Source organism: Lagierella sp. ICN-221743, from assembly GCF_037890055.1.
In the GTDB taxonomy this organism is placed as follows: domain Bacteria; phylum Bacillota; class Clostridia; order Tissierellales; family Peptoniphilaceae; genus Mediannikoviicoccus.
In genome coordinates, this window is record NZ_JBBKBD010000001.1 from 173015 (window position 1) to 217394 (window position 44380).

The window sequence follows — 44380 nt, forward strand, 5'->3', positions numbered from 1 at the left end:
CCTACTCCGTAAGAAATATAAAAATTTCTTTAAATAACGAAACAGGTGGCTCTGGAACCAATGGAGAAAATGTTGGAGGCTCTGTGTTTATTCCTGTGGGAAGTTCAAACACATTTTATATTAATAGTATAGCTCCTGGTAAGACTGCATCAAAGTCAATTAAAATGTCCGTTGTTCCAAATGCACAGGCACAAAACTATGTTATAACTGCAAACTTTGAATATGAAGATAAAAATGGAAACGAGTTTACTGCAAATGAAATCATCGGTATTCCAGTTGTTCAACAGGCCAAAGTATCCTTTGGAGAAATTACGGCAAACCCTGGCATGGCAGGAGAACCCGCAACAATTGACATGGATTTCTTTAACACTGGTAAGGACACATTATCAAACTTTATGGTAACCGTTCAAGGTGATGGCTTTTCCGTTGATAATGGTGGAAACTATTTTGTAGGTAACTTTGCTCCAGGGGCATCAGACCACTTCTCCTCTACAATTATTCCAACAGAATCTGGAAATATAAAGGGTAAGTTGGTTATAACTTACGAAGACTCTACTGGAGAAACCCATACAGAAGAAAAAGATTTTTCCATGGAAGCACAGGAAATGGATGAAGGCACAACTGTCCCTGATGATGAAATGGATCAAGGAACAGGCTCAATGGGTGCACTTCCATTTATCTTAGGAGGACTACTTTTAATTGCAATTATAGCTGGAATAATCGTTAAGAAAAAAAGAGATAAGAAAAAGAAAGGTTCAGATTTACAACTATGAAATTAAATGATCTTTTAGTTTTTAGCTTAAGAAATCTATCAAGGCGAAAACTAAGAACAATCTTAACTTTACTTTCCATTTTAATAGGTACCTCTTTTATCATCTTGATGATAAGCTTTGGACTTGGCATGCAAAAGTCAAACGAAGAAATGATTGAGAGCATGGGTGGACTTACTAATATTACTGTTAGGAGTAACGACTCCTTCGGCCCAGAAATGGAAAATAATAACAAGTCTAAGGTGTTAAATGACTCTAAAGTCAAGGCATTTGCCGCCATGGAAGGTGTTAAGGATGTTCTTCCAGTAATTGAAATAAACACTGCCAATATTTTAATTAAAAATTATGATGCCTACGCTACCATTAAAGGCGTTGATGTAAATAAAATGGAAGAGTTTGGTTATACAATTGAAGAAGGATCAAATATAACTCAAAACTCCGATGATGAATATGTGTTTTCAAATATACATGTATACAATAGCAGATCCGGTGAGCCTGTAGATAATATAGATTTGATGAAGGATAAACCTACCATAAGAATTGGATGGAAAGACCTTCAATCTGAAATGGAAACTGGTAAAAAAACCTATATTGACTTTAAGTTTAAACCAATTGGAAGAACCGGCGGAGCAAACAACTACGATTCAGAAATTCTTATGAATTATAAAACCGCAAAAAAATTATATATGGCTGAACAGGAACTTAATTTGTCGGGAGATAATAAAAAGAAAATTACAGAAAGGGATATCCCCTATTCATATATAATGTTAAAGGCCCAAACTTTGGAGGATGTAAAGCCACTTCAAGATGAACTTACTGAAATGGGATACATGACACAGTCCAATCTTGAATTTAATGAAAGTATGCAAGAACAAGTTAGAACAGTTCAACTTGTTTTTGGAGCCATCGGTGCAGTGGCACTGCTGGTTGCTGCTATTGGAATTGCAAACACTATGATAATGTCAATTTATGAAAGAACTAAAGAAATTGGTATCATGAAAGTTGTTGGTGCTTCAATTAAAAACATAAGAGATATATTTTTATTAGAGTCCACAATGGTTGGTCTAATCGGTGGCATCTTAGGAGTTTTATTATCCCTGTTAGTGTCATTTATACTAAACAAATATCTATTTGCTGGTGGAGATGATATGGGTGGTGGATTTAGTTCCTACATTCCTATTTGGCTAATGCTTGTTTCAGCAATCTTCTCTGCTGTTATAGGACTACTGTCAGGACTTCTTCCTGCCATAAGAGCAACTAAAATATCTGCAATAGATGCAATTAGAACTGAATAAAATAAGAGTCGGGACTTTCCGACTCTTTTTTATTTCTATTCAAATTGGTTAAGGGGATACTCTCCATTGTTATTTGTAAGTATTACTTTTGCGTCACTAAACTCTAAAAATTTATGTGATTTTATCTTCTTTGCCTTAAGCAAGTCAACTAATGATTCAATAAGAGAATAGTGAACATTCGTACTGAAATAAAAAGTTACACTATCCTCTTTTTCCACTGTGTCATCCCACATAAAATCTGGAAACATACCAGTGGAAGTAATCTTTCTCTTAACGCCATTTCTATAAATTCCTGGAACACTTTCCCTTCCATCATAAATAGCCGGTTTAAGGCTTACTATTTTATCTAAGTCATCTTCGTAAATTTTATCCGCCGCATACAATAATAAACTTTCTATATCTTCCCCAGGAATTATCTTATCCCTATCTTTAAAGTCAAAGTGCTTATACAATTTTTTTAAGTCAATATCTTCACAGAAGCGAACTAAATCAACTAAAAATTTTACTTCTCCCATATAAATTAGCATTGAAGTGTTTAAACTTGGATACTCTTTAACTATCTCCTCTGCCTTTTCAATCACTTGTGGAATTAGTACTTCAGTATAGTCTTTGTAATTCAGTGCGTAGTTTCCCTGCCAAATTAATTTCGGTTCCTTCATCTTCTTTATTTTTATATTTGGGAAATCCTCTTTCACATCTGGAAACTTTTCTAAAAAATCATCATTAAAATAACATTCATATCCCTTGTAAAAGTCATTACATTCTACACCAATAGAGTTTAAGAAGTCCGATCCATCTTGGTCAATCTTTGCAGAATTTAAAAACACATATTGGCCCTCTGCCGAGTCTATTCGAAAAATTAATTCAAGATAATATAAAAAATCATTTAACAAATCTTCAAACTCATTATCATCTAAGTCTTTCATATTAAATTTTTCTTCAATCATTCTATACCTCCAACAGCTTGATGTAATTTATAACGGGAACTTCATATGGATGGTTTTCTAAAATACAACTATGCACCACTTTGAAATCTTTTTCATCTATTCTAAATTCTAACTTACTTTCATTTACAACTTCTCTTTTATTCACTTCCCCTATTGTAGGGTTTGCTCCCGTAAGTGGTCTAAAGTTTCCTAAAACTTTAGTTTCACTAAAACAGTAATCATAATTATCTTCTTTTAGCACTCCAAGGTCATTAATTTTATTTATAAAGTCTGAAACAGAAACTTCAGGAATAAATACTTCTACTTTAATATAGCCCATAAACTCCTCCATTTACATATCTAATAGTATTATACAACATATTGTTTTAAGTTTTAGAAATAAAAATAAGACTATTTTTGTAATAAAAACAAATTGACATGAATTTCAATCGTGAAAAGTGTTATAATTATAATAACGGGGGTGATTTAATGGTTTCATTTTATGAAAAATATTTTATGAAACAAAAAATGATGAGAACAGTTTTAATTGCTCTTCTTCCTATTTTGTTATTTTCAATATATGCATTTGGATGGAGAGTGCTTGCTTTAACGGTTTTCAATGTTATTATAGCTTGCTTAGTTGAATTTATAAGCGAAAGCAAAATCTATAATAGAAAGAAAATTTCTGAAGCTGCAATCATATCCTCTGTTCTCTACACGATGACATTGCCGGTATCCATTCCATTTTGGATGTCTGCAGTAGGAATTGCATTTGCAATTTTCTTTGGTAAGGCGGTATTTGGCGGGTTTGGTAAAAACGTATTCAACCCTGCACTAGTTGGTAGAGTTTTCGTATACGTTAACTTCCCACAACCACTTACAATTAACTGGAACGAAGCAGTAATTGGTGGAATTGGTTCTTTGAACAAATGGGCTAATCCAATAATTGACCAAGTTACAACTGCAACACCAATGCTTGCATTTAGAAATGCAGGACAGATGACAAGTTATTTTGATTTATTTTTAGGTAGAATTCCCGGTGTAATCGGTGAAACTTCAAAGATATTAATCCTACTTGGTGCGGCTTACCTAATTTACAAAAAGGTAGCTTCTTGGGAAATAATGTTATCATCTGCAATTGGACTTACTATTATGACTTTAATCTTTAACTTTATGAAGATTGAATCCATACCTAATCCTATTTTCCAAATTTTATCTGGAGGATTCTTACTAGGTGCTGTATTTATGGCAACAGACCCAATATCAGCTCCTAAGACAAAACCTGCAAAATTTATTTACGGAATTATTATAGGGGTTGTTTGTGTAATCATAAGAGGTTTTGCCCTATTCTCAGAAGGTATGATGTTTGCTGTTCTAATAGGAAATATTTTTGCACCTATTATGGACTATATAGTAAGAGAAAGAAACAAAGCAAAAAAGAATAAATTAGCAAAGGAGACAAAATAATGAAAAAGAAATCTATAGTTTATCCTATTGTCTTTATGCTAGTTCTATCGGCGGTACTTGTTTTTGTCTTAGCATTTATAAACAAGTTGACTACGCCAATAGTAGAATTCAATTCTGAAATTGAATTAAAAAATAAAATTCTTTATGTTTTTAATATTCCTGTAGATTCAGAAAATCCTGAAGAAATCAATAAAGTATTCACTGAAAACGTTGAAGAAAAAGACTATGAGGATACTAAGTACTATGTTTACAAAAAAGGTGACGAAGTAGAAGCTTATGCAGTTCCAATTGAAGGCCCTGGCCTTTGGGGAACCATTACAGGTTACATTGGAGTTAATAAAGACTTTACCGAAACAACTGGTATTGAGTTTATAAAGCAAGACGAAACTCCAGGACTTGGTGGAAGAATTGCTGAAGCTCCATATAAGGAACAATACAGAGGAATTGATATATCAACTCCAACTGATGGCAATTATGTTATTAATAAACCCGCAAATGGTGGAAACATAGACGCCATTGCTGGAGCTACTCAAACTTCAACCTTTGTAACTGATATGATAAATAAAGATTTAAAAACATTTATCGAAAAAGAAGGAGGGGCTAACTAATGAAAAAGTATAAAAAGATACTTAAAACAGGTATCATCACTGATAACCCTGTTCTTATACAAGTAATCGGTATTTGCTCTGCACTGGCTGTAACAAACTTAGCGTTAAACTCCCTAATAATGGGACTTGCTCTAACATTTACTACAGCACTATCCTCTTTCTTTATATCAATGTTAAAGGATATTACACCAAAGCATATTAGAATGGTTGTGCAAGTATTCATAATCTCATTCTTCGTAATAATCGTTGACATATTCCTAAAGGCATACATGCCTTCAATGAGTAAGACTCTTGGACCATATGTTGGACTTATTATTACAAACTGTATCATAATGGGTAGAGCTGAAGCCTATGCAATTTCAAATCCACCACTTATGTCACTTGTGGATGGTTTTGCAGCGGGTATTGGTTACACACTAGTACTACTATGTGTGTCAATCATTAGAGAGATCCTTGGATTTGGATCTGTATTTGGCTTTAGAATAATGCCTGAAGGCTTTGTACCATGGACACTTATGGTAATGCCACCGGGAGCATTCTTCGTACTACCAATCATTATGTGGATAGTTTATAACTTAGTTAATAAGAAAAACGAGGTGAAAAAATAATGACCATTAATCCATTAGTAATATTCTTTGCCTCAATCTTTACTTCAAATATGATATTCTCAAACTTCTTAGGAATGTGTTCCTTCATAGCAGTAAGTAAAGAAGTTGAGACAGCAACAGGATTAGGAGTAGCTGTTACATTTGTATTAACAGTTACCACAGTGTTAAACTATTTTGTTTATCAACTGTTAGAACATTTTGGCTTAGAGTACTTGAGATTTATAGTATTTATCATGGTAATTGCAGCTTTTGTTCAATTACTTGAAATGCTTTTAGAAAAATATGTTGAAAATCTTTACTACGCACTTGGAATTTTCTTACCTCTTATAACTGTAAACTGTGCAATCCTTGGGGTTTCACTATTTATGGTAATTAGAGATTACAACTTCCTACAATCACTATTCTTCGGACTAGGATCAGGATTAGGTTGGGCACTTGCAATAATTTCAATGGCAGGTATTAGAACAAGAGTAAATGAAAACTCACTTCCTGAAGGACTAAGAGGAGCTCCTATTACCCTTATCATTACAGGTATAATGGCCCTTGCATTTATTGGCTTCTCAGGAATAGTTTCAATATCATAGGTGATAGTATGGATAAAATAATTATTTCAACATTAGTTGTAACTGCAATCTCTGGGGTAATTGCACTACTACTTACCCTTGCAGATAAATATATTGCAGACTACGGTGAAGTTAAAATCACCATTAATGACGAAAAAGAATGTGTTGTTGAAGGTGGAGATACTCTACTATCTTCCCTAGTTTCTCAAAAGATTTTCATTCCATCAGCATGTGGTGGAAAGGGATCATGTGGATACTGTAAAGTTAAGGTAATGGACGGTGCAGGTCCTGTACTTGCAACGGAAAAACCTTGGCTTTCACCAGAAGAACTAAGTGATAATGTTAGACTTTCATGCCAAGTTAAAGTTAAATCAGATATGCATATTCAAATACCTGAAGAGTTGTTTAATGTAAAAGAATACGAAATGACCTTGGTAGAAAAAATTCCTATGACTGACAAGATTGTCAAACTTAGATTTGAACTACCAGAAGGGGAAACAATAAACTTCAAGCCAGGTCAATTTATGCAAATCAAAACAGAAGCCTATGACGGTGGAGATGACTTTGATGGCTGTGACGAAGAAGTATTTAGAGCATACTCCGTTGCATCTTCAATAAAAGATACAAAACATGTGGAATTCTTAATTGGATATACAATGGGTATTTGTTCAACATATGTTCACAAAGTTCTTAATGTTGGTGACAAGGTTCTAATCAACGGACCTTATGGTGACTTCTACTACCATGACGATGACAGTGAAGAAATTCTTCTTATAGCAGCTGGTACTGGATTTGCACCTATAAGATCAATTCTAAACCACATGAGAGACAACGACATTAAAAAGAAAGCAAGATTCTACTTTGGTGCAAGAACACCAAAAGATTTATTCCTAGTAGATGAAATGAAACAATTTGAAGAAGATTTATACGACTTCAAATTTATGCCTACCCTATCAAGGACAACTCCTGAAGACAACTGGGAAGGTGACACTGGAAGAGTTAACAACTCCATAGATAAATATGTAAATGAAGATACAACTTACACTGCTTATCTATGTGGTAGCCCTAAGATGATTGAAGGTATTGTAAAATCACTAGGCGAAAAGAAAGTTCCAGAAGATAGAATCTTCTTTGACGAATTCTAAATTAATTAAAACTGCTACAATTGTGGCAGTTTTTTTATTGCTTTTTTATTTGAAAATATTTTTATTTATGTTTTTTTTTTTTGAATTTATAGTATACTTTTTATAAAGGCAGATTAAAAATAAAACTTGGAGGAACATATGAATAAAAAAAATTTCTTAAAAACTATTTTTCTAACTTGCCTAATCCTGGTTTTGGCTTTTGTTATTGAAAACGTTTCTTCTATTAATCAATCAACCGAAGAAGACTCATTCAATGTCTCTACAAAAAATATAGTTGTGCAAGAAACACATGAAAGAAATACAAGGATTCCATCATCTATCTCCTATGACAAGGATGGATATGTGGGAACTTTAAAAAGACATTCTAGGCCTGACTACACTGATATAAGCGCCAATAAAGTTACCTATACCTACTCTGGTGTAGCTTATAAATCTGAAAGTGATATTACAAAATAATCATACTCTGCCTTTATTTATACGGAGGAATTATGTTTAGTTTTAAAAAAATTTATAAAAATAAAATCTGGATATATATCTGTGTCTTCTTTGCTATATTATCCATTGGATACTTGTTAAACCAAAAGGGTTATGCTATAAAATCAGAAAAATTTTTAGCACAAAGCGTTGAAAGACTTCCCTATAATTTTCTTGATTTCAAGATTAGATACAAGGAGACAAAAGATCCTGAACTAAAAAAAGAAATGGGTGTTTACATAGAAAAGTCTGATGCATTTTTATACCATCTAAACATTGCCTATGGATATCTTTTTGCGAATGAAGAAGAAAATTATTATGGTGAAATGAACAAGGCCTACTCCCTATTTGTAGAGCTTAGAGATATTGAAAAATCTTTATTAGAAAAACTTGATCCAAAGTACACTATTGCAACTTTTTCAGATGAAAAAGGAGAAGTAGCAGACTTTATGAATTTATATAATTACCATAAAGAACATCACATTAACACACATCCAACTAGAGAGACTTTTCTAAGTCTGTTTGAAAGATCATGGGAATTTATATTTAGTCCACTGTTCTTGCTCTTAATCCTTTTTGTTGCAATTTTCGTAACAGAACTAAAACAGCTCGACTTTAAGGTGGATGATGCATCTTATGATTTTCCTAAAGAAAATTTAATGGAGAGTTTGAAGGTGACCTTTATTCCAACTATTATGATTCTTTCTTCAGCCCTTGGATGCGCTATTATTTCAATTTATAGGAAGACTCCCTTTGGAAGCATTAGAGAACTTCTAACTTATAATGTGCTTAAGGGAAACTCCTTTAGCATGACAAATCCTGATGTAAATTGGGGAATATACCATAACTCATACATTGTAATTTTTTTACAACTTCTACTTACAACTACCCTATGCTTTTTAGTGATGTATTTGATTTATAAGTTTGTAAGAAAGTTTTTAAATTTTGGCTTTTCCTTTTGTATAACATTTTTTATAGCATTTTTAATAATATTTTTGAGCCGAAGGTTTATAAATATAGAATTATACTTCTCCTTCGACTCTATAAAAATACTTTCAAGAATTATGAACTTAGTACTGCTTGTTGCCTTTGCAATGTTTTTCTTCTATTTAAACTATCTGTTTAGATTTAACAGAGAACCAAAGTTTAACAGAAGTCGCTATTATGATTCTAAAAATATCAAGGGACTCAAGTCTTTTGAAGTTGTAAAACTTAAGAGAAGCCAAATCTTAAAGTTTGTAAGTATTTTTGTAATAATCTCATGTGTAGTGATTTCATTTTCATTTTCTAAAAGTTCTAAAAAATTAAAGGAAAAATCCTTAACAAATTTAGAACTTTTAATAAGCTCACAAGAGATGATTATGGAAGAATTTAAAGATATTCCAGAAGATCAGATGTTAAATAATCCAAAGAAGACATTAGAACTTTTAAATAATTTAAAGGAAAGTTATTTGGAAAAAGATAAAAATCCTTCTAGGTATCTTGAAAATTATTTGAAGTACTATCTTGAAGGAGATACCGTTCAACTTGGAAATGACAGCAATACTGATGCATTTGATAATTACAATATCGATAGAATAAGGTATTTTCTAGAAAACAAAATAAAACCAGATGATGAATTTGGAACAAATGGCGACATGGCAAATCTATACGCACAAAAGGATCCTTTAAATTTATACCTTTTAAATATGCACTATGGCAATTTCGAAGCGAGAGGTTTCGTGGGAGAATTTATTAAAGCAAATAGAATTGGCTTTACCTCACTTTCTCTACTAATTATCAATTCAATAATATCTTTAAAGATATGTGATGATTTTAAGAAAAATAAACCTGCACTGCTATTTACTTCTGGGGCTTCAAAAAGAAATATTTATATTTCAAAATTTGTAACCTCAATTACAATAAGTTTTATCATGATACTTTTAATATATGCTTTACTTTTTATATTAGGTTTTGTTAAAGGTGGTATTGGTAAACCACTGTATCCTGTTATAAATTACTCACCTGTTAAAGGCACTGAAACTTTCATAGGAACAAATGTTGCTGCAGTAAGTATGATTCCTAAAGTTATCATATCAGGTCTTTTGTTTTCACTAACAATGACAAGTTTTATCTTTATGGTTTCTTCAACTGGGTATAAAAGTTCAAATGTAATTGGTGTCGTACTTGCAATTACAGGTGTATTTATTGCAAGTAAAGGATTTTTAGGTAAGTTTGCATTAATAAATCCATTTACCTACTTCGACCCAATGCTATTTACATCTGGTGGAATGAACTTTATAAACACTACAAGTTCAATTAACTTTTTATTTGGAAGTATTGTTATGGCTGTTGAAAGCATATTGTTTTTTATAATTGGAGAATCTATTTTTAGTAGGAGGAGCTTATGATTGAAATAAAGAACCTTAATAAGAGTTATGGAGAAAAGGTAGTCTTAAACGATTTAGACTTAGAACTTGATAAACCTGATATATATGCTTTAGTAGGTCCAAACGGAACTGGTAAGACTACTTTAATGGATATAATGGCAAATTTTGTAAAGAGAGATTCTGGAATGGTTAAAATATGTAATATGGATCCTTCTGACTTTGCTGTTTTTAAAAAATTATCCTATGCGAGAAATTTAAATATGCTCTATGATAATTTAACTGGCCTTGACCATCTTGAACTTGCAAAGAGTTTGATGAATGTAAGTGAAAGCGAATTTAAGGATGCAATAGACATCTTTGAAGTGTCAAGCTTTATGAAGAAAAAAGTTTCCACATATTCCCTTGGTATGAGACAAAAGATGTTACTGACATACTTTTTTATAGGTGACTACGATATCTACATTATGGACGAACCTGTTACAGGTCTTGATCCATCTTCAATAATACTTTTGAGAGAATATTTAAAATATCTTAAGTCAAAGGGAAAAATGATTATACTTTCATCCCACACACTTTCAGAAGTAGATAAGACAACGGATGAAATATTATTCTTAGTAAAGGGAAAAATTTTAAGGGAGAACTTGAATTCTTTTTCAGTGGAAAATTATTTATTAAAGACCAATGTGAATTTAGACTATGAAAAGCGTAATGATTCATATTTCATCCCATATGATAAGCTTGACTTTGCATTAAAAGAAATTTTTTCTAAAAAAGGAAATGTCTATTCAGTAGAAAAGTATTTAAGATCAACCGAAGACAGATATAAAGAATTATATGGATAAAAAAGAGGCAGCCTTAGCTTGCCTCTTATTCATTTATTATTACCACTTCGTCTCCTGGATATATAACGGTACTTCCCTGTGGAACGATTATCTCTCCATCTTCTCTTTGTATCATTATAATTAACTCTTTGTCCCCAATTGGTATTTCTGAAACCATTTTATTGGCCCACTTGTGTTCCTTAGACAGTGTAATCTCTACAAGGTTATGTCCAGTCCTGTCAAAATGGGTTTCTCCTCCAAGAACCACTATATCATTTTCTTTAATCACGGTGTTGCCTTTGGCAACTATTGTCTTACCTTCTCTTTCAATCTTTGCCACAATAATATTAAAGGTGTGGGTAAGTTCTTTTATCTGCTTACCAATCCATCTATTTCCTGGAAGTATTTTTGTTTGAATAAAACCAAGGTCTGACTTGTCTTGATAGTAATTAAAGGTCTTTAAAACCGTATCGTTTGGTTCAAGCATATTTAGTTTTTTTGTTACTATTGGCATTAGTGAGCCCTGAATAAATGATGAGAATAAACATATACCAAAGACTATGTGGAATATGTCTATGGACAGGCTTGCTCCTGAGTTAACCACAAGTATTGCAAAGGCAATTGCCGCAGCTCCCCTAAGGCCTGCTAAAGAAATAATGCCTAATTGATTTTTATCCAATTTGAAAGGCAACATCAAACCAAATACTGTTACAGGCCTAATTATAATTGCCATGGCCATCATTATTATAAATGCTGCAGGAAGGACTGCTATTAGTTTTTCTATATCGGATAAGAAACCAAGCAAGAAGAAAAGTCCGATTTGTACAAGGGATGATAGTCCGTCAAAGAAAAATACTATATCTCTCTTGCCAATAAATTGTTTGTTTCCTATATAGATTCCAAGAATGTATAAAGCTAGGTATCCATTTCCCCCAATCATTTCCGTCAAACTAAATGTACCAAGAACTATTGCTGCAAATAATACAACTAATAGACCGTCATCTTGAAGTCTACCAAGATTTATAATCCTCATGGTCACACGGCCCATTATAAATCCTAAAACAACGCCAAAGCTAACTTGTTTCAGTACCATTAATGGAACGGATATGTCAGAACCTGCAATAAGTGCTAAAAATACCATGGTCATAGTATAGGCCGCCGGGTCATTGGAACCACTTTCAAGTTCCAAAAGCGGTGCAGTATTGTATTTTAAATTCAAATTCTTTGAAACAAGTATTGATGAAACTGATGCAAAGTCGGTGGAACCAACCACTGAACCAAGTAACATGGCTTCATAGAAGTCAAATTTTAGTACAAAATAACAAAATGCTCCTGTTAAAAGAGCTGTTACTACAACTCCAAGACTTGAAAGCACTATGGCTGGCTTTGAAACGGGCTTTGCCATGTTCCAATTTGTACCAAATCCACCATAGAACATTATTATCATTAGCGACACTTTTGCAACTTTGTCCGACAATTCATAATTTGAAAAATTATATCCTAAAAGATTAAAGGACATACCAAGCAGAATAAATAGAAGTAGTGATGGTAGTCCAAACTTATCTGAAAATCTGTGGGCTACAAGAGCCAAAATTAAAACCAAAGTAATTATTAATAAATTCATAGGCATTCCTTTCTTTTTAATATTATAACATATGTCATATGAATTATTAAAACCGTTGGGTAATGCAATATTAAAATAAAAAGCCAGGTTGCCCCGGCCAAATATTAAATATTAAAAATATATTCATCTCCCATGCGTAGATTATCCTCTTTAATAATCTTCCCATGTTTTAGTATTAAAACTAATCCACAAGTCTTATCCCTTAGATAAAGTAAAATTGGTTTATCTAATATTTCAGAAAATTTTAAAAAATCTCTTTTTCTTTCTTCAAACCCCTCTTTACTTAAAACTCCATTACAGCAAAACAAATCTACTTCTGCGTCCATATTTATAAGTTTTGATAAGTTTGATTCATCTACCAAGTCAAAATAAGTTAAAACACCAACTTCTTTGCCTTTAAACTTAAAGCTATAGAGTTTCTCCCCTTCGCGGTAGTCTGCACATGCATTTCCCACTTTCCAAGTAGTAGAGTTTGTTCTATAGTTTATTATTTCTTTTCCATTTTTTCCAAGTACAATATAAGAGTTATAAAGGCCACCTTTAAAGTTTTCGCGGTATCCTAGTCCAATAGCCATGTCTTTTTCTTTTAATGCATCTTTTATACTTGCAATTTCGATGCTATTTTTAAATCTAGCAATTTCCACATCGGATTTATATTCAAAGTTAAATGAATCAAAGCCCTGTAGAAAACCTTCATTAAATAAAATTAAATCTACTTCTCTACCTTCCTCGATTTCTTGTAATATGACTTTTAAATTTTTTTGAATATCATTAGAATTTTCTCTAATTGGTATTTTTATAATCATATGTCGTCACTTTCCTTAAACTCCTTGGCAAATTCTTCAAAGTAATTCTTTTCTTTTTCATTTCCAAATCCATATGCAACGTTAACCATCTTGATTAATGTATCTGGAAGTTGGAAGTCGTCTTTATATGCAAGGAACACTGAAGACCACTCTGGAGTGAATTTATCCTTAAATTTTCTAAGGCCTTGGAAACCATATATTTTATTTCCATATTTGTAGGCAAGTTTTACTGTCTTTTCCTTATTGTTGGAATATAATTTATTTCCCACATTGGAAAGTGGTGCCACTCCTAAGTCAAATCTCTTGTAACCTTGTTCCTTTGCCCAGTTTATTATGCTCAAAAACATCATGTCCATAATTCCATCTGGACCATCTTTTACATGTCTCATAAGGTCTATGGACATTGTTCCAGTTCCCTTTATAGGAAACATATTAGCAAATGCATATATCTTTTCATCGTCTTCAATTATAAAGATTGGTGCCTTTTGTAGGTATGCCTTATCAAAAAATCCAATTGAAAACTGCATCTCTCTTCTCTTGCCCAACCACTCATCAGATATATCTTTTAACTTTTCTAAGAACTCGTCTGTGAATGGAGGCTCTGCAACTGTAAATCTCAAATTCAAAGTTTCCATAGAGTTTAGTGTTCTTCTAAGTATTTTAAACTTCTTTCCCGCCATGGAAAATGTTTCAAGATTTACCTGTGCATCCTCTCCCATTTTTAATAGTGAAAAACCTTGGTTAATAAAGTTTTCCAAATACTTTCCTGTTATTTGGAAGAAGACAACATCCATTTTATTTCTTGACGCCATATATATAATTTCATCAAAGGCTTCATCAAAGTCCTCTTCTTTACCTGCCGGGTCTCCCAACACAAATATCTTGTCCTTGTATGGCCTATAAATGAACATAACTGTGTTTTTGCTATTAATAAACATGTTCTTATCTCTTAGATAGAAAGAATGGGTGTTTGAAACGTAAGGATAATTTTCAAAAAATTCTTCAAACTCGTTAATATCATCTACACTAACTTGTTCAAACTCCATATATTTTCTTTCAACACCAAGAATGATTGAACAGATTGAAATTGCAATAATCGGTGGAAATAGTACATGTATCAAGTTATTCTTTATAAAATGTAGACTAAACTTGTCCATTCCATAGAAGAAATTTACATGATTTTTAGCATTGTACACTATTATTCCCACAAAAAATGCACAAAATATAAAGGCAGATGCTTTTATAAATTTTCTTATGGAAATTCTCTCTGAAAGTCCATCAAAGTAATCTCTATTTATATATAGACCAATTATTAACACCAAACAAATTGCCGTTTCCAAATATCCCTTGTCCATCTTGTAATATAGTATGGATATCATAATCAAAAGAAATATTACAAGTCTATGGGCAACTTTAACTCTATTTTTAATTCCAGTTGAAAGAGCCATAAGCAAAAGACCACATATAAGTGTAAATCTTCTATTTAGAAGAAGTAGATAGTTTGGAAATAGCTTTGATATAAATTTAAACTTAACAAATAGCTGAGGAACTACCATAGATGCTACAATAAGTCCTCCTGTTGCTAACACCGAGTAAGATAAAACTGTAATAATTGCATTTTGCTTTTTAATACTTGCCTTTTCTACCTCTCCCCTTGTTGAGAACACAAGTAATAATAGTCCCACTATCCAAGGTATAATGGTGTAACAAATTCTACAAATTAGTAGAGATAGTACTATTTTTGGTGTGCTATAGCCCATTAAACTAAATACAAATACACAGCAGGCCTCAAAGGAACCAAGTCCCCCTGGAATCATAGATATTATACCTACGATGGTTGCAATTACATATACTGTGCAGGCCGTTAAAATTGAAATTTTACTTTCATAATATTTTATTGTAAACGCAAAGAAAAGCGCTGCCAAAAACCACTCAAATGTAGATTGTAATGATATATATAATCTAAGTTTCCTCTGTGCCCTTATAAAGATTGAGCCTTCGTCATTGACATATTTTTCAACTGGAAACTTATCAATAAATATAAATGCAATTACCATTAAAAACATTATTACAAGAAGAGGAACAAGCTTATACTCCTTTCTAAGTATAAGGCCAATAGCTGATGGTAGTCCCAGAGAGAACAGTCCTATCATATCTGAAAAGATGACTATAAAAAGTATTCTGTTTACAATCTTCTTGTCCACTTTGTATTTGTCATACATCAACTCTCTTATGGTTAAACCAGCAACTCCACCAAAACCTATAAAGTTATTAAAAGATTGGGATATCCAACCTATGGTGAATACATCTTTAAAGGGAATTTTCATCTTATAATACTTTGCAAGTAAAAAGTCATATATGGTTGCAAAAGAAAAAGTTAAAAGACCCAGTATTACAAAAAAGATTTTTGCCCTAACGTCCGTATCCTTTACTAATTCTTTTATTTCTCTTATATTAATTCCCTTAATCTCTTTACGAATTATTATAGTGGTTAAAATTATGATAAATAAGACTAAAAAAGTTCTTATGTGATTTTTATATTTTTTGTAAAAGTTTTCTAAAGTTGTCATACTGCCTCCTACTAGATAATATAATATCACAATTAATGTATGTAGTAATAATGTTTTTATCATTGTAAGAATATTGTAAGAATTAAAAAATGGATTTGAAACTCGCATCGCAAATTTCAAAACCATTCCTTTTCTTATCTATACTTTTTATTTTCTTATTACTTTCTTGCAGATGTGTCAATTGTCTTGAATCCTGTTGTAGTAAACTGATTAAATGTAACACCTTTAACAAAGTCTTGGTAACATCTAGTCGATATTCCCCCATGAGATGTTGGAATTATAACTGCCTCATTAGCAAGGATTTGTTCAGCTTCTTTATAGTATTCTAAAGCTTCATAACTATTTTTTGCTTTAATAGCATTTCTAACTAATTCATCATACCTGTAACTCTTCCAGTTTGTATTAAAGTCATTTTCAGTTGACATAAATCCAGTAAACATAGCAGATGGGTCATTGTAGCCTGGCATCCATCCAAGTTTTGCTAATTGATAGTCACCTTTTCTTACTCTACTTAAAAGAATTGGCCATTCCATTGTTTCTATCTTAATATTTGTTCCTAGATAATCGTTAAAAAATTTTTGACTAAGTTCCATTGATCTTTTATTGGAAGGTGTTCCAATTAATGTTATGTCAGCCATTGCAGGGTCTTCATATTTTCCAAGTTCTCTAAGACCTTCCACAAATAAATCCTTCGGTTTTTTATTTTCCCTTCTTAACTCTTCATATACATTTCCAGCATATTTTCTATAGTCTGTTCCATTAAGTTCAATACCATCTGGTATCATACCAGGTTCAGGGTATTTTTCAAGCGAAAGTGCTAAACGTATTTTATTATTCTTTAAAAATTCATCTTCATGATTAAGCGCATAGTAAGATATTCTATAGTCTGCTATATCCCTGTAATTAACTTCTTCCATCTCTTTAAACCTTACTTGCCATCTATATTCATTTGCAACTATTTCGTCTATAACACCAACAGAAAAAGATTCCATTAATTTTTCTTTGTCATTTATTATTGGAATATTTACGGTTTCAACATGAACATTATCCTTATCCCAGTAGTCTTCGTTTTTTACTAGAGTAATTTTTGAGTCATGAGTCCACTCAGAAATTTTAAATGGTCCACAAGATAATACCTTATTCGCTTCTTTACCATATTTATTGCCATATTTTTTTACTAAATCTTTTCTACAAGGTAGCATAGCTGTATTCCCAGTAACAAAATTTGGGAAATAATTTGCAGGGCTTTTCAAAGTTATTTTAAGAGTTAAATCATCAACGGCCTTAGCTCTGATTTTATTTATACTACTTTCTTCTGCTTCGCTAGTCTCATTAAGCTTATTTGCACGTTTAATACCATATTCATAGTCCTTAGCTGTAAGTGGCATTCCATCTTCCCATTCCATTCCTTCTCTTAAATGGAAAGTATATACTAAACCATCATCAGAAACTTCATATTTTTCTGCAGCTGCTGGAAGTATTTCATATGTTCCATCTTTTTTCTCTCCCATTCTAAGTAATGGTTCACTTATATTAATTAAAATTTTTTTACCATATCCATCTGATTGTGATTGAGCATCTAAGGTATTTGGTTCTTCATCCATGTATGAGTTTAAATATGTTCCATTTGATGGTGAAATTTCTTTAGTTTTAGTTTTTGAAGCTTTTTTAGTTTGGTTGGTTTTGTTATTTTTTTCTTTTACTATTTTCGTTTGATTATCTTTACCCAAATCAGCAAGTTTTTTATTTAAACTTCTATTATTAGCAATTGTCCAAACAGCAAAAATCAGAACCACAATAACCAAAAGGGAATTTCTAAAAAACAAAAATGGATTGCGCTCAGATTTATTCTTTTTCTTTTTAGTTCTATCCCTTACATATCTGTAATTTCTATTTTCTTGATATGAATTATTTCTTTTATACTCTTCTCTTTCATAATATGAATCAGAATTATTCCTTTTATACTCTTCTCTTTCATCGTGTAAGTCAGGATTATTTAAAAGTTCTTGCTCTTCACGAAACCTTCTGTTAATTTCTGTGAAATCTATTTTATCGGTGTCTTCTAAATTAAAATCTTTTTTATCTTTATCGCTTTTCAAAAAATCCCCTCCCTCTTTTTTATATTATATTCTAAATCTAAAATTTAGGGAAATTTATTATGTATATTTTTTATTATGTGTAACTTACTTGAGTATAGTACAGAAATATTGCTGAGGATAATATGATTATTCACAACTCAACAATTTCTTTTATTTAAAGAAAATGGATTTGAAACTCGCATCGCAAATTTCAAACCCATTCCTTTTCTTATCTATACCCTTTTATTTTCTTATTACTTTCTTGCAGATGTGTCAATTGTCTTGAATCCTGTTGTTGTAAATTCGTTAAATGACATTCCCTTTACAAAGTCATAGTAGAATTGAATTGATCCACCATGAGTTAGTGGGATTACAACTGTTTCATCAGCAAGGATTTGTTCAGCTTCTTCGTAGTTCTTTAAAGCTTCTTTAGAGTCAGTTGCCTTAATAGCATTTCTAACAAATTCATCATACTTGTCGCTCTTCCAATATGTGTTAACTGCGTTTGCAGTTGACATGAATAGAGAAAGCATAGCTGATGGATCGTTATAGTCTGCTGTCCATCCAAGGTATGCTAATTGGTAGTCACCTTTTTGTACTCTACCTGAAAGAATTGGCCATTCCATAGTTTCTAGTTTAATATTTGTACCTAATTTTGAGTTAACTGATTGTTGTATAAATTCACTGATTTGTTTAGTTATAGGTGCATTTGTATAGATTAATGTGATGTCAGCTTTTGCAGGGTCTGCGTCTTTTCCAAGTTCTTTAAGACCTTCTACAAATAGGGCCTTTAAGTCCTTATTATCTTCTCTTAACTTAGCATATACATCACCAGCGTCTTTCCTAAAATCTGTTCCGTCAAGTTCCATACCACCTGGTACCCAACCAGTAGCTGGTTTTTGAACTCCCTTAGATACTAAGTCTGCTAGTCCTTCCTTGTCTATTGCAAGTGAAAAAGCTAAACGTATTTTATCGTTCTTTAAGAATTCATCTTGATGATTAACTGCTAAATAACCTACTGAAGGTATAGCAACGTCTTTGTTCTTAACTTCGTCCATTCCTTTGAACTTATCTACCCATTCAGGTAATGCTGTTCTAACTGCGTCAACTTCACCAACAGCAAAAGAGTTCATTACCGTATTTGTATCACTCATGATTGGTAGATTTACAGTGTCAACATGAACATTTTCTTTATCCCAGTAGTCGTCGTTCTTAACTAGTGTAACTCTAGAGTTGTGAGTCCATTCTGAAACTTTGAAAGGTCCACAAGATAATACTGTGTCAGCTTCTGCACCATATTTGTCCCTATATTTTTCAACTAAGTCTTGTCTACAAGGTAACATTACTCTGAAAGGTACAAGAGTTGGGAAATAAGTTGCAGGATTTTCCAAAGTTACTTCAAGAGTTAAATCATCTATAGCTTTAACTCCTAGTTCGTCCATATTAACTTCGCCTTCTGCTCCATTAAGTTTAGCAAAGTTCTTAATAGGGTCTAATAAGAATGCCATTTCGGAACCTGTAGCTGGATCTACTGCACGTTTTATACCATATTCATAGTCCTTAGCTGTAAGTGGTTGTCCATCTTCCCATTTCATTCCTTCTCTTAAATGGAAAGTATATACTAAACCGTCATCAGAAACTTCGTACTTTTCTGCAGCTGCAGGAAGTATTTCATTTGTACCATCTTCTTTTTCTCCCATTCTAAGCAATGGTTCGTTAATGTTGTTTACGATTTTGTTTCCATAGATGTCAGATCCTCTTTGAGCATCAAGTGTGTTTGGTTCGTTATCTAGAAGGTGGTTAAAATATGTTCCTTCTGTTGAACCTCCATCTGAAACTTTTCCACCTGTTGAATCAACATTGCCAGTGCTTCCTGTATTTCCAGCTTTACATGCTGTTATAAATAACATTGAACATGCAAGTGCTAAAGCCAGAAATTTTTTCTTACTTTTCATTATAATTCCTCCTATGAATAATATGTAGTGAATTAGTTTTGAAATCGTTTTTCATTAAAAAATAGCTCTACAAAAACGACTCCTTTAAAGCAGGTATAGACTATTCACTTAACTAAATTATACCACATTAAAAACAAAAGAAAAGGATTTTCTAAAAAGATTTATTTATTCTAATTTTAAAATTATCTCAAATTACAACTTCGTTATAACATAACAAAAAAACTGTTGAGGTATCCCCCCAACAGCTTTATTTTTATTAACTTTGTATACAATTATTTTTCAGAAAGTTTTTTAATTCCTTCTTCTAATCCATTATTGTATAGATGGCAAGCTACAAAGTGATTTTCTCTAAGTTCTTTTAACTCAGGTCTGTTTTCTTTGCAAATATCCATACAATATCTACATCTGGTGTTAAACTTACATCCCTTTGGTGCGTTTATTGGAGAAGGAATTTCCCCTTCTAGCTTTATTCTATCCTTCGACTTAATAGATGGGTCTGGAATAGGAATAGCTGAGATAAGTGCCTTTGTGTAAGGATGAAGTGGTGCGTAGTATAAGTCTTCTTTAGGTGAAATTTCAACCATAGAACCAAGATACATTACACCGATTCTATCAGATATATGCTTAACCATTGAAAGGTCATGTGAAATGAACATGTAGGTTAAGTGTTTTTCTCTTTGCAATTCTATTAAAAGGTTAACTACTTGAGCCTGAATACTAACGTCAAGTGCAGATATCGGTTCGTCACACACAATAAACTCTGGTTCAACAGCTAGTGCTCTTGCGATACCGATTCTTTGTCTTTGTCCTCCTGATAGCTCATGAGGGAATCTTGCACCGTGCTCAGAGTTAAGTCCTACGGTTTTTAATAGTTCTGTAACCCTTTCTTGAATTTCGTCTTCTTTAAGTTTCTTAAAATGTACCCTTAGTCCTTCACCTATAATGTCACCTACTGTCATCTTAGGGTCAAGGGATGCGTAAGGGTCTTGAAAGATCATTTGAGCTTTTTTCTTAAATTCTCTTTGTTCTTTAGCAGTGAACTTTGTAATGTCCTTTCCGCTATATAGTATTTGACCGTCTGTTGGGTCATACACTTTTATAACAGTTCTACCACAGGTTGTCTTCCCACATCCTGACTCCCCTACTATACCAAGGGTTTCACCTTTATAAATCTTTAGTGATACATCTTCAACTGCCTTTACTGTTTTTTTATTTCCAATAGGGAAGAACTTATCTAGGTTTTTTAACTCAATAAGTACTTCTCTATCTTTATTTTCATTAATTTGTTCTGTATTCATTGTTCACCTCTAGTATGGTCTTTCTACTTCAGGAGCCAATTCATGATGTAACCAACACTTACTGCAATGAGTTTCAGAATACTCATGAGTTGGAGGTTTTTGTTCTCTACAAATTTCCATTGCATAGTCACATCTTGGTGCAAATGGACATCCAGGTATATCAAGTAATAAGTCCGGTGGTGTTCCTCCTAAAGCATAAAGAGTTTCTTTGTCTTTAGAGTCCAGTCTTGGAACTGACATTAGTAGTGCCCATGTATATGGATGCTTTGCATTTCCAAATATTTCAGTCACAGTACCTGTTTCCATAATCTCTCCAGCATACATTACCTGTATTCTGTCAGCAAAATCAGCCACAACTCCAAGGTCGTGAGTTACAAGCACTGTTGCGGTGTTGTTCTTTTCCTTCAACACTCTTAACAAGTCAAGAATTTGTGCTTGAATTGTTACATCAAGTGCTGTAGTAGGTTCGTCCGCTAAGATTACCTTTGGGTTACATGCAAGGGCTATAGCTATCATAACCCTTTGTCTCATTCCACCTGAAAGTTCGTGAGGATATTGTTTAACCCTCTCTTCAGGGTTTGGAATATTAACAAGCTTTAAAAGTCTAATTGTCTCTTTTTTGATTTCATCGCTTGAAAGTTTAGTATGAAGCTTTAAAGACTCACCTATTTGCTTTCCAATTTTCATTGTTGGGTTAAGTGAAGTCATAGGGTCTTGGAATATCATTGCCACGTCAGAACCTTGATACTCTTTGATTCTCTTTTTAGACATCTTTAATACTTCTTCATCTAAATACTTTATGGATGAACCTTCTTTTATAATAGCTGATTGCTTTGGAAGAATTTGAAGTATTGCCTTAGATGCAACTGTCTTTCCTGAACCTGATTCTCCTACTATGGCAAGTGTTTCACCTTCGTGAATGTCAAAGCTAATTCCTCTTACAGCTTTAACTTCACCAGCATATGTGTTGAATGAAACATGTAGATCTTTAACGTCTATTATTTTTCTTCTTTCATGCATCACTTGTTGTTCTTTATTTATAGTTTCTTTATTATCAATGATTGTATTGTTTTCTGTCATGATTACCTACTTTCTAAGGTTTGGATCCAGTGCGTCTCTTAGACCGTCACCTAATAGTGTAAATGAAAGCATTGTCAATGCTATTGTTAGTGCAGGGAAGAATAATTGATAAGGATAGAATTGGAATTTTTGTTGAGCGGACGCCGCCATAGCTCCCCAAGAAGTTTCTGGAGGGGCAACTCCAAGTCCTAAATAACTTAAAAATGCTTCACTGAATATATATCCTGGTATATCGAAGGAAATTGAAACCAAGATAACATTTAATGTGTTTGGAATTAAATGTCTCATGATTATGTTCTTATTTGATACACCAAGTACGTCTGCAGCTAATATAAAGTCTTGTTGTTTTAATGATAGAATTTGTCCTCTAACAAGTCTTGCAAGTCCACACCAACCAGTTATGGTCATGGCAATAATAAGTGTATGAATACCTTGTGAGTCCATGGCAAGTCTTACTATGATAACAACAAGAAGATATGGTAGTGAGAAAAGAATTTCTACAATTCTCATCATGATATTATCTACTCTACCTCCAAAGTATGCAGAAACTGCACCATAGATAGAGCCTATTATCGTACTTATAATTGCACCACAGATACCAATGAAGATGGAAATTCTACCACCTCTCCAAAGTCTTGTGAATACATCTCTTCCTATTTCATCTGTCCCAAACCAAAATTCAGATCCTGGCTTAGTATTAGGTGCTCCTACAATATCCTTAAAGTTATACTTAGAAATCATAGGTCCTATAATTACCATTATGGTTAAAAATATTAGTATTATAAATGCAAGCATGGCAGTTTTATTTTGTTTAAATCTTCTCCACGCATCTGACCAGTAGGTTACAACAGGTCTTGCTATAAATTCTGCATCTCCCTGGTCCTTAGGCACTCTTTTAAATTTACTTTTATCTATACTTTCCATCTTTGTCTCCTAGCTATCTACTCTAATTCTTGGGTCGGCAACGGTATATAGAATATCAACTAATAGTTGTGCTACTAAGAATAATGCAGCATAGAACACAGTTGTACCGATAATCATTGGGTAATCACGAGTTTGGATAGCACTTACAAAGTAGAAACCAAGTCCCGGAATACCAAACATTGTTTCAATAATGAATGAACCTGTAAATATACCTACAATTTGTGGTCCTATTATTGTAATAACAGGTAGTATGGCGTTTCTAATAACATGCTTAATTATGATGTTAAATCTTGAAACACCTTTTGCTTCAGCTGTAAGGATATAGTCTTCATTCAATACTTCAAGAACATTACTTCTCATATATCTTGCATATGTTGCAATTGAACCAAAGCACATTGCAAGGGACGGTAAAACAGTATATTTGAACATACCTGGTCTATAACCGGATGTTGGGAACAATTTCAATTTTACCGCAAAGTAAAGTTGAAGTAGTGAACCCATTATAAATACCGGGATAGTTACTCCTAGTATAGCGATGACGCTTACTATGTAATCCGGCCATCTACCCCTGTTTAACGCTGCTATTATACCAAGAACTATACCTATTGATAGCCCTATAATCATGGCTTGTCCACCAATTCTACCTGAAACCGGTGCAGTTTCCTTTATAACTGTGGATACTTCTCTACCTGGATACTTGATTGATGAACCTAAGTCTCCCTTTGTTAATACATTTTTTAAGAAAATTGCATATTGTTCGTGGACCGGTTTATCAAGACCATATTTCTTCTTATAGTTTTCTATGGTTTGTGGTGGTAATGTCTTACCCATTGCAGATAGTGGGTCCCCTTGAATGTTATGCATTAAAAAGAATGTTACAGTGGTAATTATGAATAAGGTTATTACCATGTATAAAAATCTTTTTCCTATATACTTTAACATCTTAACCTCCTAAATCAGGTGGCTTTCGCCACCTGAAATTTATTTTTCCTCAACTATGGTCTAGCTGAAGTATCAATTGTTTTAAAGCCAGTGCTTGTGAAGTCTGAGAATGTTACTCCCTTTACATAATCGTAGTAGTATGAGTTTGTACTAGCTCCGATTAGTGGAATAACAACTGATTGATCTACAAGCATCTTGTCTGCTTCTTTGTATAATTCAGTTGCTTTAGCTGTGTCTTTTTCAACAGCTGCTTCGTCAACTAACTTGTCATAATCTGCACTTGCCCATCCTGTGTTAACAGCGCCTGCATTTGTCTTGAATAATGAAAGCATTGCTGATGGGTCATTGTAGTCTGCTGTCCATGCAAGGTATCCTAATTGGTAATCACCTTTTTGGATTCTACCTGCAAGAATTGGCCATTCCATAGTTTCTAGTTCAACGTTAATACCTAAATTATTGTTTAGGTTTTGTTGAATAAATTCGTTTATCATCTTAACTCTTGGGTTATTTACATAGATAAGAGTTAATTTAACTTGTGCTGGATCTTCTCCAAGTCCTAATTCTTTAAGACCTTCAATTAAAAGAGCTTTTGCATCAGGATTTGCAGATTTTAATCCATCAAATGAGTCGCCAATTTCATCTCTAAATTCTTTACCATCTAATTGAACTCCATTTGGTACCCATCCCTTTGCTGGAGGAGTAAATCCTTCAGAAAGTAATTTTGAAAGGCCTTCTCTATCAACTGTAAGGTTAATAGCTTGTCTTATCTTTTCATTCTTTAGTATAGGGTCAGTGTGGTTAACTGCTAAATAGTCAACTGCTGGAATACTAACTGGTTCGCTCTTAACATTTTCAATGTCTTTGAACTTAGCTACCCATTCAGGAATGTTAGTTCTAACTGCATCAACTTCTCCTACTGAGAAAGAGTTCATGATAGTGTTAGTATCTGTCATGATAGGTAGGTTTACAGTTTGTAGATGAACGTTTTCTTTATCCCAATAGTCTTCGTTCTTTTCAAGAGTTAATCTTGAGTTGTGAGTCCATTCAGTTAATTTGAAAGGTCCACATGAAAGAACTGTATCTGGTTCTGCACCATATTTTTCGCCATATTTTTCAACTAGATCTTGTCTACATGGTAGCATTACTCTAAAAGGAACTAAAGTTAAGAAGTATGCTACTGGAGAATCTAAAGTTACTTCTAATGTTAAATCATCAACAGCTTTTACACCTAGTTCGTCAACAGGAGCTTTCCCTGAGTTAACTTCACCAAAGTTTTTAATAGGTGCAAGTAGGAACGCTGATTCAGAACCTGTGTCTGGATTTGCTGCTCTCTTGATTCCATATTCGAAATCCTTTGCAGTTAGTGGTTCTCCGTCTTCCCATTTCATTCCTTCTCTAAGTTTGAATGTATATGTTAAGCCGTCTTCTGAAACTTCATAGCTTTCAGCTGCTGCTGGAACTACTTCATTTGATCCATCTTCTTTTTCAGCCATTCTAAGTAGTGGTTCAGTAATATTGTTTATGATTTTATTACCATATACGTCAGATCCCTTTTGAGCGTCCAATGTAGTTGGCTCACTGTCTAATAGGGAATTGTAGTATTGTTCTCCACCATTTCCTCCTGCTACAGGTTTACCATCAGAACCAGTAGCATTTTTGTTAGCTCCACCACATGCAGTTACAAATAACATCATACCTGCAAGTACAAGTGAAAGAGCTTTTTTCTTTCCATTCATCGTATTATTCCTCCTTAAGAATATAAATAAGAATTTAAATTATACAGAAACCTTAAATCCCTTTGAGAAAACGATTTGAATTTAAATAAAAAACATTTTCAAAATCAAATTTGATTCAGTTTTCTGTAGAACTCATTGTTAATTATAACACATGTTTTAGCCATTTCAACCATAAATAACGCTAATTAATGAATAGGCAAAAATATATATCTATTTAAAACTTAACACTATAAAAATACTTAAGCCACGCTTATTCTATAAGTTATATAGCTTTAACGTGGCCCATCATTCTATTTAGCAAAATATCAATATTTAAAAGAGTTTTACTTTTTTATTAGTCATTTATGAATTTTTAACCTCTCTAAAATTTAATCAAAATTTTCTTTTTTCTTTTTGTAAAAATAAATAATAAAAATTATTACAACTAGTCCTATGATTACTAAAGTATAATCCTTTGTAATAGTTTCAATAAAGGTCCAATTCTCTCCAAGCTTCATGCCTGCGAAAATGATTATTGCATTCCAAATTAAAGAGCCTAGTCCAGTCAAAACTATAAATTCAATCAAATTCATACCAAACATCCCGGCAGGTATGGACACCATTGATCTAAAGATAGGAACCATCCTTAATATGAATACTGATATTCTTTCATGTTTAACATAAATATTTTTAATTTTAGTTAGGGTATTGTTATCAATTCTCAACATCTTATCCTTTCCAATAAATGCATTTCTAACTTTAGGTCGGTTTATATACTTGCCAATATAATAAAGCACAACTGCTCCTAGCACAGAGCCAAGCGTTGATGCAAGTAGCACCGAAATGAAGGTGAGTTTTGTTGTGGATATAAAAAGTCCGCCAATACCTAAAACCGCTTCCGATGGTATAGGTGGAAAAATATTTTCAATAAAAATTAATAAGAAAATTCCAAAGCTTCCAAACTTTTCTATTAGATTTAAAAATAATTGATTCATGATTTCCTCCAAAATAAATTATATCAAATAGCAGGACTCAATACTAATTGTGGAAATTTTTCTCAAATCTGTTTCTTCTCAACTGTAATAAAAAAAGAAACCTCTTAAGTAAGGTTTCTCTTATTTTTTTGATTTAACTTTTTTCAATCGGAAGAACTCTTCAATATCTTTCTCTTCCAATATCTCTTCAAGTTTTTTTATATTTCTTTGTAACTTTGGTATTTGTATCTTGTCCAGTGCATTGGCCCTCTTTTGTGTCTTGTTTATTTCATTGGCCAAATTGTAAACTGCATTTTCAATTTCAGTCAACTTGTAAATTAACTTTCTAAGCTTTTTAAATTCAATTAAAAGTCTGTCAAAGCCTGGATAGGTGTCGTGGATACCAAAGCTAAGTGTTGTTTTTTTATCGTCTTTATCAAGTATTATCTTAGGGACAGTTGCACCCATTACGGACTTATACAAAATGTCGTAGTCTTTTTCCAAAGAGATGGCGTCAATAATATTGTCCAAGTTCTCTTTCCCAAGTACGAGATTCACTTGATTTAAAAGTTCATATGCCTTTGAAAATTGTTCTTCAATATTTTTTTGAACTTCCTTGGCTTCATCAACTAAAGTCATCATTTCCTTTATTAGAACGACTCTCTTTCTATCTAAAAGATTGTATCCCTTTTTGGCAAAGTTCAAAGACTTCTTCAATTTAATTAAGTTGCCCTTGGTATATGCCATGTTGTTCTTAGCCATTTAAATCACCTTTTTAGATACTTTTCTTTTAATTTTGGATCTAGTCTATCAAGCTGTTCATCGGGTAAAATTTTCATAAGCTCCCATGCAAGGTCCAATGTTTCTATGATACTTCTGTTTTCGTACGGATCTTGTTTTACAAATTTCTCTTCAAACTCTTCTCCAAATTTCAAAATCTTCTTGTCCGAATCTTGTAAGTCGTCTTCTCCAAGTATTTGAGCAAGGTCTCTTACTTCTTGTACCTTTGAATAGGATGCAAAAAGTTGGTTTGCAACATCTTGATGGTCTTCCCTTGTGTAGCCTTCTCCAATACCATCTTTCATAAGTCTTGATAGTGAAGGAAGTACATTTATTGGTGGATATACATCTTTAAAGGTAAGTTGTGGGTCCAATGCGACTTGCCCCTCTGTAATATAACCTGTTAAGTCTGGGATTGGGTGTGTAATATCTCCATTTGGCATGGTAAGAATTGGTATAAGTGTTAATGAACCCTTATGTCCCTTAAGCATACCCGCCCTTTCATATAGACTGGCAAGGTCTGAATACATGTATCCAGGGTAGCCCTTTCTACTTGGCACCTCTTCCCTTAGTGAAGATACTTCTCTAAGAGCTTCTCCATATGAAGTAATGTCTGTCATTAGCACAAGAACATGTTTATTTTCTTCAAATGCAAGATACTCCGCAGCTGTAAGTGCACATTTAGGTACAATAAGTCTTTCCATAATTGGATCATCTGCATAATTTAAAAACATTACTACATTTCCAATTACACCGGAGTTTCTAAATTCATTTTCAAAATAAATTCCTTCGTCGTGCTTTACACCTATGGCTGCAAACACTATGCAAAAGTCTTCATCTTCATTATTATCGCCAGTATTAACTACCCTTGCTTGTCTTATGATTTGAGATGCAAGCTTGTTATGGTCCAAGCCATTTTCAGAAAATATTGGAAGCTTTTGTCCTCTAATAAGTGTTGTTAAGCAGTCTATTGTTGAAATTCCTGTTTGAATAAAGTTTCTTGGATAAACCCTTGCAACGGGGTTCATTGGTCTACCGTTGATGTTATAAAGTTTTTTAGAATAGATATCTCCAAGGCCATCAATAGGCTCGCCTATTCCATTAAACTTTCTTCCCAATATGTCCTTTGATAGAGGAAGTTCAAATGGTTTTGTTGTAAAAGAAACTTCTGTATTATTTGAGGACATTCCAGTCAAGTCACCAAAAACTTGTATTTGTGCTGTCTCTCCTCTTATGGCTAAAACCTGTCCAAGGAAAGTTTTATCTTCAAACTCAACCTTTACAAGTTCGCCATAAAACATATCCTTAACATTTTCTATTTCAATTAATGAACTCTTTATCTTTGAAGCTTTAATGTATTTCTTAATCATCTAAGCCTCCTTCGTTATATCTGCTTTCAAGATTTTCAAAAAATTGTTCTATTTCTTCTTTCAATTCATCTATCTTTTCAAGCTTGTCATTTTCGATATTGTACTTCATTCCAACTATTTTTGTGTATATTTCTGAGGATGTGATTTCATTAATAGGAATGTTCTTCTTTACAGCTTCAAGACCAAGGTCGTAAAACTCTTTTATAACTTCAAGCATCTTGTACTGTTTCAACAAAGGCACATAGGAATCTATTTTATTAAAGGCATTTTGTTGTAAAAATCCTACTTTAATCATCTTTGCAACAAATAGAGTAAGCCTTTGGTCATCTGGTAGTACATCTTCACCTATAAGCATTACAATTTCTTGAAGCTTGTCTTCTTCAAATAAAATCTTCATCATTTTATTTTTCAAAGTGACCACATCTTTACCAATTAATTCCATGTAGTCCTCTTTTAGCTCGTCACTGTACTTTGAATACGAAGTCAACCAGTTAATGGCAGGATAGTGTCTTGCATATGCAAGCTCTTTATCAAGACCCAAAAATACATTTACATATCTCTTTGTATTCTCAGTAACAGGTTCCGAAAAGTCTCCCCCCTGAGGAGAAACTGCACCGATTATTGTTACAGAACCAAGTTCGTTTCCTAATGTCTTTACATATCCGGCTCTCTCGTAGAAGCCTGCAATCCTTGATGGCAAATATGGAGGGAAACCTTCTTCCGCTGGCATCTCTTCAAGTCTACCTGAAATCTCTCTAAGGGCTTCTGCCCATCTTGAAGTAGAGTCCGCCATTATTGCCACGTCATAGCCCATGTCCCTAAAGTACTCTGCAATTGTGATTCCAGTATAAATGGAAGCTTCTCTTGCAGCTACTGGCATATTTGATGTGTTTGCTATTAAAACAGTTCTCTCCATAAGAGGTCTGCCTGTATTAGGGTCAATAAGCTTAGGAAAGTCTTCAAGAACTTCTGTCATTTCATTTCCTCTTTCGCCACAGCCGATATATACGATTATATCCGCATCACAATACCTTGCGAATTGATGTTGTGTCATGGTTTTACCTGTACCAAATCCTCCAGGTATTGCAACTGTTCCTCCCTTTGCAACTGGGAAAAATACATCTAAAATTCTTTGTCCTGTCTTTAGTAGTTTTGAAACTTCAAGTCTTTCCTCAATTGGTCTTGGAAATTTTATTGGCCATTCTTGATATAACTTAACTTCATGAAGCTCTTTGCTTTCGTCTTCTATCTTTAGAATAACTTCGTTTATATTGTATTTTCCAGATGGCTTTACATCTACAGCCCTTCCCTTAACTCCATATGGAACTAAGATCTTATGGGTTATTGCTTCAGTTTCTTTAATAGTTGCAACCACTTCTCCTTGAGAGATTAGTCCACCTTCTTTAACTATAACGTCCACATCCCAAAGTTTTTCTTCATCAAGGGACATAAGGCCAATGCCTTCTGGTATAAACTCTCCATACTTCTCTTCAATAACCTTTAAAGGCCTTTCAATCCCGTCAAACATATTTCCTATAAGACCTGGGCCTAGCTTAACTGAAAGCGGCATATTTGTATGAACCACTTCGTCTCCGGCGCTTAGTCCTTGAGTGTCTTCATAAACCTGTATAGTTCCTTCGTCATCGTCTAAGGAGATTACCTCTCCTATTAACTTCTTTGGTCCAACTAGAACCATCTCTTTTGCTTGGAAGTTTGACATGTTATTTGCATTTATAACTGGTCCATTTATAGATGTAACAATTGCATTATTTTCCATCTACCTTACCTCCCACTTTGTTTATGAAATCTTGAATGACAAAACCAATCGCCTTTCTATTGATCTTTACAAATTCACTTATTGTGTTATCCACAATACTATTTTCTTTCTTATTTTCTAAAGTGTAGCCGCCTATAACATCATCTTTCAAAATTTTAATCTTTGATTCATCAAGAGAAAGTCTCTTTGCATCATTTGAAGTAAGTCCTATTGAAAAATCTGGATTGTTATAATAAGGCATAACTTTCTCCTTTAAACCTTCCACATATTTTTCTTCTGTAACATAGGACTTATATTGATTTAAAATATCTTTGTTAATATCTTCAATCATTCTCTCTCTAAATTTAAGAATTTCTTCTCTACTCTTATTTTCTTGAATTTGAATCTTTTCATTTATATCTTTAGTGATATCTCTTTCTTTCTTGGAAACTAGTAATTCAAATTGATTTTCCTTTTCTTCTTTGAACTCCATAAAGTCGTCGCTTAATTTAGAATAGAGTTTTTGATAATGTTCTTCTAGCTCTTCTTTCTTTTTGTCATAAGTTACCTTTTTAAATAACTCATATTTATTTTCAAGTAAAATCATAATATCACCTAGTCAATCTTTACACCTAAGGACTCTTTAACAGATCTTAGTATAAAATCCTTATCTCTTAATCCACCTTGCCCTGGAATTACAACAATCAGTGGTTTTGCTTTACGCTTTTTTCTATGCTCAATTAGCAAATCATGTACTATTTCAGAAACATCTTCCGTCAATATTACAGTCCCGATTTTTTCTTCTTTTAGAGTCTTTTTAAAAATACTTCTCAAGTTTTCTCTGTCTTTACTGAATGTTCCCCTAATTCCTGAAAGTTTTAATCCCTGAACAATGCTTTTGTCATTTGATATAAGGTAGGAATACATTATAATCTTCCAAGAATCATGATGGAAATTACAAGGCCGTAAATTGCGATACCTTCCGCAAGACCAACATAGATAAGTGTTTTACCAAGAAGTGTATCGTCTTCTGAAACTGCACCTAGAGCTGCAGAACCTACTACACCTACTGCATAACCTGTACCTATTGTTGCCATACCTGTTGAAAGAGCTGCCGCCAACATTCCAAGTCCGTTAGATGATCCTTCAGCTGATGTTGCTGCAAGGGATGAGTCTGGTGAAATTATAATAAGAGCCATAAGTATTAATGGTATAAAGCTCAATAAGTTCACTCCCAATGCTCTCTTTAACTTTCTCTTTGAGTTGTCTCTATTATTATTTTTTAAATAAATTCCTGATGCTATTGTGGTTAAGACCACTACTATTGATAATCCTATAATAAATTCCATTTCTTCCTCCTAAAATACGTTTTTGTCGGGAACAAATTCCCTTCCGTCTCCAATGTAGTATTTGCTAAACATTTCGTAATATTCAAGTCTTAGTGATTGAATAAATACAATTAGCCCTTCCAGACCAAGTATTACAATATTTCCTATAATTATCATTGCGATAGAACCACTCTTTGTGCCAATCATATTTCCAATAGTTGAAAAAGCTAAGAATAGACCAACGTGATTTATTGCAAAAGCTCCAACCCTGATAAAGGAAATGGTTCCTGAAAATATTGAAATTATTGTTTCAACAATTGAAAAGCTAGATTCAATAAAATATCCGCTTGGTAAATCCGTTTCTTCTTTTAGTATAAATTTTTGGTAAAGTACTTTTTTTAAAACCATTGCTAAGATGCATAGAACTGCAACTATTGCGAAAAGATATAGTACAAAGTTATTCAATCTAAATAGCTTTGTACTGGCAATTCCTAGAATTGATATATATAGTAAAAATCCTGCAACGCCCTTTTCTCCAAAGTAAAGTTCTTCAAAATTTTTAGTTCTAACAAAATTAATTACTCCTAGGGAGTAACTCATTATAAGTAAAACAACTCCTAGAGCTATTGCCATTATAAGAATTGTGTTTATATTTTCATATGGATTGAATAAAATTGGCTTTATAATTGTTTCAAGGCCAAATACAGAGCCATATAAAAATCCAAATATTGTTGAACTTAATCCAAGCCTAGTAACAAGTCCTCCAAAGTCTCTATTTATAAACTTGCCAACCAATATGCCAGCAATGGCAAAGAAAAGTCCTTGTCCCACATCTCCAAACATTGAACCAAATAGCAACATATAAGTAATTGCAAAGAAAGGCGTTGGGTCAATTTCTTCATAATTCGGTACCCCATACATCTTTACAAGCAGTTCAAAGGGTTTAAATATACTATTGTTTTTTAACTTTGTCGGTGGTTTGATTTCATAGTCGTCAACTTCGTGGAAAGTTACATCAACCTTGTACTTGCTTGTTAGTTGGTTGTAAAGATATTCGCTGTCCTGTTTCGAAATCCAACCGGCCAAGTAAAAATATCTATCGGAAACTGCCAAAGAGGTCTTTGTGTTTTCAAGATTTAATTTATTATACTTGTCCTTTAAAATTTGAACTATGCCGTCTTCATTGTCCTTTTTATAATCTTCAATAAAGTTTTTGCTCTTTTCTATTTCACGTTCAAGGTCTTTAGTCTCATTGTTGAGTCTTTCAATTATTTCTGAAGGCTTTCTTTCAAATCCTGATGGTATTTTAATTTCCTTAAAGTTTAAAGATCTTAAAACTCTTCCAATATCAACCTCCATATCGCTAGGGTAAATGATAAAATAAACTTCTCCCTCTTTTAAGGCCCCCATGTGAAAAATTGCCGCAAAAATATTTTCGTAGTTCTTCTTTATCCTAAGCCTATCTTCTTTAGATAAAATTCCAAATTTAAAATTGAAATTTTTTAAATCCAAAAGTTTTGCCATGGAGATATTTATATTGCCAAACATATGGAATATATCCATGTCTCTATTTTTTTCTTCTAATCTCACTTCAAGACTATCTAAATTTTCCATCTCATCGGAAATCTTTTCAAAATCAGACTCTGAAATAGGCGTACTTGAACTTCTTAAATACTTTTTATTGTTTAAATCAATATTCAAATGATTACAGAAATTATCAAGCTTTTCCTTTTCTTCATTTAAATTTAAATCGCCATGATATTTTTTTATATAGTTAAAGTCGATGGCCATATTGACATTTTCACTGCTTATTGGAAACATAAACTGGCTATTTTCGATTAACTCTGATGCTTCAATTATCTCGGTGGTTTTTGAATTTACAATATCTTTTAAGATATTTTCCATATCCTCAATCTTCCCGATAACATTCATCATGTACATTCTTTGAGATTTCATTATAACCTCCTTTCTTCATAACAAATCAAATAGTTCTTTATATCTTCATTATTCATTTTTAATTCTTTCCCCTGAATTATTACCATGATATCTTTAATTTGAAACTCATAGATTAAAACATACCCCAGTGCTTTGCCCATGTCGAACTGCATACTTTTTAAATATTCTTTGAACCTTGCATATAAAAATTTATCATTATTAAGGCTCATTTCAATATCTGTGCCTTCGCCGGCAAAAAACTTTACACTATACTCAGTTCCCTTTACAAAATTTAAAAAGGATTCTAGGTCCATCTTTGACATTTCTAAAAGATTGTCCACTCCAAACTTTAAACCTCTAAAGATGCTGTAGTTATATATTAAAGTATCATCAACATCATAGTACTTCTTAGCTCTATATATCCAAGTTAGATTTTTTAAATCTATTATGGTTCCAAAGAGTTCTTTAGCTTTTTTTCTACTCTTTTTATCAAGCTTATCACAATATTTATAAATATCTGAATAGTGAAACCTATCTAAGGACATTTCCAAGTAAAAAAGAATTTCTCCTCCTATTTTTTCGTTGTAACTTCTTATATAGTCGTAATATCTTTCCTTACTTAAAGATTTTATAAAGTCTGTAATAGTTATGCCTTGGTTAACGGAATTATAAAAGCCTTCTTCTATAACAAAGTTTTCTTTGGCTAAATTTTCATTGCTGTTGTAAATATTTCTTACGGCCTTTTTAACATCATCAATTTTGTACCTATCTATCATTAAGTCCATAAGTACTTTGTACTCATTAGCCATAAAATTACTTAAAGCCTCCATCTTTTCAATTAGAATCCTCTTTATATGCACAGATAGATAATCTAATTCTTGAAAATCGGTGGCTTTAATAAATTCTTTCTCCATTAGAAAGTTTAATATTTCTCTTTGTGATAAATTCAATATATAATCATAGTCAGAACTCTTTAGCAAATTCTTTCCCATGCCAGATATCTTGGTATTAACAGCAGAAAAATCTTTAGCTCCTGCCATCTTTAAAATCACCTTCCAAAACCGTTTTGGTTATATAATCTATTATTCCAGGTTTTTCTAAACGGTATCTTTCCATAATAAGATCCAGTTTCTTTTCCAGGGAATTTTCAATCTCATGCTCCCTAGATTTATAATCACTCTTAACTCCTTCTTCAAAGGCCTGAATCCTATTATCAAGCTTTTGTTCAAGTTTCTTTTCAAAATCCGCTTTTGATTTGTTAAAACTTGACCTTAGCTCTTGTTCCTTTTGTCGATACTCCTCGTCTAGAGATGAAGTCATTTCATCAAGTTCTACAATTTTTTCTATAAATTCATTCATCTCTTACCTCCTCCTAATTAATAATATACCTTAAAAACAAATATGTTAAATTCAAATCGTTTTCTTTTTAAATATTTCTTGCTATTTATTACGTTTTCTTAACATTTTTTTGCTGTATTAGATTATTATACACAATCTCAAACTAACTATTTTTCTAAATTGCCAAATTTAAAGATTTTATTTTTAACTAGTAAACGATGACTAAATAATTATTTAATTTAGTAAATTTAGATTATCAAAAAAAGACCCTCACAGCAAGGTCTTTTCGTAAATTAATTTGTATATTGATTGTATCTCTTTATATTTTCTTCAGTAAGAAACTCATAGGCTTCATTTACCTTTTGAAACATCTCCGTTGCAGATTCACTCTTATTTATATCTGGATGATACTTCTTTGCCATCTTTCTGTAGGCTGTTTTAACCTCATAAGCATTTGTATTAACTGGTACTTCTAAAATTGCACAACTCTTTTCATATTTCTTTTTAAAATCTTCCAGTGGATTAGAGTAGTTTTGACTTTGATTTTGATAGTATCCACCATATCCATTTGAATTTTGTTGACCAGTTCTGTAGGTCCTATAATATGTTCCTGAGCCTTCTGCAAAATTTCTAAATACCTCTTCCCAAAATTCATTTTGAGCCCTTTCTTGCTCTTGTCTTCTTCTCTCTTCTTCTTCTTTTTTATCTCTATAGGCCTTTTTAAATTCTTGATAGCTCTTATAGTTTTCCCTATTATTAATTAAATAGTCTCCATAGTTCCTCAAGAATTCAACTGCGGAGTAATGTAAAAACTCTAAATAAGAAATAAATTTTCGACCAAGTAGTGGTATTACAATAAAAAATACAAACACCAACAAGAAAGCCGGTAGATATATAATTAATATCGGTAAGAAAAATACAAAACCTGAACAAGCTAGTACTGCCACTATGCTAAGTACAGATTTACCAAGTCCCGATATAACATCAACAATTACTTGAAGTACCTTTATTAATCCGCCTATTAAAAAGTCCAGTACATCTGCAAGCACCATGATGAACTTTCCCCATATTTCTCTCATATTTCACCTTCTTACACATAATATAAAAATTATATCATCTAATACCCCATTTTCAAAATAAAAAAGAGATAGACTTTCGCCTACCTCTTAATAATCTATAGTTTTGGTTTTTTCTCATATGAAGTGTGAAGTAATTCTATTGCAAGTGGGCTTGCAACTCCACCAAAGAACTCATCATAAAGCTTTTGAACTTTTTCGTTCTCATGAGATTTTCTCTTTGCTTTATTCTTGTCTATGGAGTAAATTCCCTCTGCTCTCTTCTTTAATATGGACAGGTCACCATGGTGATATGGTTGTCCACCTCCACCTATACATCCTCCTGGACAAGCCATTACTTCTATTGCGTGAATTTCTTCTTCGCCACTTTGTACTTTTTCAAGTAATCTTCTCGTATTACCCAGGCCGTTAGCAACTGCTATTCTAATTTTTTTACCGTCAATTTCAACTTCAGTTTCCTTAATTCCTGTAAGTCCTCTAAGGTCTGTAAATTCTAGTTCCCCAAGTTCTTCTCCAGTAATCTTTTCGTATGCAGTTCTAACAGTAGCTTCAATTACTCCACCTGTTGCTCCAAAGATTGCTCCCGCTCCTGTTGACTCTCCCAATGGATCGTCAAAGTCTTCATCTTCAAGCTCTTGGAAGTTAATTCCCGCTTCTTTTATCATTGATGCAAGCTCTCTTGTTGTGATTACAACGTCAACGTCTGAGTTACCATCTGATTCTAGTTCTGGTCTTGCAGCTTCAAACTTCTTTGCAATACATGGCATAATTGATACTACAACCAAGTCCTTAGGTTCAATTCCCATCTTTTCACATAGATAGGACTTTGCAACTGCACCAAACATTTCGTGAGGACTCTTACAGCTACTTGGAATGTCAATTAAGTCACTAAATTGTTGCTCCATAAAGTTAACCCAACCTGGACAACATGATGTTAATATAGGAAGGGTTCCATTGCCCTTTAATCTTTCTACAAATTCGTTTGACTCTTCCATTATTGAATTAAAAACCAAGTAATAATACTTGGTTTTTTATGATAGTATTTCAATAACATTTTTATTTGCTGCGGACTTTGCTGGAGCATAAGAGAACACAACTCCTATTACAAGTGAAATTAGTAGCGCCACAACTATTGGGCCAACTTCAACCGCTGCTTTAAATGGAAGAAATGCAGAAATAATCATTGCCATTAGCAGGCCAAAGAGGTATCCGAAAATTCCTCCGATAACTGTCACCACAATTCCCTCCAGTAAAAATTGCATGGTAATATTTCCCTTTGTTGCTCCTATAGCACGCCTTATTCCAATCTCTTTCGTTCTTTCTGAAACTGAAATAAACATCATGTTCATCATTCCTATTCCCGCAATAAATAGAGATATTCCTCCGATTAGTGCAATGAATATGGTTATTTGATTTAAAACCTTTGATATACCTTCAAGCATCTCGGAGATATCAAAGTAATTATAAGTTCCTAAGTCCTTCATTGAACCACTAGATTTTAATTTGTCCACAACTTCTTTAGCAGTGTCCTTCACGCTTACTCCCGATTCTAAAAACACTTGGATACCTGGTGAATTCCTCTCTTCAGGTCTAAGGCTCTCGTAGGTTTGTTTTGGTATGGATATATCCGAAAAACCTCCTCCACCTATCCCCATGCTAAAGGCTTCGTCCTCATAAATTCCAACGACTTTATAGCCAACGCCATTTATATTTATTGAAGAACCAAGTTTGTCGTTGTAGTTCTTTAGAATTTCATCTGCCTTTTCTTCGCTCAATATGGCAACTCTCTGTTTCATATCGTTGTCCAGTGAGTTTAGGTTTCTACCTTCCACCATTTCCTTATCTGTACTCTTTACGGTTTCAACCATTGAAGAAGATTTTCCATTTCTAGTTTCAACTTCTAGGTTCTGACTTGCAGACTCATTATTTTCGTTGCTAAACTTTACATCCTTAACCCCAGGAATACTTTTTATTGTGGAAATATCCTCTGAGTTGAAGAATATAATATTTGGATCTTCATACATGCTCTGCTTATTTGGAATGAAAGATATTGCAATGGATACGCTTTCGTCTCCCTCTTCAGTTAAGTTATCCATAACATAGTTTTGAAAGCCATTACCTATGGAAATTATTGTAATAACTGCTCCTATTCCTATGATTATCCCTAGCATTGTAAGGATGGATCTCTTCTTGTTTCTCTTTAAGGCATTTAGTGCATCATAAAATAGTACAGAAAATTTCATTACACATCAGTCCTTTCTCTCAAGTCTCCATCCTTCATATATAAAACCTTGGAACAGTAACTCTTCAAACTTCTGTCATGGGTTACCATAACCACAGTTGTATTATTTTCGCTGTTAAGTCTTTTAAAAATGTCCATTATTTCAATGGAGGTCACCGAGTCCAGAGCTCCAGTAGGTTCGTCTGCCAATAAAAAGTCTGGCCTGTGAACAATAGCTCTTGCTATGGCAACTCTTTGCTTTTGTCCTCCAGAAAGTTGATTTGGATACTTGTCAAGCTTGTCCAATATTCCAACGGAGTCTAGGGCCTTTTCAACTGAGCTCTTTATATCCTTTGGGCTCTTGCCCGCATATAAAAGTGGCAGCTCTACATTTTCTCTCACAGTATAGTTTTCAATTAGATTAAAGTTTTGAAACACAAAACCTACAGCCTTATTTCTAAGCCTTGACATTTCATCATCATCTAAATTTTTTACAGATTGGCCATTAAATATATAGCTTCCTGTAAACTTCCCATCAATGAAACCAATTATATTCATTAGCGTGGACTTCCCAGAACCAGACTCACCCATTATACCGACAAATTCACCTTTTTCAATGTTAAAGCTCACATCCTTCAGGACATGAAGTTTTTCTTCCCCAGTGGTATAAACTTTATTAACCTTTTTGACTTGAATCATTTTGGTCTTTGTCCTTTTCTATGTTTTTGCTATCTGTATCTTTTTCAGTTGAATCTGTTCTGTCTTTTACTTCTACATTTACATTACCACTTTTAGATTTTTCTTCGGTGTTTTTAGTTTCATTTTTATTCTCTTTTTCATCTTTTTGGTCATTACTATCACTAGTCTTTACATCAATAGCTTCACCATCTGAAACACCTGTAATATCTTCAATAATACTATCTCCGAGTTTTAAACCTTTAAGTACCTTGTATGCACCATTTTCTTTCGCAAGTGTAACTTCTACTCTTTTTGCCTTTCCATCTTCATACATATATACATATGTCTTTCCATCTTCCTCTTCCACTGAAGACTCTGGTAAGTAAAGTCCATCTTCCGTGATTTCCACATTTACAGAAAAACCATATTGTATAAATCCATCTGGAATCACATTAAATTCAAACTCTGACATATTGCTTCCAGACTGGGTCCCTGGAATGGCAGCATCTTCCTTAGGCATATTTGATATATAGGACACCCTTCCCTTTTGAGTTTCGCCAGTGGATATTACCTTTAAGTCCACAATGTCGTCTAAGTGAAGTTTCTCAAAGTCAAACTCTGAAACAGAAGACACTATTTTAGTCTCCTTTGAGACTATTTTTATTAGTGGATCAGTCCCTACTTGACTTTGTTCCGCCTTGCTCTTGTCTAAATATACGGTACCCTTTACCTTTGCCTTTTCAACTTCGTATTGTTTGTTTTTTAAGTTTGCAATCTGTTCACTAACTCCGTCCAATTGTGACTTAGCCTCTGACACTGCCCTTTTTGAAGGAGAAATTTGTGCTTCATAAGCCTTTACTTCTTGCTTTGCACCTTCTATAGCAGCCTTAGTCTGTTCTATATCCATCTGTGTCTTGGCATACTCTTCTTGATTGTCAGGATTTAAAGACTTATTTAAAGTGTTGAGCTTTCCTTGAAGATTTGAAAGATTTTTCTTAGCCTCAGCGTAGTCTCCGTTGGCCTTTGAAAGGTCGCTATTTGCAAAACCCAATGAGTTTTTCATAGATTCATATTGTCTTTGAAGTTCGTCAATTTGTTCTTTAACTCCAGGAGTTTCATATTTAAATAGATTTGCTCCCACTTCCACATTGTCCTTATCCTTAACATAATACTCTATAATCTTTCCCTTTGAAGGATCATAAAATATATTTTCTGTTTCTATGGGAACTGAATTTCCAGTAAATGTAATTGGAGCTTTTTTGCTCACAGTGTATAGAGCATACTCCTTATTCGTCTTCTTTTTAGGTAAAAAAAGATTTAAAAGAGCAGCTATAAGTAAAACTACAGCCACTACAGAAATAATTATTTTATTTTTCTTACTCATATACTTCCTCTTCTTCAGGTAACTTCTTTAATTTAGAATTTAAAATAAGCATTCTAATTGAAGGAAGTAGTTTTATTAAAAGTGCAATAAGGGCTATAACAACTACTATACCAATACCTGCAGCTAGTGCGCCCTTTGGTACATTTTCCATTGACTTTGTAACTTCTTCGCTCATCTTTGAAGTAGCTGCACCAGTTTTGTTCATAGATGTTGTAATGCCAGATACAAAACTATAAGCCGCCAAAATTAATGTTAGGGCATAAGGTATAATATCAACTTTTACCTTATCAATAATTCTTTTTCTGTTTTTAAAAGCCATAACTACACAATAAATACCAATAATTACAGTTAAAACAAGTATTATCTTATCAAATGTTGTTGGTTCAAAGTCTGCAGGATTAACTCCTAAATCTTTAAGTGATTCCAATTGTTTTAAGTAGGACTTTGTAATAAAGGTGTCTATTACACTCTTAATTCCAAATAGAGCCGATATTACTGCAATAACCAAATAAAAGTTATTCCAAAATCCCATCTTTTTAAAAATTTCATCTCTCTTCATAAATAACCCTCCTTAGTGTATTAGCATTATGATACATTAATAATACCATCTATTTTTACTTTTGTAAACAACTTTACTAATATTTTGCAAAATTTTCATAAAAAAAAAGAGATGGATAACCATCTCTAAATTTTTATCTCTATAACTTCATTTCCTTTTAAAGTTTTTTTCAAGTCTATTAGCCTTTGGTTTGAAGAACCTCTAAATTTTAATTTCAAATCTTTTAAATCTTCAACAAATGGACCATCAACTAATACATCGCAGTTTTCTAAAATCTTTTTAGAGTCTCTGTCTTTAATTAATTTTTCATAGACGTATCCAGAAAAGATCCAAATGCTTTTATCAGTGTTTGCTCTTATATATTCTACCTTTTCACAAAGCTCATGTGCACTGTCAAATGGTTCTCCTCCCAATATGGTAAGGCCTTCAACTTCTTCTTTAGAAAGATTTTTTAAAATTTTTTCCGTAACTTCATCTGTCCACAAATTTCCAAACTCAAAGTCTTGGTACTCAGGGTTAAAACAATTTTTGCAACCTATGGTGCATCCCGTTACAAAAATTGTAGTTCTTATGCCTGGGCCATTTGCCACATCATAATCTCTAATCTGAGCAAATCTCATTAGATGTGAAGAACCCTTTCTTTAATCTCTTTAGTTCTTCCCTCGTTCCAGAAGTTTTCTCCAAGATAACCACAGGTTCTTCTAGTTACATTCATCTTTGAAGTGTCTTGGTTATGACATTGTGGACAGGTCCAATTATTATTTTCATCAAGAACTATTTCTCCATCGTATCCACAAATTTGGCAGTAGTCTGACTTTGTGTTGAACTCTGCATATTGTATGTGTTCATAGATGTATGAAACCATTGTTTCAAGGGCCTCTAAGTTATGTGACATATTTGGAATTTCCGCATATGAAATACATCCGCCCCTTGAAAGGTCTTGGAATTGTGCTTCAAATTCAAACTTTGAAAACACATCTATATTTTCTCTAACGTCAACATGGAATGAATTTATATAATATCCCTTGTCTGTAACGTCTTTAATAACGCCAAATCTCTTTCTGTCAATGGAGTTAAATCTGTGAGTTAGTGACTCTGCAGGTGTGCCGTATAATGCAAAGCCAAGACCTGTTTCAGCTTTCCATTCGTTTACCTTTTCATTTAACTTTTTCATAACCTTTAGGGCAAACTCTGTTCCCTTAGGATCCGTATGGCTAACTCCCTTAGTTAGTAAAGTCGCTTCATAAACTCCGATGTATCCAAGGGTTACTGTGGCATAGCCATTTATTAATAGCTCTTGTATTGATTCGTGCTTTCCAAGTCTTGCTATGGCTCCATGTTGCCAATGAATTGGACTTGAGTCGGAGTTTGCTCTTTGTAACAATTCATATCTTAGCATACAAACTTTTTTACAAAGTTCCAGTCTCTTTTCCAAAATATGGAAGAATTTTTCTTCATTTCCCTCTGCAAGAATACCAATTTGTGGAAGGTTTATTGTAACAACGCCCATGTTAAATCTTCCATCAAATTTATAATTTCCATGTTCATCTTGCCATGGTGAAAGGAATGCTCTACATCCCATTGGTGAAAATACATTGCCTTCATAGTTTTCTCTCATCTTCTTAGCTGAGATATAGTCTGGGTACATTCTCTTTGCAGTACATCTTATTGAAAGTGCTGTTAAGTAGTAGTACTTGCTGTCCTTATGAATATTATTTTCATCCAATACATATATCAATTTAGGGAATGCCGGTGTAACATATACACCAACTTCATTTTTTATACCTTCAATTCTCTGTTTTAAAATTTCCTCAATTATTCTAGCAACTTCTTCTTCATACTCGCTACCATCTTCAATATGCATAAATAAAGTTACAAATGGAGCTTGTCCATTGCTTGTCATAAGGGTATTTATTTGATATTGAATTGTTTGAATACCAGACTCCAAATCCTTTTGAGTCATCTCTTCAGCCATTTTTTCAGCTAGAGTAAGGTCCTTCATAACACTTAGTGCAAGGTTTAAATTCTTTTCATAAGATCTTCTTAAATACTTTCCTAGACACTTAATGTCGATACTTTGGCCACCATATTGATTTGATGCAATTTGTGCAATGATTTGAGTCATTACATTACATGCAACTTGAAATGACTTTGGAGATTCAATCATCTTACCATTAACTACAGTTCCATTATCCAACATATCCTTCATGTTGACTAAACAACAGTTAAACATAGGTTGTACAATATAGTCCATGTCGTGAATATGTATTGCACCTTCATCGTGGGCTTGTATAAGTTCTACAGGAATAATCTTTCTTCTAGCTATGTCTTTAGATACTTCCCCTGCAATTAAATCCCTTTGAGTAGAAGCAATATATGCATTCTTGTTTGAGTTTTCCTTCATTAACTCGTGGTTTTCAGTTTCAAGCAGTCCTATTATACTATCGTCGGTAGTATTTTTTTCTCTCTTATATGTTTGTACCGCTTTGTAGTTTTCATAAGATCTTGCTGTAGCAGGGTTGTTGTTTTGAATAAGTTTATAATAAACTTGGTCTTCTATATCGAAAATAGACATAGTTCTTCCAGTGGTTTTTGCAAAGTCTTCTATTTCAGAAGCTATTTTTTCTGCAAGGCCATCTTCAAAAATTCCAGTGCTGGAATTCATTGCCTTTTCAATTGCAACAATTATTTTTTCTTTGTTAAATTCAACTAAATTTCCATCTCTCTTTTTTACTTTCATTTTAATCACCTGCTACTATTTTATAGGAAATAACTACATATAGCAACCACAAGATGTAGGACGCACTATATATAGTTGTTTGTCCTATGCATTACTTATGAATAATATTTACATTTAAACTACCCTTCAGCCATTTATCATGAGTAAATATTCATATGAAATATTTTTAACAAATTTTCATTGTGGAAAAATTTTTTTTAAAC

Annotated in this window: 40 protein-coding genes (1 of these 40 only partly in view); 10 read left to right on the plus strand and 30 right to left on the minus strand. The window is 33.1% G+C overall.

The genetic code is table 11. The features are described 5' to 3' along the window. Together WKS98_RS00865 and WKS98_RS00870 are read left to right on the plus strand one after the other, a co-directional pair. Window positions 1–773: the 3' portion of a COG1361 S-layer family protein gene (locus WKS98_RS00865; protein ID WP_498916097.1), read on the plus strand. Its footprint begins 763 nt before the window's first position; the window shows 773 of its 1536 coding nt (coding positions 764–1536); its start codon lies off the left edge, out of view; the stop codon is at window positions 771–773. Continuing rightward, window positions 770–2065 carry an ABC transporter permease gene (locus WKS98_RS00870; protein WP_498916099.1) on the plus strand — a complete coding sequence of 432 codons (1296 nt, stop codon included), beginning with the start codon at window positions 770–772 and terminating at the stop codon, window positions 2063–2065. The genes WKS98_RS00865 and WKS98_RS00870 overlap by 4 nt, the downstream gene beginning before the upstream one ends. 35 nt (window positions 2066–2100) lie before the next feature. Here the strand turns inward: WKS98_RS00870 and WKS98_RS00875 are convergent, their stop codons facing one another. Next, on the minus strand, window positions 2101–3012 hold the full coding sequence (locus WKS98_RS00875) for a hypothetical protein (protein WP_498916101.1): 912 nt from the start codon (window positions 3010–3012) through the stop codon (window positions 2101–2103). 1 nt (window position 3013) lies between these two features. Beyond that, entirely contained in the window at window positions 3014–3331 is a 318-nt protein-coding gene (locus tag WKS98_RS00880) for a hypothetical protein (protein ID WP_498916103.1), read from the minus strand. Window positions 3332–3507: 176 nt separating this feature from the next. Between WKS98_RS00880 and WKS98_RS00885 the strand changes: the two genes are divergently transcribed. The 8 genes from WKS98_RS00885 (at window position 3508) to WKS98_RS00920 (ending at window position 11067) form a co-directional block, all read left to right on the plus strand. Continuing rightward, window positions 3508–4458, plus strand: a complete 951-nt coding sequence (locus WKS98_RS00885; RefSeq protein ID WP_498916104.1) for an RnfABCDGE type electron transport complex subunit D — start codon at window positions 3508–3510, stop codon at window positions 4456–4458. Further along, window positions 4458–5066 (plus strand): RnfABCDGE type electron transport complex subunit G, encoded by a 609-nt coding sequence (locus WKS98_RS00890; protein WP_498916106.1) that lies wholly within the window; start codon window positions 4458–4460, stop codon window positions 5064–5066. The genes WKS98_RS00885 and WKS98_RS00890 overlap by 1 nt, the downstream gene beginning before the upstream one ends. After that, window positions 5066–5674, plus strand: a complete 609-nt coding sequence (gene rsxE / locus WKS98_RS00895) for an electron transport complex subunit RsxE (RefSeq protein WP_237036507.1) — start codon at window positions 5066–5068, stop codon at window positions 5672–5674. The genes WKS98_RS00890 and rsxE overlap by 1 nt, the downstream gene beginning before the upstream one ends. Continuing rightward, window positions 5674–6258, plus strand: a complete 585-nt coding sequence (locus tag WKS98_RS00900; RefSeq protein ID WP_498916108.1) for an NADH:ubiquinone reductase (Na(+)-transporting) subunit E — start codon at window positions 5674–5676, stop codon at window positions 6256–6258. The genes rsxE and WKS98_RS00900 overlap by 1 nt, the downstream gene beginning before the upstream one ends. A gap of 8 nt (window positions 6259–6266) precedes the next feature. Then, window positions 6267–7382 carry an NADH:ubiquinone reductase (Na(+)-transporting) subunit F gene (locus WKS98_RS00905; RefSeq protein ID WP_498916110.1) on the plus strand — a complete coding sequence of 372 codons (1116 nt, stop codon included), beginning with the start codon at window positions 6267–6269 and terminating at the stop codon, window positions 7380–7382. A 138-nt stretch (window positions 7383–7520) separates the two neighbouring features. After that, entirely contained in the window at window positions 7521–7838 is a 318-nt protein-coding gene (locus tag WKS98_RS00910) for a hypothetical protein (RefSeq protein WP_498916112.1), read from the plus strand. Between the two features lie 32 nt (window positions 7839–7870). After that, entirely contained in the window at window positions 7871–10246 is a 2376-nt protein-coding gene (locus WKS98_RS00915) for an ABC transporter permease (protein ID WP_498916114.1), read from the plus strand. Continuing rightward, complete coding sequence (locus WKS98_RS00920) at window positions 10243–11067, plus strand: ABC transporter ATP-binding protein (protein ID WP_498916115.1); 825 nt, start codon at window positions 10243–10245, stop codon at window positions 11065–11067. Before WKS98_RS00915 ends, WKS98_RS00920 begins: the two co-directional genes overlap by 4 nt. A 25-nt stretch (window positions 11068–11092) precedes the next feature. Here WKS98_RS00920 and WKS98_RS00925 read toward each other — a convergent pair whose 3' ends face one another. The 28 genes from WKS98_RS00925 to nrdD all read right to left on the minus strand — a co-directional run bounded on the left by WKS98_RS00925 (window position 11093) and on the right by nrdD (window position 44177). Then, a complete protein-coding gene (locus WKS98_RS00925) occupies window positions 11093–12670 on the minus strand; it encodes a potassium/proton antiporter (RefSeq protein ID WP_498916116.1) in 1578 nt (525 codons plus the stop codon). 104 nt (window positions 12671–12774) lie between these two features. Beyond that, window positions 12775–13476 (minus strand): nitrilase-related carbon-nitrogen hydrolase, encoded by a 702-nt coding sequence (locus tag WKS98_RS00930; protein ID WP_498916117.1) that lies wholly within the window; start codon window positions 13474–13476, stop codon window positions 12775–12777. Beyond that, window positions 13473–16046, minus strand: a complete 2574-nt coding sequence (mprF, locus tag WKS98_RS00935) for a bifunctional lysylphosphatidylglycerol flippase/synthetase MprF (protein ID WP_498916119.1) — start codon at window positions 16044–16046, stop codon at window positions 13473–13475. The genes WKS98_RS00930 and mprF overlap by 4 nt, the downstream gene beginning before the upstream one ends. Window positions 16047–16204: 158 nt before the next feature. Then, the gene (locus WKS98_RS00940; protein ID WP_498916121.1) at window positions 16205–18145 is read right to left on the minus strand and encodes a peptide ABC transporter substrate-binding protein; all 1941 of its coding nucleotides are present in this window, start codon (window positions 18143–18145) and stop codon (window positions 16205–16207) included. Between the two features lie 233 nt (window positions 18146–18378). After that, window positions 18379–20079, minus strand: coding sequence for a peptide ABC transporter substrate-binding protein (locus WKS98_RS00945; protein WP_498916123.1), 1701 nt, complete (start codon window positions 20077–20079; stop codon window positions 18379–18381). 272 nt (window positions 20080–20351) lie between these two features. After that, window positions 20352–21377, minus strand: a complete 1026-nt coding sequence (locus tag WKS98_RS00950; protein ID WP_498916125.1) for an ABC transporter ATP-binding protein — start codon at window positions 21375–21377, stop codon at window positions 20352–20354. 9 nt (window positions 21378–21386) lie between these two features. Continuing rightward, a complete protein-coding gene (locus tag WKS98_RS00955) occupies window positions 21387–22457 on the minus strand; it encodes an ABC transporter ATP-binding protein (RefSeq protein WP_498916127.1) in 1071 nt (356 codons plus the stop codon). A 6-nt stretch (window positions 22458–22463) separates the two neighbouring features. Next, complete coding sequence (locus WKS98_RS00960) at window positions 22464–23381, minus strand: ABC transporter permease (RefSeq protein ID WP_498916129.1); 918 nt, start codon at window positions 23379–23381, stop codon at window positions 22464–22466. A gap of 9 nt (window positions 23382–23390) precedes the next feature. Further along, entirely contained in the window at window positions 23391–24323 is a 933-nt protein-coding gene (locus WKS98_RS00965) for an ABC transporter permease (RefSeq protein WP_498916131.1), read from the minus strand. A gap of 53 nt (window positions 24324–24376) precedes the next feature. Continuing rightward, the gene (locus tag WKS98_RS00970) at window positions 24377–26059 is read right to left on the minus strand and encodes a peptide ABC transporter substrate-binding protein (protein WP_498916133.1); all 1683 of its coding nucleotides are present in this window, start codon (window positions 26057–26059) and stop codon (window positions 24377–24379) included. Between the two features lie 368 nt (window positions 26060–26427). Continuing rightward, window positions 26428–27033, minus strand: a complete 606-nt coding sequence (locus WKS98_RS00975) for a DedA family protein (protein ID WP_498916135.1) — start codon at window positions 27031–27033, stop codon at window positions 26428–26430. A gap of 120 nt (window positions 27034–27153) precedes the next feature. Beyond that, window positions 27154–27774 (minus strand): V-type ATP synthase subunit D, encoded by a 621-nt coding sequence (locus WKS98_RS00980; RefSeq protein ID WP_498916137.1) that lies wholly within the window; start codon window positions 27772–27774, stop codon window positions 27154–27156. A gap of 5 nt (window positions 27775–27779) precedes the next feature. Further along, a complete protein-coding gene (locus tag WKS98_RS00985) occupies window positions 27780–29162 on the minus strand; it encodes a V-type ATP synthase subunit B (protein WP_498916139.1) in 1383 nt (460 codons plus the stop codon). Beyond that, window positions 29155–30939, minus strand: a complete 1785-nt coding sequence (locus WKS98_RS00990; protein WP_498916140.1) for a V-type ATP synthase subunit A — start codon at window positions 30937–30939, stop codon at window positions 29155–29157. Before WKS98_RS00990 ends, WKS98_RS00985 begins: the two co-directional genes overlap by 8 nt. Then, entirely contained in the window at window positions 30929–31525 is a 597-nt protein-coding gene (locus tag WKS98_RS00995) for a hypothetical protein (RefSeq protein WP_498916141.1), read from the minus strand. Before WKS98_RS00995 ends, WKS98_RS00990 begins: the two co-directional genes overlap by 11 nt. Window positions 31526–31533: 8 nt before the next feature. After that, window positions 31534–31845: a V-type ATP synthase subunit F gene (locus WKS98_RS01000; protein WP_498916143.1), complete on the minus strand. Its 312-nt coding sequence runs from the start codon at window positions 31843–31845 to the stop codon at window positions 31534–31536. After that, complete coding sequence (locus WKS98_RS01005) at window positions 31845–32267, minus strand: ATP synthase subunit C (protein ID WP_498916145.1); 423 nt, start codon at window positions 32265–32267, stop codon at window positions 31845–31847. The genes WKS98_RS01000 and WKS98_RS01005 overlap by 1 nt, the downstream gene beginning before the upstream one ends. 9 nt (window positions 32268–32276) lie before the next feature. After that, window positions 32277–34202: a V-type ATP synthase subunit I gene (locus WKS98_RS01010; protein ID WP_498916146.1), complete on the minus strand. Its 1926-nt coding sequence runs from the start codon at window positions 34200–34202 to the stop codon at window positions 32277–32279. After that, window positions 34202–35221: a V-type ATPase subunit gene (locus WKS98_RS01015; protein WP_498916147.1), complete on the minus strand. Its 1020-nt coding sequence runs from the start codon at window positions 35219–35221 to the stop codon at window positions 34202–34204. The genes WKS98_RS01010 and WKS98_RS01015 overlap by 1 nt, the downstream gene beginning before the upstream one ends. After that, window positions 35208–35540, minus strand: a complete 333-nt coding sequence (locus WKS98_RS01020; RefSeq protein ID WP_498916148.1) for a hypothetical protein — start codon at window positions 35538–35540, stop codon at window positions 35208–35210. The genes WKS98_RS01015 and WKS98_RS01020 overlap by 14 nt, the downstream gene beginning before the upstream one ends. Before the next feature lie 272 nt (window positions 35541–35812). Then, window positions 35813–36598, minus strand: coding sequence for a DnaJ domain-containing protein (locus WKS98_RS01025; protein ID WP_498916150.1), 786 nt, complete (start codon window positions 36596–36598; stop codon window positions 35813–35815). Between the two features lie 95 nt (window positions 36599–36693). After that, the gene (locus tag WKS98_RS01030; RefSeq protein ID WP_498916152.1) at window positions 36694–37590 is read right to left on the minus strand and encodes a [Fe-Fe] hydrogenase large subunit C-terminal domain-containing protein; all 897 of its coding nucleotides are present in this window, start codon (window positions 37588–37590) and stop codon (window positions 36694–36696) included. Between the two features lie 36 nt (window positions 37591–37626). Further along, complete coding sequence (locus tag WKS98_RS01035) at window positions 37627–38838, minus strand: ABC transporter permease (RefSeq protein WP_498916153.1); 1212 nt, start codon at window positions 38836–38838, stop codon at window positions 37627–37629. Further along, window positions 38838–39515 carry an ABC transporter ATP-binding protein gene (locus WKS98_RS01040; protein ID WP_498916154.1) on the minus strand — a complete coding sequence of 226 codons (678 nt, stop codon included), beginning with the start codon at window positions 39513–39515 and terminating at the stop codon, window positions 38838–38840. The genes WKS98_RS01035 and WKS98_RS01040 overlap by 1 nt, the downstream gene beginning before the upstream one ends. Further along, window positions 39493–40878 (minus strand): efflux RND transporter periplasmic adaptor subunit, encoded by a 1386-nt coding sequence (locus WKS98_RS01045; RefSeq protein WP_498916155.1) that lies wholly within the window; start codon window positions 40876–40878, stop codon window positions 39493–39495. The genes WKS98_RS01040 and WKS98_RS01045 overlap by 23 nt, the downstream gene beginning before the upstream one ends. Further along, on the minus strand, window positions 40871–41437 hold the full coding sequence (locus tag WKS98_RS01050) for a hypothetical protein (protein ID WP_498916157.1): 567 nt from the start codon (window positions 41435–41437) through the stop codon (window positions 40871–40873). Before WKS98_RS01050 ends, WKS98_RS01045 begins: the two co-directional genes overlap by 8 nt. 125 nt (window positions 41438–41562) lie before the next feature. Continuing rightward, the gene (gene nrdG / locus WKS98_RS01055; RefSeq protein ID WP_498916159.1) at window positions 41563–42057 is read right to left on the minus strand and encodes an anaerobic ribonucleoside-triphosphate reductase activating protein; all 495 of its coding nucleotides are present in this window, start codon (window positions 42055–42057) and stop codon (window positions 41563–41565) included. After that, window positions 42057–44177: an anaerobic ribonucleoside-triphosphate reductase gene (gene nrdD, locus WKS98_RS01060; protein ID WP_498916161.1), complete on the minus strand. Its 2121-nt coding sequence runs from the start codon at window positions 44175–44177 to the stop codon at window positions 42057–42059. Before nrdD ends, nrdG begins: the two co-directional genes overlap by 1 nt. Between the last annotated feature and the right edge of the window lie 203 nt (window positions 44178–44380).

Coding starts and splice junctions, on each gene's coding strand:
- WKS98_RS00870 (WP_498916099.1), top strand. CDS start 770: ATGAAATTAAATGATCTTTTAGTTTTTAGCTTAAGAAATCTATCAAGG.
- WKS98_RS01025 (WP_498916150.1), bottom strand. CDS start 36,598: ATGAGAGAAATATGGGGAAAGTTCATCATGGTGCTTGCAGATGTACTG.
- WKS98_RS01040 (WP_498916154.1), bottom strand. CDS start 39,515: ATGATTCAAGTCAAAAAGGTTAATAAAGTTTATACCACTGGGGAAGAA.
- WKS98_RS00875 (WP_498916101.1), bottom strand. CDS start 3,012: ATGATTGAAGAAAAATTTAATATGAAAGACTTAGATGATAATGAGTTT.
- WKS98_RS01010 (WP_498916146.1), bottom strand. CDS start 34,202: ATGAAATCTCAAAGAATGTACATGATGAATGTTATCGGGAAGATTGAG.
- WKS98_RS00915 (WP_498916114.1), top strand. CDS start 7,871: ATGTTTAGTTTTAAAAAAATTTATAAAAATAAAATCTGGATATATATC.
- WKS98_RS00945 (WP_498916123.1), bottom strand. CDS start 20,079: ATGAAAAGTAAGAAAAAATTTCTGGCTTTAGCACTTGCATGTTCAATG.
- WKS98_RS01005 (WP_498916145.1), bottom strand. CDS start 32,267: ATGGAATTTATTATAGGATTATCAATAGTAGTGGTCTTAACCACAATA.
- WKS98_RS00930 (WP_498916117.1), bottom strand. CDS start 13,476: ATGATTATAAAAATACCAATTAGAGAAAATTCTAATGATATTCAAAAA.
- WKS98_RS00900 (WP_498916108.1), top strand. CDS start 5,674: ATGACCATTAATCCATTAGTAATATTCTTTGCCTCAATCTTTACTTCA.
- nrdG (WP_498916159.1), bottom strand. CDS start 42,057: ATGAGATTTGCTCAGATTAGAGATTATGATGTGGCAAATGGCCCAGGC.
- WKS98_RS00910 (WP_498916112.1), top strand. CDS start 7,521: ATGAATAAAAAAAATTTCTTAAAAACTATTTTTCTAACTTGCCTAATC.
- WKS98_RS00925 (WP_498916116.1), bottom strand. CDS start 12,670: ATGAATTTATTAATAATTACTTTGGTTTTAATTTTGGCTCTTGTAGCC.
- mprF (WP_498916119.1), bottom strand. CDS start 16,046: ATGACAACTTTAGAAAACTTTTACAAAAAATATAAAAATCACATAAGA.
- nrdD (WP_498916161.1), bottom strand. CDS start 44,177: ATGAAAGTAAAAAAGAGAGATGGAAATTTAGTTGAATTTAACAAAGAA.
- WKS98_RS00905 (WP_498916110.1), top strand. CDS start 6,267: ATGGATAAAATAATTATTTCAACATTAGTTGTAACTGCAATCTCTGGG.
- WKS98_RS00995 (WP_498916141.1), bottom strand. CDS start 31,525: ATGATTTTACTTGAAAATAAATATGAGTTATTTAAAAAGGTAACTTAT.
- WKS98_RS00975 (WP_498916135.1), bottom strand. CDS start 27,033: ATGAATCAATTATTTTTAAATCTAATAGAAAAGTTTGGAAGCTTTGGA.
- WKS98_RS00885 (WP_498916104.1), top strand. CDS start 3,508: ATGAAACAAAAAATGATGAGAACAGTTTTAATTGCTCTTCTTCCTATT.
- WKS98_RS00965 (WP_498916131.1), bottom strand. CDS start 24,323: ATGTTAAAGTATATAGGAAAAAGATTTTTATACATGGTAATAACCTTA.
- WKS98_RS01030 (WP_498916152.1), bottom strand. CDS start 37,590: ATGGAAGAGTCAAACGAATTTGTAGAAAGATTAAAGGGCAATGGAACC.
- WKS98_RS01020 (WP_498916148.1), bottom strand. CDS start 35,540: ATGAATGAATTTATAGAAAAAATTGTAGAACTTGATGAAATGACTTCA.
- WKS98_RS01015 (WP_498916147.1), bottom strand. CDS start 35,221: ATGGCAGGAGCTAAAGATTTTTCTGCTGTTAATACCAAGATATCTGGC.
- WKS98_RS00920 (WP_498916115.1), top strand. CDS start 10,243: ATGATTGAAATAAAGAACCTTAATAAGAGTTATGGAGAAAAGGTAGTC.
- WKS98_RS00890 (WP_498916106.1), top strand. CDS start 4,458: ATGAAAAAGAAATCTATAGTTTATCCTATTGTCTTTATGCTAGTTCTA.
- WKS98_RS00880 (WP_498916103.1), bottom strand. CDS start 3,331: ATGGGCTATATTAAAGTAGAAGTATTTATTCCTGAAGTTTCTGTTTCA.
- WKS98_RS00970 (WP_498916133.1), bottom strand. CDS start 26,059: ATGAATGGAAAGAAAAAAGCTCTTTCACTTGTACTTGCAGGTATGATG.
- WKS98_RS01035 (WP_498916153.1), bottom strand. CDS start 38,838: ATGAAATTTTCTGTACTATTTTATGATGCACTAAATGCCTTAAAGAGA.
- WKS98_RS00985 (WP_498916139.1), bottom strand. CDS start 29,162: ATGATTAAGAAATACATTAAAGCTTCAAAGATAAAGAGTTCATTAATT.
- WKS98_RS00960 (WP_498916129.1), bottom strand. CDS start 23,381: ATGGAAAGTATAGATAAAAGTAAATTTAAAAGAGTGCCTAAGGACCAG.
- rsxE (WP_237036507.1), top strand. CDS start 5,066: ATGAAAAAGTATAAAAAGATACTTAAAACAGGTATCATCACTGATAAC.
- WKS98_RS00990 (WP_498916140.1), bottom strand. CDS start 30,939: ATGGAAAATAATGCAATTGTTACATCTATAAATGGACCAGTTATAAAT.
- WKS98_RS01000 (WP_498916143.1), bottom strand. CDS start 31,845: ATGTATTCCTACCTTATATCAAATGACAAAAGCATTGTTCAGGGATTA.
- WKS98_RS01045 (WP_498916155.1), bottom strand. CDS start 40,878: ATGAGTAAGAAAAATAAAATAATTATTTCTGTAGTGGCTGTAGTTTTA.
- WKS98_RS00955 (WP_498916127.1), bottom strand. CDS start 22,457: ATGACAGAAAACAATACAATCATTGATAATAAAGAAACTATAAATAAA.
- WKS98_RS00980 (WP_498916137.1), bottom strand. CDS start 27,774: ATGGCTAAGAACAACATGGCATATACCAAGGGCAACTTAATTAAATTG.
- WKS98_RS00950 (WP_498916125.1), bottom strand. CDS start 21,377: ATGAATACAGAACAAATTAATGAAAATAAAGATAGAGAAGTACTTATT.
- WKS98_RS01050 (WP_498916157.1), bottom strand. CDS start 41,437: ATGAAGAGAGATGAAATTTTTAAAAAGATGGGATTTTGGAATAACTTT.